This is a genomic window from Pseudomonas sp. GV071 (genome assembly GCF_003050835.1).
Lineage (GTDB): Bacteria > Pseudomonadota > Gammaproteobacteria > Pseudomonadales > Pseudomonadaceae > Aquipseudomonas.
In genome coordinates, this window is sequence record NZ_QAOJ01000015.1 from 56,486 (window position 1) to 113,530 (window position 57,045).

Consider the following 57,045-nt stretch of genomic DNA (forward strand, 5'->3'; position numbering starts at 1 on the left):
TTCGCCGTCATTCCGGCATAGGCCGGAATCCAGACTCGCATAAGCAACCCAAAAACTTCAGGCTGACTCCTGCGGCAAGGTCAACTCAATGGTCTCGCCAAACGATTCATCCAAACGCTGCAGATCAGAATTGATCGCCGCCGTGTCATCCGCCAGCCCCAGGGCCAAACTGCAGAATTCATCGGCAGCGCCAAGGAAGGCCATCACCACCATCGGGTCAAACTCGGTGCCGCTGCCGGCGCTGATCCGTTCCACCGCTTCGGCGTGGCTGCTGGTTTGCCGGTAGGGGTGGTGGGCAGTCAGTTCTTCGTAGCGCCCCACCACCGCCATCAGCCGTGCTGGCAGAGGTATCTGCTCGCCGCGCAGGCCCTGTGGATAACCACTGCCATCCCAGCATTCGTATTGGCTGTGGACGATGTGTTTGGCGTCGGTGAGAAAACTTTCGGTGCTGCCGAGTTTGTCTTCGGCGGCCTGCAGCGCGGCAAAGCCAGCCTCGGCGTGGCGGTGCAGCATTTCCAGGTCGGCGGCTTCCAACGGCACCAGCGGATGCAGAATGCGGTCGGGCAAGGTCAGCCGGCCGATGCCATGCAACATCGCCGATTTGCCCAGACGGCTGATCCGCACTGGCGTCAGCTCCTCGGCCAGGGCCGGTTGCTGGGCCACCAGGGCAGTGGCCAGCGCCACCATGTACGGTTCGATACGCGCCAGATGCCCGCCACCGGGGTTCTCACGCATGCGCGCCAGGCCGGCCATGGCTTCGATGGTGACTTCCTGGAGCTTTTCGATATCACGGGTGCGGCGGCGCACTTCGAGTTGCAGGTACTCGCTCTTGTCGCGCAGAAAGTCGGCGCCGGCTTTCAGTTGCAGCTGGGCTTTGACCCGCGCCAGTACCAGCGGTGGGCTGATCGGTTTGGTGATGTAGTCCACCGCGCCCAGGCTGAAGCCGTGCTGCTCATCGGCCACCTCGGTCTTGGCGGTGAGGAAGATCACCGGGATATCACGGGTCTGCGGGTCGGCCTTGAGGCGTTTGCACACTTCATAGCCGTCCATCAGCGGCATCATGATGTCCAGCAGGATCAGGTCCGGCGGTGGGCTGCTGATGGCAATGCGCAAGGCCTTGAGCCCGGAGCTGGCCACTTTCACCCGGTAACTGGGCAGCAGCAGTTCGCTCATCAGCTCGAGGTTTTCCGGGGTGTCATCCACCACCAGCACCAGCGCTTGCTCGGGTCGGTCGAGTATCCCGTCCATACCATCTCCTGTCGTCCAAGGTTGAGGCCTAGAGGCTCAAACCACGCTGTTCACTGGTTTGCCGCAATAACATCAGGGCCTGTTCGAAATCGTAGCAGCGAACCGCCTCGGCCAGTGGCGGGTAATCACCATCGAAAGCACTGCGCAGCAATCCGGCCTGGGCTTCGAACACTTTGCCGGCGCGCGGGTCGTCATGGGCAAACAGCCCGGCCAACTGCTGACAGACCGCCTCCAGCTGCGCGGGATCTACCGCAGCCGGCGGCTCGTCGTCCGGCGTCTGCCACAATTGCTCAATCGCTTGCAGCAACGCCTGCAGGCTCTGGTTCACTTCACTGATCAACGGCGCCAGCTCGTCGCCAGCGCGGGAATCTTTCAGCGCGGTTTCCAACAGCGCCGCCTGGGTTTGCAGATCCACCGCGCCGAGGTTGCCGGCCAGGCCCTTGAGGCTATGGGCCAGACGTTCGGCAGCTTCGCCCTCGCCTTGGTTCAGTGCCACCTGCAACTGGGCGCTGAAATTTTTCTGGCTGCCGGCAAATTTGCGCAGCAGCCGCTGGTAAAGCTCGGGCTTGCCCAGAACCCGGCGCAGGCCGCTGGCCAGGTCGACACCGGGCAACTCCCAGGCAGGTAGCGGCGCCGCGCCGACGGGCTCACTGACCATTCCGGCATCCACCCGTAGCCAATGCGCCAGGGTGCGCCAGAGCTGGTCGGGGTCCAACGGTTTGCCCAGGTGGTCGTCCATGCCCGCTTCCAGGCACCGCTCGCGGTCGGCCGGCATGGCGTTAGCGGTCATGGCCACGATCGGCAAGTGGGCGAATTGCGGTTCGGCGCGCAAGCGGCGGGTGGCGGCAAGCCCGTCGAGCACTGGCATCTGCATGTCCATCAGCACCAGGTCGAAATAGCCAGCGTCCTTGGCCAACAACATTTCCACCGCCTGCGCGCCGTGCTCGGCCTGCTCGATCTGCAAGCCGCTTTCTTCCAGCAGGCCGCAGGCCACTTCGCGGTTCAGCTCGTTGTCCTCGACCAGCAACACCCGTTTGCCCGCCAGGTTGGGCAAGCCGTTGTTGGCCACTGCCGGTTCAAGGGCCGGGACCAGGCCATTGCCACGGTTGGCCAGGGTGCTGACCACCGCGTCGAGCAACACCGAGGGGTTGAGCGGTTTCAGCAGCACATCGTCGACCCCCACTTGGCGGGCCTCGTGCAGTACCTCTTCACGGCCATGGGCGGTGACCATCAGCATGCGCGGTTGCGCCTGCAATTCGAGCCCCTGCAACTGCCGGGCGGTTTCGATGCCGTCCATGTCCGGCATCTGCCAGTCGAGCAGCACCAGGTCGAACGGTCGGCCCTGATCGGCCAGTTGCACCTGGCGCAGGGCGGCGCTGCCGGACACCGCGGTCTCCACCCGAAAGCGCATGCCCACCAGCATGTCGTGCAGCACCCGGCGGGCGCTGTCGTTGTCGTCCACCACCAGCACGCGGCGGCCGCGCAGGTTGGGCTGGGCCTGCAGCACCTGTTGGTCCTGGCTGGAGATGCCCAACGGCAAACGGCACCAGAACAGGCTGCCGCGCCCGGCCTGGCTCTGTACCCCGACCCGGCCGCCCATGGCCTCGGCCAGGCGCTTGCAGATCGCCAGACCAAGTCCGGTGCCGCCGTATTTGCGGGTGGTCGAGCTGTCGGCCTGCTGGAAGGATTCGAACAGCCGCTCCAACTGGTCATGGCTGATGCCGATGCCGGTGTCGCGCACGGCGAAGTACACCTGCACCTGCTGGGCATCCTGCTGTTCGGCGCGGATCAGCAGCTCGATTTCCCCGCGCTCGGTGAATTTCACGGCGTTGTTGGCGTAATTGATCAGTATTTGACCAATGCGCAGCGGGTCACCCACCAACTGCAACGGCAGCTTGGGGTCGAGGTTGAACACCAGCTCAAGGTGCTTGCCGGCCACTTTTTCGCCGATCAGGTTGGCGACGTTTTCCAGCACCTGCTGCAGGTTGAAGTCGATCTGCTCGATGCCCAGCTTGCCGGCCTCGATCTTGGAAAAGTCGAGGATGTCGTTGATCACTCCCAGCAGGTGCTGGCTGGCCTGCTGGATCTTGTCGACGTAGCCACGCTGGCGCGGGTCCAGCTCGGTTTTCTGCGCCAGGTGGGCCATGCCGATGATGGCGTTCATCGGCGTGCGGATTTCGTGGCTCATGTTGGCGAGAAAATCCGACTTCAACCGCGCGGCCTCCTCGGCCAGTTCCTTGGCATCGGCCATCGCCGCCTCGGCCTGTTTGCGCGCGGTGATGTCGCGGCTCACCCCGACCAATCCCAGCGGCACACCGCGGTTATCGCGAAAGATGGTGCGCAGGGTATCGAACACCACCCAATGGCCATCGGGGTAACGCACCCGGCCTTCACTTTCGTAGGTGCTGTCGCGGGTGATCGCGGTGTAGTCGTGCTCCTCGCGCTTGGCCGCCCAGTCGAGATTGAGCAGTTCGTGGTCGCGCTTGCCCAGCACCTCTTCACTGCTGTGGCCGAACAGTTCGGCGCAGGCCTGGTTGATGCCCAGGTAACGGCCCTGGATATCCTTGAACCAGATCGGGTCGGGAATCGCGTTGATGATCGCCACCAAGGTACTGCGCTGGCGCACCACCTCGGCTTCGGCCAGTTGCCGCTGGCGGATCTGCGAGCGCAGGTTGCGGTTCCACAGCACCACTACGACCAGCGCCGCCAGCACCCCGAGCAGGTACGGCCAGCCTTCGCGCAACAGGCTTCGCCAACTGAAGGCCGACAGCGGCGGCAGCCAGCGGTCGAGAATCTGTTCGCGCTCTTCACGGTCGAGACTGGCCAGGCCCTTGTTGAGCACCTCGACCAACTGCGGCCAGTCGCGGCGCGCAGCAAAATGCAGCTCGCTGCGCAGCAGCCCGGACTCGCCGCGCAGTTCGATATTGGCCAGGCTGAGTTTGCGCACCAGGTAGCTGGCGACAATCATGTTGCCGACATAGGCATCGGCGCCGCCCGAGGACACCGCACGCAGCGCTTCTTCGGCGCTGCCCACCTCGACCAGCTGCGCTTGCGGTACGGCGGCGCGCAGCAGGTCTTCGGTAACAAACCCGCGCTCAATCGCCACCCGTTTGCCGACCAGGTCCTGGATGGTGCGAATGGGCAGCTCGTGGCGGGTGAAGATCAGGCTGTTGCTGGCCAGGTAGGCGTCGGTGAAGGTCATGCGCGCCTTGCGCTCTTCGGTCAGCGCCACCGAGGGCAACAGATCGATCTGCCCGGCGCGCAGGGCTTCCAGCACTGCGCCCCAGGTGGGCAGTTGCACGGTTTCGAAACGAATGCCCAGGCGCTGGCCGAGCAGGGCCAGGTAATCACCGCTGATACCGCTGTGCTGGCCCTGCTCGCCGAGCACATCGAACGGCTCCCAGCCGCCGCTTTGCACGCCGACGCGCACCACCGGGTGCGCAGCCACCCAGGCGCGCTCCTCGCTGCTGAGGTTCAACGGCGCGGCCTGCAGCGTGCCGACCAGCGCCATCCCCAGCAGCAGGCCAGTCAGCCATGCCTTGCAACCACCCATACTGCCTCCGTTGCGTGAGCTTGCTCAGCTAGCTTAGCGAGCCTGACGCCAGACGCTACTCCTGGGCCGGCGGGCGCCTCTGCTCCTGACCAGGCTGGCGGCGCCACTGGGGCAGGCCGATGAGCACCACCGCGCTGATGATCACCAACATCGCCAGCCACTCCTCGGCACCGATCTGCTCATTGGCGAAGACGATGCCGAGCAGCACCGCCACCACCGGATTGACGTAGGCATAGCTGGTCGCTGCCGCCGGGCGCACGTGCTTAAGCAGGTAGACGTAGGAACTGAAGGCGATGATCGAGCCGAAAAAGATCAGATACAGCAACGCGCCCCAGCCGGCGGCGCTAGGCATTTGCGTCATGCGCTCACCGCTGAGCAGGCTGCCCACCAGCATCACCGCGCCGCCGCCGAGCATTTCCGTGGCACTGGCCATCGGGCCGTTGGGCAGGGGTTGGGTTTTGCTCCACACCGAACCAAACGCCCAACTGGCCGCAGCAAACAGAATCATCGCCGCCCCGGCCGGGCTGGCCTGCAGGTTGGAACCGACATTGAGCAAGGCAATACCGGTCATGCCCAACGCGATGCCGGCCCACTCCAGCCTGGAATTGCTGTGACCGAACCAACGGCTGAACAGCAAGGTAAACAACGGCACCGTCGCCACCGCCAACGCCGCCACCCCCGAGGCCACCCCCGCATGCTCAGCCAACGTCACCCCGCCATTGCCAAACGCCAACAACAAGGTGCCCACCGCTGCTGCGGCGCGCCACTCCCGCCAGGTCGGCGCCGGCGTACCGCGTAAACGCAGGTAGCCATACATCAGGCTGCCGGCAATCAAAAAACGCACCGCCGCCATTAACAAAGGTGGCCAGGTCTCCACCCCGATGCGGATCGCCAGATAAGTGGAACCCCAAATAATGTAGAGCGCGGCAAAAGCAGCAATGAGCAACAGCGGAACACGCGGACGCATGGAAAGGCTCGATGGGCGGCAGGCAAGAGAGGGAGTGTAGGAGGTGAAACAGGGAAGGCGACAGGCACAGTCAGCAAGGGGATTGGGGATACAGCCGAATCGGATGGCCGCCCTCCTCCCTTACTGGGAAAAGCGCGCAGGCTTTTGATCGTGATCTTGATCTGGCTTTTGATCCACCCGCCCCGTTAGCGAAGGCCGAGTGCAGGCGCTGCGTAAGGGGTCGAGCGGCCGGGAGCCGCGAGAGGCGTGATGGGCCATGGATGGCCCGTCTCGCCGGCCCCTGGAGCAGCGCCGGAGCGAGGGGAGTCGCAGCGCAGCGGAGACCCGAGGTCGGGGCAAGCGTTTTGGTTACTTTGCCGCGACTGGCAAAGTGACTCGCCTGTAAGAGGCGAAACCAAACGTTCAGCACACGCAATAAAGAAGAACTACGACGCCTGCGAGGGAGGCGAAACGGCGGATATCCGCTACGCAGATATTCGCCCTACAAAGGCAGACCGAACGAAATCACTTATCCGGCATAGGCATCGGAAACGGCATCACATTCCCCGTCCCCGGCCGCGCCTCACTGATCTTCGGCGTCCCCAACCGCTCCACCTCATCAATCCGCACAATGGCATGCATCGGCACAAAACTGCGCACCACACCCTCGAACTGCGCCTTCAGCTTCTCCTCACTGGGATCCACCACCACCTGCGTGCGCTCGCCAAAGACAAACTCCTCGACCTCGAGAAAGCCCCACAGATCGCTCTGATAGATCTGCTTGGCGTACATCTCGAACACCTGGCCCTGGTTGAGGAAGATCACCTTATAGATAGGTTCACGCTTGCTCATGAGAAGGAGATAAACCGTGGGAAATTTTCGGGGGCGGGATCATAGCATAGCCTCCCGGCAGGCAATGCTAGGCCGCGTGGCCGCGCATCACTATAATGCGCGGTTCTTCGAACCCGCCCCCTCGAGCCCGCATGAGCAAGAAGCTGTATATCGAAACCCACGGTTGCCAGATGAACGAGTACGACAGCTCGCGCATGATCGACCTGCTGGGCGAACATCAGGCCCTGGAAGTCACCGCCCGCGCGGAAGACGCCGATGTCATCCTGCTCAATACCTGCTCGATTCGTGAGCGCGCTCAGGACCGGGTGTACTCCCAGTTGGGCCGCTGGCGTGAGCTGAAACTGGCCAAGCCGGACATGGTGATCGCCGTCGGCGGTTGCGTGGCCAGCCAGGAAGGCGCGGCGATCCGTGACCGCGCGCCCTATGTCGACGTGGTGTTCGGCCCGCAAACCCTGCACCGTCTGCCGGAAATGATCGACGCCGCGCGCATCACCCGCCTGCCGCAGGTGGACGTCAGCTTCCCGGAAATCGAGAAATTCGACCGCCTGCCCGAACCACGCATCGACGGTCCCAGCGCCTATGTGTCGATCATGGAAGGCTGCAGCAAGTACTGCACCTTCTGCGTGGTGCCTTATACCCGTGGCGAGGAAGTCAGCCGGCCGTTCGACGATGTGCTGGCCGAGGTGATTCACCTGGCCGAGCACGGCGTGCGCGAAGTGACCCTGCTGGGGCAGAACGTCAACGGCTTCCGGGGCGTCACCCATGACGGCCGTACCGCCGACCTGGCCGAGCTGATCCGTGTGGTCGCTGCCATCGACGGTATCGACCGCATCCGCTACACCACCTCGCACCCGCTGGAGTTTTCCGACAGCCTGATCCGCGCCCACGCCGAAGTGCCGGAGCTGGTGAAACACCTGCACCTGCCCGTGCAGGCTGGCTCCGACCGCATTCTGGCGGCGATGAAGCGCAACCACACCGTGCTTGAGTACAAGTCGAAGATCCGCAAGCTGAAGGCCGCTGTGCCGGGCATCAGCATCACCTCGGACTTTATCGTCGGCTTCCCTGGCGAAACCGAAAAAGACTTCGAAAACACCATGCAGCTGGTGGCAGATGTCGGTTTCGACTTCTCCTATTCCTTCGTTTACAGCGCTCGTCCCGGCACCCCGGCGGCGGATCTACCGGACGAGATCCCGGCGGAAACCAACCGCGAGCGCCTGGCGCGTCTGCAACACCGGCTGGACCAGCAAGGCTTCGAGATCAGCCGCCAGATGGTCGGCAGCATCCAGCGCGTATTGGTCAATGACTTCTCCAAACGCGACCCTGGCCAGCTCACCGGGCGCACCGAGAACAACCGTATCGTCAATTTCCGCTGTGATAATCCGCGCCTGATCGGCCAGTTCGCCGACGTACGGATCGACGAAGCCAGACCGCATTCCTTGCGCGGCAGTCTGGTCACTGAAGACGAAGCCGTGGCCGAGTGCCACTAAAGCCGCAGATGCCCGAGCTTTCCCACTCGGGCATCCGGGGTTATCCTTCGTTTCACCTTACTTGCCGAGTGGCGGCTACACACGACCTTGAACGCACCCATAGAACCGCATCGTTTTATCCTCGAACCCTTTGAAGCTCGCCGCTTCGCCAATCTGTGCGGGCAATTCGACGAGCACCTGCGCTTGATCGAACAGCGCCTGGCCATCGAGATCCGCAACCGCGGCAACCAGTTCGAACTGGTGGGCGCTCCCGAAACTACCCAAGCCGCCGAGCAACTGCTGCGCCGCCTGTACCGGGAAACCAACGCCACCCAACTGTCCCCCGATATTGTCCATCTGTTCCTGCAGGAGTCTGCGGTGGAAGAGTTGGCCAGCAACACGGTGGAAGCCAGTGTCGCCCTGCGCACCCGCAAGGGCATGATTCGCCCCCGCGGCGTCAATCAGCAGCGCTACGTGAAGTCGATCCTCAACCACGACATCAATTTCGGCATCGGCCCGGCCGGTACCGGCAAAACCTACCTGGCCGTGGCCTGTGCCGTGGATGCCTTGGAGCGCGAGCAGATCCGCCGCATCCTGCTGGTGCGCCCGGCGGTGGAAGCCGGCGAGAAGCTCGGTTTTCTGCCGGGCGACCTGTCGCAGAAGATCGACCCGTACCTGCGCCCGCTCTACGACGCCCTGTACGAAATGCTCGGTTTCGAGCAAGTGGCCAAGCTTATCGAGAAACAGGTGATCGAAGTGGCACCGCTGGCCTACATGCGCGGTCGCACCCTTAACAACAGCTTCATCATTCTCGACGAAAGTCAGAACACCACCCTCGAGCAGATGAAGATGTTCCTCACCCGGATCGGCTTTGGCTCCACCGCCGTGATCACTGGCGACATCACCCAGGTCGACCTGCCGCGTGGCACCAAGTCGGGCCTGACCCACGTGATCGACGTATTGAAGGACGTGCCTGGCATTTCCTTTACCCACTTCCTGTCCAAGGACGTGGTGCGCCACCCGCTGGTGCAGCGCATTGTCGAGGCCTATGAGCGCTTCGAAACGGCGGCCGAAAGCACTGCCTCTGTAAACAAGAAGGCACCCGAGGCAGACCGCGGCAATGCTTGAGCTTGATCTGCAAAACGCCAGCAGTGCCGCCAGCCCAAGCGAAGCCCAGTTCCGCCAATGGTGCGAATTGGCGCTGCGCCAGCGCACGGCCGACTCCGAGCTGACCATCCGCCTGGTGGATGAAGCCGAGGCTCGCGAACTCAACCACACCTATCGGCAGAAAGACTACGCCACCAACGTGCTGTCTTTTCCTGCCGACGTGCCCGATGAACTGCTCGACATCCCCCTGCTTGGCGATCTGGTGATCTGCGTGCAGGTGGTCGACCGCGAAGCCGCCGAACAAGGCAAAAGCCTCGAGGCCCATTGGGCCCATTTGGTGATTCACGGCTGCTTGCACTTATTGGGCTACGACCATATCGATGACGACGAAGCCGTCGAAATGGAAACCTTGGAACAACAATTGCTCGCTGAACTGGGTCACCCTGACCCCTATGCAGGCGACGAATAGCCTGGCTCCCAGGCACCAGAAAGGAACACTGAGTAAACAGCATGAGCGAAGACCGATCGAGCAGCGGGCAAAAATCCTGGTTAGGCAAAATTACCCAGGCTTTTGCCCATGAGCCGAAAAACCGCCAGGAGCTCCTCGAGCTGCTGCGCGAAGCCCACCAGAACAAACTCCTCGACAGCGAAGCGCTGGCCATCGTCGAAGGCGCCATCCAGGTGGCCGACCTGCAGGTGCGCGACATCATGGTGCCGCGCTCGCAGATGGTCAGCATCAAGGCTGGCCTGACCCCGCAGGAGTTGATTCCAGCGATCACCGAGTCCGCTCACTCGCGCTACCCGGTCATCGGCGAAAGCCTGGATGACGTGATCGGCGTGCTGCTGGCCAAAGACCTGCTGCCGCTGGTGCTGCAGCGCGACAGCCAGGCCTTCAACATCAAAGACATGCTCCGCCCGGCCACCTTCGTGCCCGAGTCCAAGCGCCTCAACGTGCTGCTGCGCGAGTTCCGCGCCAACCACAACCACATGGCCATCGTCATCGACGAATACGGCGGCGTGGCCGGTCTGGTGACCATTGAGGACGTGCTGGAGCAGATCGTCGGCGACATCGAAGACGAACACGACGTCGAGGAAGACAGCTACATCAAACCGCTGCCCAGCGGCGACTTCCTGATCAAGGCCCTGACCCCTATCGACGCCTTCAATGAGTCGTTCGACAGCGAGTTTACCGACGATGAATTCCACACCGTCGGTGGCCTGGTGATGAGCGCCTTCGGCCATCTGCCCAAGCGCAACGAAGTGGCCGAAATCGGCGACTTCCGTTTCCGCGTATTGAGCGCCGACAGCCGCCGCATTCACCTGCTGCGCCTGACCCGCATCGACCGGTAAAAATGTTCGACGCACTTACCAATCGAGAACGTAGGTTGGGTTGAGCCGCAGGCGAAGCCCAACGTTACGCATACGACCGCAACACCGATCTACCGACCAACAGGAAAACAATGAACTGGATTTCTAAGGCCGGTTGGCCAGGCAACGTCATCGCGCTCGCCGCCGGCGCCATCACCACCCTCGCCCTCGCCCCCTTCGATATCTGGCCGCTGGCCCTGCTCTCCATCGCCCTGTTCTACCTCGGCCTGCGCGACCTGACGCCGCGCCAGGCCATGGGCCGTGGCTGGTGCTTTGGCTTTGGCGTGTTCGTCGCTGGCACCAGTTGGATCTACGTCAGCATTCACGACTACGGCGGCGCCTCGGCGCCGCTGGCGCTGTTCCTGACGGTCGGCTTCTGCGCCTGCATCGCCTGGTTCTTTGCCTTGCCGGCGTTCCTCTGGGCGCGCTGGCTACGCCGGGTAGAGGCACCACTGGCCGACGCCCTGGCGTTCGCCGCGCTGTGGCTGGCGCAGGAAGCCTTCCGCGGCTGGTTCCTCACCGGCTTCCCTTGGCTGTACGCCGGCTACAGCCAGCTCGATGGCCCGCTCAGCGCCCTGGCGCCGGTGGGCGGCATCTGGCTGATTTCCTTTGTGCTGGCGCTGACGGCGGCGCTGCTGATCAACCTGCCGCGCCTCGGTCAGCGCAAGGCGTTCCTGGCCGCAGGCGTGGTCCTGCTGATTGCGCCATGGGCAGTGGCGCTGGGCCTGAAGAACCATGCCTGGACCGAACCGGCCGGCGCTCCGCTGAAGGTGGCGGCAATCCAGGGCAACGTCGCCCAGGAAATGAAGTGGAACCCCGAGCACGTCAACGCGCAGCTGGCCCTGTACCGCGACCTGAGTTTCAGCGCCAAGCCGGTGGACCTGATCGTCTGGCCGGAAACCGCAGTGCCGATTCTCAAGGAGTTCGCCGACCCGTACCTGGGTGTGATGAACCGTTTCGCCAATGACCGTCAGGCCACTCTGATCACCGGCGTGCCGGTACGCCAGACCAATGCGCAGGGCGAAAAGCGCTACTACAACGGCATCACCGTGGTCGGCCAGGGCAGCGGCACCTACCTGAAACAGAAGCTGGTGCCGTTCGGTGAGTACGTGCCGCTGCAGGATGTGCTGCGCGGCCTGATCGCCTTCTTCGACCTGCCGATGTCCGACTTCGCCCGCGGCCCGTCCGACCAGGCATTGCTGGATGCCAAGGGATACAAGATTGCGCCGTTCATTTGTTATGAAGTGGTGTACCCGGAATTTGCCGCCGGCCTGTCGGCGCAAAGCCAGCTGCTGCTCACGGTGAGCAACGACACCTGGTTCGGCACCTCGATTGGCCCGCTGCAACACCTGCAGATGGCGCAGATGCGCGCACTGGAAGCCGGGCGCTGGATGATCCGTGCCACCAACAATGGCGTCACCGGCCTGATCGACCCGTTCGGCCACATCACCACGCAGATTCCACAGTTCGAACAAGGCGTGTTGTACGGCGATGTGGTGCCGATGCAGAAGCTGACACCGTACCTGCAGTGGCGCTCGTGGCCGCTGGTGATCGTCTGCTTCCTGCTGTTTGGCTGGGCACTGCTGGCGAGCCGAATCGCTAAAACCGTCTGACCTGGCATAGCTCCTACGGGATCGAGTTACCGGTAGAACAACGGATAGGCAATCTGCCCCGCCACTTCGTTGAGCAGGTTGCCGGTCTGCCACATGGTTTTGCTTTCCGGCAACCAGCCACCCAACGGCCGCTGATTGGGCACGCTGATAAAGCCCACCGGCGCGCTGACCACCTGCAAACCAGCCTGTTCGAAACACCACCGCGACCGCGGCATATGTGCGGCCTGGGTCACCAGCACCACGCGCTGAATACCGGCGGCGTGCAGGATGGTGGCGCTCAGTTGCGCGTTCTCCCAGGTGGTGTTGCTCTGTCCTTCCTGCCAGCGCACGGGCACACCAAGGTCCTGGCTCATCACGTCGGCCATCAGCGCCGCCTCACTGACCGCCTCGCCATACGGCTTGCCGCCACTGATCAGCACCGGTAAGCCGGAGGCTTTGGCCAGGCGCGCGGCATAACGCACGCGCTCCACCGCCAGGTGGCTGGCCTGATCGCCGCCCCAGGCCGGATCGTCGCGCTCACGCCCGGCGCCGAGCACCACAATCGCATCCGCCTGCGTCGCCAGACCGGCCCACTGACTCTGCGCCAGTGCCGGTTCACGCTCGACCAGTTTGGCCAGGCCTTCCACGGCCACCGGCAAGCTGCTCAACCACAGCCCGCCCAGGCCGAGAACAAAACAGCCAAGGGCCAGGCGCGGCATGCGTCGACGCAGCCACCAGGCCAGTAACAGCAGCAGGAACAGGCAGCCAGGCGGCAGCAGCAGTTGTTTGAATAGATATCGCAGGACCATCACGCACCTCTCCAGGGTGCGCGCAGCCTACCGGGGTTTGGAGGCGCGGAACAACTGCGAGCCGCAGGCACTGCAAGGCTGGATGCCTTCACCAGGGTGCCAGTAGGCGGCGCTACCGCAGAGCGCGCAGAGCAGCTTTTGTCGACGACGCATCAGGCCTTTGGGCTTGGCCACCTTGGCGATGTGCACGGGGCGCGCAGGTTTGATGGTGGGTGCGGGGCTTTGCTCGATCAGCGCCAGCTCCTTGGCCGCTGCGTGCCAACCGCGCAGCCAGTGCAGGTCGCGGTCGAGGTAGGCGCGAATCAGCTCCAGCTCGGCCGGACTAAGGCCACGCAGTTCGAGTTCTTCCGGAGTCTTGTTTTGCAGACGGCTGTCGCTGTCAGCTTCATCGAGGGCTATGGCAAGCCGATGCAACAGGCGCTCGTAGAGACCGCCCTGCGCTGCTTCGTGCCGTAATTCAGCCATCCTCACCCTCGCCAGCTCCGTGCCAGTTGCCCTTTCAGCAAAGCTTAGCGCTGCCCCTGCAAGCAGATGGCTGCTGCGACCAACGGCGGCGGCCCAGGCGACGGGCGTAATCAGGGTTTCCCAGGCCGCAGCGGGCTCATGTATGCTACGGCGTTCTTCGCAACGTCCATTTTTCAGTCCAAAAGTAGCCATGCACGAACACTATCAGCCCCGTGAAACCGAAGCCGCCGCGCAAACCTACTGGGACGAGCAGAAGTCCTTCGTAGTCAGTGAACAACCAGGCAAAGACACTTTCTATTGCCTGTCGATGTTCCCCTACCCCAGCGGCAAGCTGCACATGGGCCATGTGCGCAACTACACCATCGGCGATGTGATCGCCCGCTACCAACGCATGCAAGGCAAGAATGTGCTGCAGCCCATGGGCTGGGATGCGTTCGGCATGCCGGCGGAAAACGCCGCGATGAAAAACAACGTCGCGCCCGCCAAGTGGACTTACGAAAACATCGCCTACATGAAGAACCAGCTGAAAAGCCTGGGCCTGGCGGTGGACTGGACGCGCGAAGTCACTACCTGCAAACCGGACTACTACCGCTGGGAACAATGGCTGTTCACCCGGCTGTTCGAAAAGGGCGTGATCTACCGCAAAAACGGTACCGTGAACTGGGACCCGATTGACCAGACCGTACTGGCCAACGAGCAGGTTATCGACGGCCGTGGCTGGCGTTCCGGCGCGCTGATCGAAAAGCGCGAAATCCCGATGTACTACTTCAAGATCACCGCCTACGCCGATGAGCTGCTGACCAGCCTCGACGACCTGCCGGGCTGGCCTGAACAGGTCAAGACCATGCAGCGCAACTGGATTGGCAAATCCCGCGGCATGGAAGTCAGCTTCCCCTACGACCAGGCTTCGATTGGCCAGGCTGGCAAGCTGAACGTCTTCACCACCCGCGCTGACACCCTGATGGGCGCCACCTACGTGGCCGTGGCTGCCGAGCACCCGCTGGCCGCCATCGCCCTGCAGAAGCTGCCGGCGGATCAAGCCGCCGAGCTGCAAGCCTTCATCGACGAATGCAAACGCGGCGGCGTGGCTGAAGCCGATATCGCCACCCAGGAAAAGAAAGGCCTGGCGACTGGGCTGTTTGTTGAACATCCATTGACCGGTGAAAAGCTGCCGGTGTGGGTCGCCAACTATGTATTGATGCACTACGGCGACGGCGCCGTGATGGCCGTACCGGCGCACGACGAGCGCGACTTCGAATTCGCCCACAAGTACAGCCTGCCGATCAAATCGGTGGTACGTACCAGTGCTGGCGACGAGAACCCGGCGCCATGGCAAGCCGCCTACGGCGAGCACGGCCAACTGATCAACTCCGGCGAATTCGACGGCCTGGACTTCGCTGGCGCCTTCGATGCCATCGAAGTGGCGCTGCAGAAAAAGTCCCTCGGCCAGGCCCGCACGCAGTTCCGTCTGCGTGACTGGGGCATCAGCCGTCAACGCTACTGGGGCTGCCCGATCCCGATCATCCACTGCGATACCTGCGGTGACGTGCCGGTGCCGGAAGACCAACTGCCGGTGGTACTGCCAGAAGACGTGGTGCCGGATGGCGCTGGCAGCCCGCTCGCACGCCTGCCCGAGTTCTACAGCTGCACCTGCCCGAAATGCGGCGCCGCGGCCAAGCGCGAAACCGACACCATGGACACCTTCGTGGAATCGTCCTGGTACTTCGCCCGCTACGCCTCGCCGAACTACACCAAAGGCATGGTCGACCCGGCTGCCGCCAACCACTGGTTGCCGGTTGACCAGTACATCGGCGGCATCGAACACGCGATTCTGCACCTGCTCTACGCGCGCTTCTTCCACAAGCTGATGCGCGACGAAGGCCTGCTCGACTCCGATGAGCCGTTCAAGAACCTGCTGACCCAGGGCATGGTCATCGCCGAGACTTACTACCGTCTGGAAGCCAACGGCAGCAAGACCTGGTTCAACCCGGCCGACGTCGAAATCGAACGTGATGCCAAGGCCAAGATCATTGGCGCCACGCTGAAGACCGACGGCCTGCCGGTGGAAATCGGCGGCACCGAGAAGATGGCCAAGTCCAAGAACAACGGCGTCGACCCACAGTCGATGATCGACCAGTACGGCGCCGACACCTGCCGTCTGTTCATGATGTTCGCCTCGCCGCCCGACATGAGCCTGGAATGGTCCGACTCAGGCGTTGAAGGGGCGCACCGCTTCCTCAAACGCGTCTGGCGTCTGGCCCAGGCCCACGTGGCCCGCGGCGTACCCGGCAGCCTCGACGTGGCCAGCCTCAGCGACGCACAGAAAGACGTGCGCCGCGCCATTCACCTGGCCATCCGCCAAGCTAGCCAGGACATTGGCCAACACCACAAATTCAACACCGCCATCGCCCAGGTGATGACGCTGATGAACGTGCTGGAAAAAGCAGCCCAGGACAGCGACGCCGACCGCGCCCTGTTGCAGGAAGGTCTGGAAACCGTGGCCCTGCTGCTGGCGCCGATCACCCCGCACATCAGCCATGAACTGTGGCTGGAGCTGGGTCATGAAAGCGCCGTGATCGACGCCCAGTGGCCAGTGCTCGACGAAAGCGCCCTGGTGCAGGACAACCTGCAGTTGGTGGTGCAAGTAAACGGCAAGCTGCGCGGCCAGATCGACGTGCCGGCAACTGCCAGCCGCGAAGAAGTCGAGGCCGCTGCACGGGTCAATGAGAACGTGTTGCGCTTCCTCGATGGCCTGACCATTCGCAAGGTCATCGTGGTACCGGGCAAGCTGGTCAATATCGTCGCGAGCTGATGACGTATCGCGGTAGCCATTGGCGCCGCGAACACCTATTTGAGTTGGCGCTGCACCATAGGCAGCGCTACAGATGGTTTAAGGGGATAACAGATGATCAAACGGAATCTGATGGTAGTCGGCCTGGCAACCCTGCTCAGCGCCTGCGGCTTCCAGCTGCGCGGTAGCGGCGACATGGCGTTCGCCCTGACCGAACTCAACCTCACCGCACGTGATGCCTACGGCCCGGTGGTCAAGGACCTGCGTCAGACCCTGGTCAACAGCGGCGTCAACGTCCATCCGGGCGCCCAGTACACCGTGGCGCTGACCAGCGAGTCCAGCAAAAGCCGTACCGTCAGCTATACCGGCAGTGCCCGCAGCGCCGAATACGAAACCACGATGGAAGTGGCCTATGAGCTGCGTGGTGCGAAAAACGCAGTGTTGCTGACCAACACCGTCGACGTGCAAAGCACCTACGTCAACGACGAAAACAACCTGATCGGTTCCGAGCAGGAGTCCAAGCAGCTCACTGACGAACTGCGCCAGGAGCTGGTTCGCCAGTTGGCTCAACGCCTGCAACTGATCACCCCAGCACAGTTGGAGCAACTGCAAGCCGCTGCCGATGCCAAGGCACAAGCCGAAGCCGACGCCATCGAAGCCGCACGCAAGGCTGAGGCCGAAACGCCGCAGCAATCGCCCCTGCAGCTGCCGATCAAAGTCCAGTAACACCGTTCGGGCCGCGCAAGCGGCCCGACATTCCCGCCGATGTCCTCTCGCCTATGAAGCTTGCCCCCGCGCAACTCGCCAAACACCTGCAAAGCGGCCTTGCGCCGGTCTACGCCATCAGTGGCGACGACCCGCTGCTGTGTCAGGAAGCGGCTGATGCCATTCGCGCCGCCACCCGCAGCCAGGGTTTCACTGAGCGCCAGGTGTTCAATGCCGACGCCAGCTTCGACTGGGGCACCCTGCTGCAGGCCGGCAACAGCCTGTCGCTGTTTGCCGACAAGCGCGTGCTGGAATTGCGTATTCCCAATGGCAAGCCGGGCGACAAAGGCACGGCAGCGCTGCTCGAATACCTGTCGCGCCCACCGGAAGACACGCTCCTGCTGATCAGCCTGCCCAAGCTCGATGGCAGCACGCAGAAAACCAAGTGGGCCAAGGCCGTAATTGAAGGCCCGCATGCGCAGTTCATCCAGATCTGGCCGGTGGAAGTGCACCAGTTGCCGCAATGGATTCGTCAGCGCATGAGTCAGGCCGGCATGAGCGCCACCCAGGAAGCGGTCGACCTGATCGCCGCCCGCGTGGAGGGCAATCTGCTGGCAGCGGCGCAGGAAATCGAGAAGCTCAAGCTGCTCGCCGAAGGCAACCAGATCGACGCCAGCACCGTGCAAGCGGCGGTCGCCGATAGCGCCCGTTACGACGTGTTCGGCCTGATCGACGCAGCCCTCAATGGCGAAGCCAGCCACGCCTTGCGCACCCTCGAAGGATTGCGTGGCGAGGGCGTCGACAGCACCGTGGTGCTCTGGGCCATCGCCCGCGAACTGCGCCTGCTGGCGACCATCGCCCAGCAATATGGCCAGGGCATTCCGCTGGAAAAAGCCTTTAGCCAGGCGCGCCCACCGGTGTGGGACAAACGCCGGCCGCTGGTCAGCAAAGCCCTACAACGTCACTCGGCGGCGCGCTGGAACAAGATGCTGCAAGACGCTCAGCGCGTGGATGCGCAAATCAAAGGCCAGGCCGCCGGTGACCCTTGGCTGGAAATCAGTCGCCTGACCCTGCTGCTGGCAGGACAACGCCTGTCGCTGCCTCAGGAGTGATAAACGGCGCTGGACAGCGCCGCTCGACAGGCAGATGATCCGCGCCGCGGGGCTCCCCTCCTTGCTGTTAGCAGCGCTCAGCCACCCGCCCCGCCCGAGGACTGTCATGGCCACATCGAAGAAACGCCCCAATAAAGCCAAATCCATCATCGCCCAACCCCTGTTCCGCAGCCGCCAGGAACAGCCGAAGAAAGGCAAAGGCAGTTACCGCCGCGAAGCCTCCCAGCAAAACTGGGGGGCTTCTGTCTTTTCAGGGCTGTGCTTTTTTGCCGGGGGCTTTTTAGCCGCCTGAAATCCCTCGATCCCGTCAGCATGATAAGGTGGCCGCTGTTTACCGCTTTGAGACCTGCTGATGTTCAACCTGTCACCGCGCACCCTGGCCTGCGCCGCGCTGAGCTTTCACTTCAACTTGCTCACCGCCTGCGCCGAAGCCCCCCAAGCGCCACAGTCCCCGACTTCTGCTGTACCTGCCGCCACCGCCGCTCCGACTGCCGCTGGCGTTACCGCCCAGCCCGCCGCGCCGGTTCCCGCACAAAGTTTTGAACAGTGGCGCGACCAGTTGCGCAGTGACGCCGTCGCCGCTGGCATCAATGCCGCACTGTTCGACCGCGCCTTCGCCAACGTCACCCTCGACCCCGCCGTGGTCGCTGCCGACAGCAGCCAACCAGAGTTCACCCGGCCAGTCTGGGAATACCTCGACGGTGCTGTCTCGGCCCGGCGCATCGCCAACGGCCAGGCGCAATATGCGCAACAACAGGCCACCCTCAGCCGCATCGAACAACGCTACGGCGTGCAGGCGGAAGTGCTGGTGGCGGTCTGGGGCATGGAGAGTGCCTACGGCAACAATATCGGCAGCAACAGCGTGATTCGCTCGCTGGCCACCCTGGCCTATGAAGGGCGTCGCGCCGCGTTCTGGCGGGAACAGCTGATCGCCGCGCTGCAGATTCTCCAGCACGGCGATATTGCCCCGGAACGGTTGGTCGGCTCCTGGGCTGGCGCCATGGGCCAGACCCAGTTCATGCCCACCACCTACAACCAGCACGCGGTGGACTTCGACGGCGATGGCCGCCGCGATGTCTGGTACTCCTCCGCCGACGCCCTCGCCTCGGCCGCTCACTATCTGCAGCAGTCCGGCTGGCAGTTGGGCAAGCCCTGGGGTTTTGAAGTACGCCTGCCGCAAAGCTTCGACTACGCCCTGGCCGACCCGGATAGCCGCAAGAGCGTGGCCGAGTGGACGCGCCTCGGGGTGATGCCGGCCAGTGGCAAGGCGCTGGCACCGACCTTGTCCGGCGAGTCGGCAACCCTGCTGCTGCCTGCCGGCCATCGTGGCCCGGCGTTTCTGTTGCTGAGCAACTTCCGCAGCATCCTCAAGTACAACAACTCGTCGTCCTATGCGCTGGCCGTTGGCTTGCTGTCGGACGGCATTCGTGGCGCCAACGCCGCCGTGCTGGCCGACTGGCCGCGTGACGACCCGCAGTTGGGCCGTAGCGAGCGAATTGAATTGCAGGAACTGCTGACCGCCCATGGCTTCGAGCCCGGCGCCGCTGATGGCATCCTCGGCGCCAACACGCGAAAGGCCGTGCGGGCTTATCAGCAGCAGCTTGGATTGCCTGCGGATGGCTATGCGGATCACAGCTTGTTGAACCGGTTGCGCAGTCAGTAACAAAAGCATCGAGGCTGACCGGAGCGCCGGACCGGCCGCTTGCGGTCCGTAGGAGCGGCTTCAGCCGCGATGCTCTTGAGGCAATAAAAAGGGCGACCCATGGGCCGCCCTTTTTGCTTTGGCGATTTCAGCCGCTCATCTTTCGAGATCGAGCGAGCTAGAGCGGGGCAAGGCAAAAATGCTTTTTGAAGCGCAGTTGGCTGTAGCCAATGAGCATTCAAAAAGCATTTTTAACGCCGCACCGCCGACGCGCAGCCGATCGGTTACTTCTTGGCACCGTGTGCTTGCTGATCGGCGTGGTACGAAGAACGCACCAGCGGGCCGGAAGCCACGTTCTTGAAGCCCATCTTGGTGCCCTCTTCGGCAAACCAGGCAAAGATGTCCGGGTGCACGAAGCGCTGCACCGGCAGGTGGTTGCGCGAGGGTTGCAGGTACTGGCCAAGGGTGAGCATGTCGATGTCATGTTCGCGCATGCGCTTCATCACTTCGATCACTTCTTCATCGGTCTCGCCCAGGCCGAGCATCAGGCCCGACTTGGTCGGCACGTGCGGCACGCGTTTCTTGAAGTTTTCCAAGAGGTCCAGCGACCACTCGAAGTCCGAGCCCGGACGCGCGGCCTTGTACAAGCGCGGTACTGTTTCCAGGTTGTGGTTGAACACATCTGGCGGCTCTTGTTCGGTGATGGCCAAGGCCACGTCCATCCGGCCGCGGTAGTCCGGCACCAGGGTTTCCAGCTGCACGCCCGGCGACAGCTTGCGGATTTCCCGCAGGCAGTCGACGAAGTGCTGGGCACCGCCGTCGCGCAGGTCGTCGCGGTCTACCGAGGTGATCACCACGTACTTCAGGCGCAGGTCGGCAATGGCCACCGCCAGGTTCATCGGCTCGTCGGCGTCCAGCGGTTTTGGTCGGCCGTGGCCGACATCGCAGAACGGGCAGCGACGGGTGCAGATGTCACCCATGATCATGAAGGTGGCGGTGCCACCGGAGAAGCACTCACCCAGGTTCGGGCAGGAGGCTTCTTCACAGACGCTGTGCAGTTTGTGTTTGCGCAGCAGTTGTTTGATTCGGTCGACTTCCGGCGAAACCGGCACCCGCACTCGAATCCAGTCGGGTTTGCGCGGCAGTTCTTCGGTGGGCAGGATCTTCACCGGAATACGCGCCATCTTCTCCGCACCGCGCAGTTTTACGCCCATTTCCACCTTGGCCGGTGGGGCTTTAACCGCGGTGCCGGTTGCTTCGTTGCCAGCTACTTCAATGCTCATAGCGATTCAATTCCGCCCGTCAGGGTCGTCTGTTCAGCGTAGTCGAGGTGTGTGACGAGCTGCGCACGCAGCCGGGCACTTACTTCGGCAAAATCTATCGGTCCCACCTGGTCACGCAGTTGGGTCATGGCCATCCCGGCATACCCGCAAGGGTTGATGCGCTGGAATGGCTGCAGGTCCATGTCGACATTCAGGGCCAGGCCATGGAAGGACCGGCCGTTACGAATGCGCAGGCCCAGCGAGGCAATTTTCGCCCCATTTACATACACGCCAGGCGCATCAGCCTTGGCTTCGGCGTGCACACCGTAACTGGCAAGCAGCTCGATCAGGCTGCGCTCGATACGGCTGACCAGCTCACGCACGCCCAGGCTCGAGCGGCGCACGTCCAGCATCAGGTAAGCGACCAACTGGCCGGGACCGTGGTAGGTCACCTGGCCGCCGCGGTCGACTTTGACCACCGGGATATCACCCGGGAACAACACGTGTTCGGCCTTGCCGGCCTGGCCTTGGGTGAAGACTGGCGGATGCTCCAGCAGCCAGATTTCGTCGGGCGTATCCACCACCCGAGAATCGGTAAAGTGCTGCATGGCATGCCAGGTCGGTTCGTAAGGGACCTGGCCGAGCTCGCGAAAGCCCAGGCGCTGGGTCATCAGAGCACCATATGCACGCGGCCGGTGGCGCGCAGGTCGCTGTTGATGTCTTGCAGTTGTTCGATGCCGGTGGCGGTGATCAGCAGTTGCACGGTCAGGTATTTGCCGTTGCGGCTGTCGCGCTGCACCAGAGTGTCCACGTCCAGATCAGGTGCGTGGCGCTTGAGAATATCGATGACCAGCTCGGTAAAACCCTCGCCCGCATCGCCGATGACTTTGATCGGGTAGCGCTCGCAGGGAAACTCGATGGTTACGGATGTGGCGTCTGTCATGGCGGTCTCGGCGGGCTTTTGGCCTGCGGAAATCAGACGTCAGCTTGCTCTTTTGGAGCTAAAAGCCGACGTCTGTGGCTATCAATTTTCGATATACGCGGCTGTCAGTTGAACAGGCCGAAGAAGAATAGACGGATGCTATCCCACACGCGGCGGAAGAAGCCACCCTCGTCAACAGTCTCGAGGGCGATCAGGTCGGCGCTGTGCACCACCTTGTCTTCCAGTTTCACTTCAACTTTACCAATCACGTCGCCCTGCTTGATCGGTGCGACCAGCTGCGGGTTCATGGTCATGCTGGCGTTGAGCTTTTTCAACTGGCCGCGTGGCAGGGTCATGGTCAGGTCTTCGGCCAGACCGGCTTTAACCTGGCGGCTCGCGCCTTTCCACACGGTGCCTTGGGCCAGCTCAGTGCCCTTCTGGTAGAAGGTCTGGGTTTCGAAGAAGCGGAAACCGTAGGTCAGCAGCTTCTGGGTCTCGGCGGCGCGGGCTTGTTCGCTGTTGGTGCCGAACACTACGGCGATCAGGCGCATGCCGTCGCGCACCGCGGAAGCCACCAGGCAGTAGCCGGCTTCGTCGGTGTGGCCGGTTTTCAGGCCGTCGACGGTCTTGTCACGCCACAGCAGCAGGTTGCGGTTGGGCTGTTTGATGTTGTTCCAGAAGAACTCTTTCTGCGAGTAGATGGCGTAGTGCGCCGGGTCTTCGTAGATGATCGCCCGGGCCAGACGCGCCATGTCGTGGGCGGTGGAGTAGTGCTCCGGGTTAGGCAGGCCGGTGGCGTTCATGAAGTGGCTGCCACTCATGCCGAGTTTTTCGGCGGTGGTGTTCATCATGTCGGCGAAGGCGTCTTCGCTGCCGGCGATGTGTTCGGCGGTGGCGACGCTGGCGTCGTTGCCGGACTGAATGATGATGCCGTGCAGCAGGTCACCCAGGGCCACTTCGGTGCCGACCTTGATGAACATACGCGAACCGCCGGTGCGCCAGGCGTGCTCGCTGACCATCACCTTGTCGGTCTCGCTGATCTGCCCACGACGGATTTCCAGGGTGGCGATGTACGCGGTCATCAGCTTGGTCAGGCTGGCCGGCGGCAGGCGCTGGTCACCGTTGTTTTCCACCAGCACGTTGCCGCTGGCGGCATCCATCAGCACATAGGCTTTGGCAGCCAGCTCCGGCGCAGCCGGAACGGCGGTTTCGGCAGCCCAGGTAGCCGGGGCAGTGATCAGGAGGGCGAACAGACTCAGACGACGGGTAAAGGCGGTGATATTCATCAGTCTCTCAAGTTACTAATGGCAAACAGGCTCTGGCGAGCAAGTCGGTTAAAACCCGTGATTTTCGACAATCACTCGGGCTTCACTAATGTCGGTTGGCCCAGGTTGGCCAACCGCACGCTGTTCTGGATTTGGGTCGCTTCACCCTGCGTGTTTACCGGGCCCATCCGCACGCGGTGCAAGGTCTGCTGGTTGCGCACCACCGAGCTGATAAACACCGGGGCATTCACCATCGTGCTCAGCTTGTCCTTCAGGAGCTCCGCAGCGTCCGGATTGGCGAAGGCTCCGACTTGGAGATACAGGCCAGATCGCTCGAGTGAAGCGTTTTTTTTTGCGTCGATTTGCACCTGCGCGGGCACGACGTCGGCGGCGTGCTGCTCCGGCGGCGGCACGTACTGCTCGACCGGCTGGGCCATGGCTTGCGCAACGCTCGGCTTGGCCGGCTGCACGGCAGCCATTTGTGGCTGCGCCAGCACCATCGGCACCGGGCGACCTTGCTGGGCCCACCACTCGGTTGGGTCGATACCTTCAACCTTGACCCGCGCAGTACCGACTTCGGCGTAACCGAGCTTCTTCGCCGCCGCAAACGACAGGTCGATGATCCGATCGGAATAGAACGGACCGCGGTCGTTCACCCGCAGGATCACGCTCTTGCCGTTCTCAAGGTTGGTCACTCGCACGTAGCTGGGCAGCGGCAGGGTCTTGTGCGCGGCGCTCATACCGTACAGGTCGTACTTTTCGCCGTTGGCAGTGGCTTGACCGTGAAACTTGGTGCCGTACCAGGACGCCGTGCCGGTGGCCAGGTAACGCTTGGCATCCGGCATTGGGTAATAGGTTTTGCCCAATACGGTATAGGGGTTGGCCTTATAGGCGCCGTAGTGCGGCATCGGCACGGCGTCTGGCACTTTGGAGATATCCACATCCCACCAGGGCGCGCCGTCGCGGTGCGGACGGGCGAAATCGCCGGGGCCGGAGATAGTGGTGGTTTGCGTAGGCTGGGGCGCGCGGCTACTGGAGCAGCTGGCCAGCATCACGGCCAGGGCGCCAAAGGCGAAGAGCTTGAACGGCGTTGCCTGCATTTACTTGGTGCCCCGGGCCTGAACAATCAAATCGGACAGCTGATGCACGGCCATGGCGTACATCGCGCTGCGATTGTAACGAGTGATGACATAAAAATTGGGTAAGCCTAACCAATATTCAGGGCCGGCTTCACCATCCAGACGAAAGGCGGTCACAGAAACGTCATCGCGCACCGCTTCGTGGCTCGACCAGCCCATGGCGCGCAACTCGCCGACGGTCTTCACCGGGTCCAGGCCGACGGTCAGACCTTCTTCAGCCTGCTCGCCGCTGATTTGCGCGGTGCTGACCACGGCTTCACCGGTGACCCAGCCATGGCGCTTGAAGTAGCTGGCGACACTGCCGATGGCATCGTCCGGGTCGTTCCAGATATTGATGTGGCCATCGCCGTCAAAGTCCACGGCATAGGCGCGGAAGCTGCTCGGCATGAACTGCGGCATGCCCATGGCTCCGGCGTAGGAGCCCTTGAGGGTCAGCGGGTCGACCTGCTGTTCGCGGGCCAGCAGCAGGAACTGCTTGAGCTCCTTGCGGAAAAATTCGGCACGCGGCGGGTAATCGAAGCCCAGGGTCGACAAGGCGTCAATCACCCGGTAGCTGCCGGTGTTGGCGCCGTAGGAAGTCTCGACGCCGATGATGGCGACGATCACCTGGGCCGGCACACCGTATTCCTGCTCGGCACGAGCCAGAGCAGCTTCGTGCTGTTTCCAGAACTCGACGCCGTTGTTGATGCGCCGGTCGGTGATGAAGATCGGGCGGTACTCAGCCCAGGTTTTAACCTTTTCGGCGGGACGGGAAATGGCGTCGAGAATCGACTGTTTGCGCTCCACGTCGCGGAACAGGCTCACCAGTTGCTCACCGGCAAAACCATAGTCGCGGGTCATCTCGGCAACGAATTCGGCAACTTGCGGCGACCCCTCGTAGTCAGCAGCGACAGCCTGCTGGGCGAAACCGCAAATGCCAGCAAGGCTGGCCAAATGTGCCGTGCGCGTAGCCCAGCGACGCAAACCTAGCATTAAATCCCTCACCCCAATCAAACCTGAGCAATCCACTTACGGTGCGTGTGGATTGCCATTAAAAGCCCAAACCCTGACATCAGTGTCACCAGCGAAGTTCCGCCGTAGCTAATGAAAGGAAGCGGCACCCCAACCACCGGCAGCAGTCCACTGACCATGCCGATATTGACGAACACATAAACAAAGAAGGTCATTGTCAGGCTGCCGGCAAGCAGCTTACCGAACAGCGTCTGCGCTTGGACAGTAATTACCAAACCCCGCGCAATCAGTAACGCGTACACCAGCAACAACAGACAGATGCCGACCAGGCCGAACTCTTCGCCCAAAACCGCAATGATAAAGTCCGTATGGCTTTCCGGCAAAAAATCCAGGTGCGATTGCGTGCCCAACAACCAGCCTTTACCGAATACGCCACCCGAACCGATGGCGGCTTTCGACTGAATGATGTTCCAGCCGGTGCCCAGCGGATCACTCTCCGGATCAAGGAAAGTCAGCACCCGCTGCTTCTGGTAATCGTGCATAACGAAGAACCACATGGCCACCGCCACCGGCACTACAGCCGCGACTGCGCCTAGGATCCAGCGCCATTGCAGGCCGGCCATAAACAGCACGAACGCACCCGAAGCGAGGATCAGCAGCGAGGTGCCGAGGTCCGGCTGGCGGATCACCAGCACGAACGGAATACCGATCAGCGCCAGGCTGATGGCGATGTGTTTGAGCCGCGGCGGCAAATTGTGTCGAGCCATGTACCAGGCGATGGTGGCCGGCATCAGGATCTTCATGAACTCCGCCGGCTGGAAGCGGATCACCCCGGGAATGTTGATCCAGCGCGTGGCGCCCATGGCGTTGTGGCCCATCACGTCCACCACCACCAGCAGGCCAACCCCGGCCAGGTAACCGAGCGGCACCCAGCGCGCCAGAAAGCGCGGTTCGAACTGGGCGATCACGCACATGGCTACGGCGCCAAGGCCGAACGAGGTGGCCTGTTTGAGCAGCAGGTCGACGTTCTTGCCGCTGGCCGAATACAGCACAAACAGGCTGCCGGCCGCGAGCACGGTGAGCAACAGAAACAGTTGGCCGTCGATATGCAGGCGCTGGAGCAGGCTGGCGCGCCGGCGCATCACGTCTTCGTTGGAAATCGAGCGGTCGAAGTTGTTACTCACGAGCGGGTGCCTCGGCCGTTACGGGGGGGGCGTACTGGGTTTTCAGTTGGCCATTGTCGCCCAGCAGCCAGGCGTCCATCACCGCCTTGGCCACTGGCGCTGCCACGCTGGAACCGCCTTCACCGTTTTCAATCATCACCGCCACGGCAATCTTCGGCGCCTCGGCGGGAGCGAAGGCGATGAACAAGGCGTGGTCGCGGTGGCGTTCGTCGAGCTTGGAGCGGTCGTATTTCTCGCCCTGCTTGATCGCCACCACCTGCGCGGTACCGCTCTTGCCGGCGATGCGGTAGCTGGAGCTGTCACCGACCTTGTGCGCGGTGCCGCGCGGGTTGTGCATTACCTGCTGCATGCCGGCACTGACCTGCGCCCAGTCGCCGGGGTTACGCAAGACGATATCGGGCATCGGGTTAGGGTCTACCGGCGGCACGCCATCGACGGTTTTCGCCAGGTGCGGGCGAATCCACTTGCCGTGGTTGGCCACCAGCGCCGACACCTGCGCCAACTGCAACGGCGTGGTCTGCATGTAACCCTGGCCGATCCCCAGAATGAGGGTTTCACCCGGGAACCAGGCCTGGCGATAACGGGCACGTTTCCATTCGCGCGACGGCATCAGACCGGGCGACTCTTCAAACATGTCCAGCGAGACCTTCTGCCCGATACCAAAGCGGCTGAGGTAGTTGCCCAGGCGGTCGATGCCGAGCTTATGCGCCAGGTCATAAAAGTAGGTGTCGTTGGAGCGCATGATCGCCGCCTGCAAATCCACCGAGCCGTCGCCGGTGCGGTTCCAGTTGCGATATTTGTGGTCGTAGTTCGGCAGTTGATAGAAGCCTGGGTCGAACACCCGCGTGCTCGGCGTGACTACACCACTGTCGAGCCCGGCGATGGCCACCGCTGGCTTGATCGTCGAGCCAGGCGGATACAGGCCGCGCAACACACGGTTGAACAGCGGCCGATCGGGCGAATCACGCAGTTCCGAATAGGCCTTGAAGCCGATGCCGGTGACGAACAGGTTGGGGTCGAAGCTTGGCTGGCTGACCATCGCCAGCACTTCGCCGGTGTTTGGGTCCAGCGCCACGATCGAGCCACGACGCCCGCCGAGGGCCGCTTCTGCCGCCTCCTGCAGACGAATGTCCATGCTCAGCACGATGTCCGCGCCGGGCACCGGGTCGGTACGTTTCAACACCCGCAGCACGCGACCGCGGGCGTTGGTTTCAACTTCCTCGTAGCCCACCTGGCCATGCAGCTGCGGCTCGTAGAAGCGCTCAATGCCGGTTTTGCCGATGTGGTGGGTGCCGCTGTAATTGACCGGGTCGAGCACTTTCAACTCGGCTTCGTTGATTCGTCCGACATAACCCACCGAGTGGGCGAAGTGCTCGCCCTGCGGGTAATGCCGCACCAGCTGCGCCACCACTTCCACACCGGGCAGGCGGAACTGGTTCACCGCAATGCGCGCGATCTGCTCTTCACTCAGTTCGAACAGGATCGGCACCGGCTCGAACGGCCGGCGGCCCTGGCGCATGCGCCGCTCGAACAGGGTGCGATCTTCCTGGGTCAGCTCCAGCACCTCGACGATCACATCGAGCACCTGCTCCCAATCGCCGGCGCGCTCGCGGGTCATGCTCAGGCTGAAGCTCGGGCGGTTGTCAGCCACCACCACGCCATTGCGGTCGAAAATCAGCCCACGGGTGGGCGGAATCGGCTGCACGTGCACGCGGTTGTTTTCGGAGAGGGTCGAGTGGTACTCGTACTGGATCACCTGTAGGAAATACAGCCGGGCGATCAGCACCAGAATCAGCAAACAAATGGCAGCCGCCCCCACCACCACGCGATTGCGAACGAGGCGGGCGTCTTTCTCGTGGTCCTTGAGGCGGATCGGCTGCGGCATTACGAGGGCTTATTTGTGGTAAGGGTGCCCGGACAACACGGTCCAGGCGCGATAAATCTGTTCACCGAGCAGAATCCGCACCAGCGGATGCGGCAAGGTCAGCGGCGACAACGACCAACGCTGTTCACTGCGTGCCTGCACCTCGGGCGCCAGCCCTTCCGGGCCACCAACCATCAGGTTGATGTTGCGCGCATCCAGGCGCCAGCGCTCCAGCTCCACCGCCAACTGCTCGGTGCTCCACGGTTTGCCAGTGACTTCCAGCGTGACGATCTTCTCCCCCGGTTGCACCTTGGCCAGCATGGCTTCGCCCTCCTGACGGATCAGGCGCGCCACGTCGGCATTCTTGCCACGGGTGTTGAGGGGAATTTCCACCAGTTCCAGCGGCAGCTCGGCGGGCAAACGTTTGGCATATTCCTGCCAACCGTCCTCCACCCAGCGCGGCATGCGCGAACCGACAGCGATCAGTCGTATACGCAAGAAACGCCCTTACTCGCCGTCGCTGTTGAACTGTTCCGGGCTGTTCTGGTTCTGCGCACGGTTTTGCTCGGCGCCTTGCCACAGACGCTCAAGGTCATAGAACTGGCGAGCGGTCGGCAGCATCACGTGAACGACGATGTCGCCCAGGTCGAGCAATGCCCATTCACCGGTGTCCAGGCCTTCGCTGCCCAGTGGGCGCACGCCCTTTTCCTTGACCTTTTCCAGCACGTTATCCACCAGGGATTTGACGTGGCGGTTGGAAGTACCGCTGGCGATCACCATGAAATCGGTGATGCTGGTTTTGCCGCGCACATCGATGGTGGTGATGTCTTGGGCTTTGACGTCTTCGAGGGCAAAGACGGCCAGTTTGACCAGGTCTTCGCTCGGCATTACAGGCTTGCTCATAATTGACTCTTTCTCGTGTTCAGTTCTGCGCGCGGTACAGCCCGTGCGCATTGATGTAGGCCAGCACCGCGTCGGGCACCAGAAAACGCACCGACTTTCCGCTGGCCAGCAGATTCCGGATCTGGGTAGCAGACACCGCAAGCGGCGTCTGCCAGACAAAAGCAATCTGGCCGCTGGGCCCGGTCAGGGCCAGCGGGTCGCTGACACTGCGGGCCGCCAGGACATCACGCAGCGCTTGCGGCGCTTCGCTGTCGGCATCCGGGCGTTGCAATACCAGGATGTGGCAATGGTCCAGCAGTTCTTCCCAGCGATGCCAGGTTGGCAGGCCACAAAAGGCGTCCCACCCCAGCAATAAAAACAGTTGATCCTCAACCGCCAGTTCAGCGCGCAACGACTCCAGGGTGTCGATGCTATAGGACGGCCGATCACGCTTCAGTTCGCGGTCGTCCACCGTCAGCAGGGGCACCCCGGCGACGGCCTGTTCGACCATCGCCAGGCGGTCCTGCGCCGATACCTGCGGCGCGTCGCGATGGGGCGGACGCGCGTTGGGGATCAGGCGCAGCTCGTCCAGGCCCAGCTGTTCGGCCACTTCCAGGGCGCTGCGCAGGTGGCCGACGTGCACCGGATTGAAGGTGCCGCCGAGCATGCCAATGCGCTTGCCCACGGATGTCTGCTCGGTGTTCAAGTACGGATATGACCGTCGCCGAACACCACATACTTCTCACTGGTCAGCCCTTCCAGGCCGACCGGGCCACGGGCGTGGAGTTTGTCGGTGGAAATACCGATCTCCGCGCCCAGGCCATATTCGAACCCATCGGCAAAACGGGTCGAGGCGTTGATCATCACCGAGGCCGAGTCCACTTCAGTGATAAAGCGACGGCCACGGGTGAAGTTCTCGGTGACGATCGAGTCGGTGTGCTGCGAGCCGTAGGTATTGATGTGCTCAATGGCCTCATCAAGGCTGTCGACGATCTTGATCGACAGGATCGGCGCGGTGTATTCGGTGCGCCAATCTTCTTCAGTGGCTTCCAGCACATCGCTGCCGAGCAAGGCACGGGTGCGTGGGCAGCCGCGCAGCTCGACCTTCTTGTCACGGTAAATAGCAGCCAGCGGCGGCAACACACGGTCAGCGATAGCAGCGTGCACCAGCAGGGTTTCCATGGTGTTGCACGGCGCGTAGCGCTGGGTTTTGGCGTTGTCGGCAATGCGGATGGCTTTGTCGATATCAGCCGCTTCGTCGATGAACACGTGGCAGATGCCGTCCAGGTGTTTGATCACCGGCACTTTGGCATCGCGGCTGATGCGCTCGATCAGGCTCTTGCCACCGCGTGGCACGATCACGTCGACGTATTCCGGCATGGTGATCAGCGCGCCAACGGCAGCGCGGTCAGTGGTTTCCACCACTTGCACGGCGGCAGCCGGCAGACCGGCTTCAGCCAGGCCCTGCTGAATGCAGGCGGCGATGGCGCGGTTGGAGTTAATCGCTTCCGAGCCGCCCCGCAGGATGGTGGCGTTGCCGGATTTGAGGCACAGGCTGGCGGCGTCGATGGTCACGTTCGGGCGCGACTCGTAAATGATGCCGATCACGCCCAGGGGCACGCGCATTTTGCCGACCTGAATGCCGGAGGGCAGGTAACGCATGTCGCGGATTTCGCCGATCGGGTCTGGCAGGGTGGCCACCTGACGCAAGCCCTCGATCATCTCGTCGATGCGCGCGGGGGTCAGGGCCAGACGGTCCAGCAGGGCAGGTTCCAGGCCATTGGCGCGGCCATTGGCGAGGTCTTGTTCGTTCGCGGCACTGAGCTCGGCGCGCGCGGCATCGAGGGCAGCGGCGGCGGCATGCAGGGCACGGTTCTTCTGCGCGGTACTGGCGCGGGCCACCACACGGGAGGCTTCGCGGGCAGTGCGACCCAGGCGGGTCATGTAGTCGAGCACGGACTCAGTCATGGTCTCGTTGGTCTGGCAGTGGGGAAAGCGGCTGATTATAGCGGCGCGGCGGGCCCACGCCCAGCGGCGTCTGGCGGGTGGTAAACAGGGCGTTACAACTCAAGCCCCGGTAACACTCACAAGCGCAGCCGCAGGGGCTTGTCGGGAGACGGTGACACTTACCCACAGAGGCACCGCGTTGCCCGCCCGAAGGTTAGGTAAACAAAAGCACGCCGGATGTCTACCTTGCAGGCATCGCCAACCGCCCACCCCAAGGACGGGCGCCAACTACAAGAACAACAGCGTGAAGGGAGAAGCGGCCATGCGCTATCGCACTGACTACAGTCCGGCCTTGCTCAACGAACCCAGCCAGCAGCTACAACTGGGCAACTGGCACCTGCACTACCAGGCTTACGCCACCCGCGCCGACGACCCGCGCCACCCGGTTCTGTTGCTGGGCGGCGCATTCCAGTGCTTCCGCTCGTTCGCCAGCGAAGTCGAAGAACTACTGGCCGATCACCCGGTGATCCTCCTCGACCTGCCGTGCCAGGGCGGCAACCTGCAACTGGCGCCCGAGCTGGGTCTGGAGGCGCTGGCCGACCTGATTGCCGATTTCGTCGTCGAGCAGAACCTGCCACCCCTGATGCCCATCGGCCTGTCTTACGGCTCGGCGCTGGCCGGCCTGTTCGCCGCCCGCCACCCGCAACACTGCTCACGCCTGCTGCTGGCCGGGATCACCGCGTTTGGCCGCCGAGGTGCACGGGTGCTACTGGAAGAAAGTCTGGCCTTGCTCGCCGAAGGCCGCTGCGCCGAGTTCGCCCATGGCGCCGTCACCGGCCTGCTCAACCCGACCCGCAGCCAGGAAACCGGGGTCGCCCCGGTATTTCGCAAAGCCCTGTTACGCCAATTGCAGCGGCTGTCGGCCACCGAAATCGAGCGTTACCGGCAGAACAGCCAGCGCCTGCTGGACTTCAGCGGCTTTACCCAACACCCCATCTGCCCGACTCTGGTGCTGGCCGGCGAGTACGACCACTTCACCCAACCGTGGGAACACACGTTGTTCGCCAGCTCATGCGCGGCGGCCGAATGCGCCCTTATCCACAATGCCGACCACCTGGCGAACTTCGAACAGCGCAACGCCTGCGCCAGCCTGTACACCCCGTTTCTGCGCGCCGAGCCCCTGCCGCTGATCAGCCCCGGCAGCACGCACCTGCCGCGTAGCCAATGGCTGCAACTGGAGAAACGCCATGAGCCGAGAAATGCGCCGCGGCACAGTCGCGCGCGACTGCACCATGCTGAAGTCGGCGAATTGATAGTGGACGTCAGCGAGCTGGGCTTTTTTGGTGGGTTGCTGCACGGCGACTTGCCGAGCCATGTGCCGCAGCGCGGCTGGCAGTTGCAGATGGTGGATTTGCCGACGCTGGCGATTTTGCCGTTGCGCAGCAGCAGCTCGGAATTGGCGTGGGTGTTTCCGCATACGGATGCGGCGGGGAGTGCCGCGTTGGCGGAGCGGGCCGTAGGAGCGACCTTGGTCGCTAACCCTGCCAACGAAAAAGCCTCGCTAGCAAGCTAGCCTCTACAGGAAATTACACCGACGCCTCAATTACCCGCACCAACGTCGCCTGGGTAATCGGCGGCAACCCCTGGCTATGCAGCGCCGGGTCGAGCACCTCGGTCTGGCGAAACCCGCAACGGCCAAATGCTTCAATAATCTCGGTGGCATTGCAGTAATGCAGCGGGTAATTGCCCCGCGTCAGCCGCCCCACGATCCCCACGCCCCAGCGCAATTGCCGATAACGCGGGTGCTCTTTCAGGTCCGGGTACAGATCGGTCAGGTAGGTCGCCTGCGGAAACGCTTGCAACTGCGTTGCCAACGAACGCCAGAACCCCTCGATCACCGGCCGTTCGAAGTAATTCACCAGCCCTTCGGTAATCACCAGCACCGGCTCATTACGGTCCAGCCCGGCGAACAGTGACTCCAGGCTTTGCTCGGCGAGGATATCCACCGAGCGCACCTGATGCCGACCATTCAGCCAACCCTCGCTGTGCAACAACAAGCGTTTGCGCACCGCCATGCCCGGCAGGTCGGCTTCCAGATAACGCAACTCGGGGTAACGCTGGCAAAAGCGCCGGCCTCGGGGCGACAGACCGCAGGCAATTTCCACCACCTGGCGCACGCCGCGTTCCTCGATGGCGGCGGTCAGCCGCGCATCCAGCAGCAGATGACGTTGCAGCAGCAGGTGCTCGATATCCAGGCCAAAGCCCACCCGCGCGCCCCAGGCAATCGGCGATAGCAGGCCATGCACCCAGCGCCCGAAGGGGGTCGCAAAGGCGGCGTCGCTGAGTTGGTGGCGGTACCAGACATACCCGGTGTAGTGGGCGCTGGGGCTGATATGGGCGCTGTCGGCACGGCTGCGGTCGGACATGGCCAAGGCTCTTATTGTTATGATCGCCCGAGCCTAAGCCCTGCCCTGTTGTGATAACAGCCCATGCCGAGTGAACCCACCCTTAGTTTGTCTGCCTGGCCCACTGGCCGCGCCCTGCCCGCCCCTTTCTTCGACCGTGACGCCCAGGTGCTCGCCCAGGCGCTGCTAGGAAAAGTCATCCGCCATTACGTCGATGGCCTGTGGCTGGCGGCGCGGATCATCGAAACGGAGGCGTACTACTTCGCCGAAAAAGGCAGCCACGCCTCCCTCGGCTACACGGAAAAACGCCGCGCGTTGTTTCTCGATGGCGGCCACATCTATATGTACTACGCCCGTGGCGGCGACTCGCTGAACTTCAGCGCCCAGGGGCCGGGCAATGCAGTGCTGATCAAGTCGGCCTTCCCCTACACCGATGCCCACAGCGGCGCGGACAGCCTGGAGCAGATGTTTCGCAACAATCCCCTCGGCAAAAAAACCGACAACCTCGGCCCACCGCGCCTGCTGGAAAAACTCTGTAACGGTCAGACCCTGCTGTGCCGCGCCCTCGGCCTTAAAGTGCCGGCCTGGGACGGCAAACGTTTCGACCCCGAACGGCTGTTTGTCGAAGACGTCGGCTACGCCCCCGAGCAGATTATTCAGACCACCCGCCTGGGCATTCCCCCCGGCCGGGATGAACATTTGCTCTACCGCTTTGTCGATGCTGCTTACGCCCGCCATTGCACCCGCAACCCGTTACGGCGCGGGCAACTGGAAAATCAGGACTTCTACATGATTGCGCAACAGGACCCTGCCCCATGACCGAATGGCTCAACCAACTCACCGGCTGGCTCAGTGCCAACCCCCAGTGGCTGGGCATCGCCATTTTTGTCGTGGCCTGCGTCGAGTGCCTGGCGATTGCCGGCATCATCGTGCCCGGCACCGTGCTGCTGTTCGCCATTGCCGTGCTGGCCGGCAGTGGCGCCCTGACCCTGGGTGAAACCTTGCTGCTGGGCTACACCGGCGGATTGCTCGGCGACGCCATCTCCTACGCCCTCGGCCGCCGCTTCCACCAGAACATCCGCCGCTTGCCCGGCCTGCGCAGCCACCCGGAATGGCTGGCCAGTGCCGAGGGTTATTTCCAGCGTTACGGCGTGGTCAGTCTGCTGGTGGGCCGCTACATCGGCCCGCTGCGGCCCATGTTGCCGATGGTGGCGGGCATGCTCGATATGCCGCTGCCGCGGTTCATTATCGTCAGCCTGATTGCCGCCGCCGGCTGGTCGGTTGCTTACCTGATGCCCGGCTGGGCCACCGGCGCCGCCATGCGTTTGCCATTACCGGAAGGCTTCTGGGGCCAGGCCGCCGTGGTCGCTGGCGGCGTCGCAGTGCTGGTCGGCATCAGCCTGCAAGCCAGCCTGCGCCAACAACGCTGGGCGACGGCGGTCATGGCCGGGCTGGGGTTCGTGCTGCTGCTGGCCATGCTGATCGGCTACCCGCACCTGGCGCAGTTGGACGAAGGCCTGATGGCGCTGGTGCAGGAACAACGCCAACCGGCGATGGACAGCATGGTCACCGTAGTCACCCGCCTGGGCGACTTCCGCACCCAGGTCACCGTCGGCGTGATGCTCTGCCTGATGCTGCTGGTGGCGCGCCAATACCGCGCCTTCCTGTTTGCCACCGGCACCCTGCTCGGCTGCGCCATCGCCAATCATTTTCTCAAACTGCTGTTCGGCCGCGCCCGCCCGGAAATCCTTCTGGAACCACTGCACAGCTTCAGCATGCCCAGCGGGCATAGCTCGGCGGCGTTCGCGTTCTTCCTGACCCTGGCGGTGCTGGCCGGACGCGGCCAACCGGTGCGCATGCGCCTGACCTGGCTGCTGCTGGCAGTGATTCCGGCGTTGTCGATTGCCTTGTCGCGGGTGTATCTGGGCGTGCATTGGCCGACCGACATTATCGCCGGTGCCCTGCTGGCGGCCACCGCCTGCGCGTTCAGCCTGACCCTGTCGCAATGGCGCGCGCCGCTGCCGGCGATGTCACCGCGGGTGTGGTGGTTGATCGTGCCGGCGTGTGTGGCGGTGTTGGGGTTTTATGCGAGTTGGGCGCTGCCACAGGCGTTGCAGCAGTATCGGTATTAACGCTTTTGTAGGGTGTGCTATGCGCACCGAGCGGTTCGGCAGGAGATCGTTTGGTGCGCGCAGCACACCCTACAAGAGCAACAGCGCCCCCTACGCCGTCATCTCGCCTTGCAAGTCATCCAGCATCGTCTGAATCAAATCCAAGCGCTCCAACGGATCATCCACCGCCAGCAACTTGAGCTTCTGCTCGGTATCAAACGGCAACAGGTACGCCAGCTGATACCCCAGGTTCTGCTGCCCGGTAGCCTCGTTGCCCATGCCCAACTCCGCCACCATCGGATGCTGCGCCAACGCCTGGAGCAAGGCCGCCAAGTCAGCGTGCTCGGGCAGTAGCGGGAAATCCGCCGGCTCATCACACCAGACGACATCCGCGGTAGTCAGTTGATCGCGCTGCACCTCGGAATGCTGCACCTGGAACCGTCGCGTGCCTTCCACCCGGATACCCAACAAGCCGTTGGCTTGCTGCTTCCAATCGCGAATCACCGCCTCACAGCCGATTGAGGCAAAGCTGCCAGCCGCCTCGCCCACTTCTGCGCCGTCGAGAATGCACACCACGCCAAAGCCCTCATTGCGCTTCATGCAGGCACTGATCATGTCCAGATAACGCGCCTCGAAAATCTGCAGGTCGAGCACGCTGCCGGGAAACAACACCACGTTAAGGGGGAACAACGGCACCATCTTTCTCGCTCCTGGCTCGGCTGCTGCATCTATTGGTAGGGCTGTGACAACGTTCAAGCGTGGATGATCAGCTGAAAAGCGCCACCACCAGCGGCAAGGCCACCGCTGTGCCGACGCCCATCAGACTCATCGCCAATGCGGCAAACGCGCCACACTCCTCGCCCTCCTGCAGTGCCCGCGAGGTGCCCACCGCATGCGCCGTCATGCCCATGGCCAGGCCTTGCGCAGCCGGGTGGCGCACGCCGACACGGCGCATCAGCTCCGGGCCGAGAATGGCGCCGATCACCCCGGTGATCAGCACGAACACCGCCGCCAGCGCGCCAATGCCGCCAATCTGGTCGGCCACCAGCATGGCGATCGGCGAGGTCACCGATTTGGGCGCCATGCTCATCAGCATCATGTGGTCAGCGCCGAACCACCAAGCCAGCAGTACGCCCATGCCGGTGGCGACCACGCCACCAATCAGCAGGGTCAGCAGGGTTGGCCAGAACAGCTGGCGAATCCGTTTCAGGTTGAGAAACAGCGGCACGGCCAGGGCCACGGTGGCCGGGCCGAGGAAGATGGTCAGGGCTTGCGCGCTGACCTTGTACTCGTCGTAGCTGAGCCCACAGGCGAGCAACACGCCGATCACCGCCAGCATCGACACCAGCACTGGCTGGAGGAAAAACCAACGGGTTTTCTCATAGGCGGCCAGCGCCAGTTGGTACGCGCCCAGGGTTACGCCAACGCCGAACAAGGGGTGGTGGATCAGCGCCTGCCAGGCACCGGCGAAATCAAACATCGGCCTCTCCCCGCTTGCGCTGCTGACGGTCGATGAGTTTTTGCATCAGCCAGCCAGCGAACAGCATCGACAGCAACACCGACAGGACCAATGAGCCACCCACGGCCCAGAAGTCGGCGGCAATCGCCTTGGCGTACACCATCACGCCAACGGCGGCCGGCACCAGCAGCAACGGCAGGTAACGCAGCAAGCTGCTGGAGGCCACCGAGATGGATTCAGCCACCTCGCCCTGCCAGATCAGATAGCCGAGCAGCAGCACCAGCCCAATGATCGGCCCCGGCAGCATGTGTAGAAACAGCACGTTCAATACCGTGCCAAGCAGTTGGAAAACCACCAACCAGGTCAGGCCACGTAACAGCATGGAGTTCTCCAATTCAGACCGGGCACGCAAGGGGCGCCCGGGCAAAAAACAGTGCCGGCCATTATAAGCATGCTAAGCAATACGCCCCAACCAGACCGGTGCGCTGGCTGTATGCCGTGTTATTCGCGCTAGCGATGCAGGGTTGACCGGCCAAACCGCGCGTGATGATCTAGCGTGAATGGACGCTTTCAACAAAAACAAAACCCGTCTCCCCAAGGAGGACATATGCCATTGGTACCCGTCGCTGAACTGAAATCCTACATCGGCAAAGATATTGGCCACTCCGACTGGCTGACCATCGACCAGAACCGCATCAATCAATTCGCCGAGTGCACCGGCGACCACCAGTTCATTCACGTAGACCCGGAAAAAGCAGCCAAGACCCCGTTCGGCACCACCATCGCCCACGGCTTCTTGTCGCTGTCGCTGATTCCGGTGCTGATGGAAAAAATAGCCCTCGCCCCTGAAGGCCTGAAGATGGCCGTCAACTACGGCCTGGACAGCGTGCGCTTTATCCAGCCGGTGAAGGTCAACTCCCGCGTGCGCGCGGCCGTCAGCGTGATCGACGTGACCGAGAAAAACCCCGGCCAGTGGCTGCTCAAGGCCAAAGTCACCCTGGAAATCGAAGGCCAGGCCAAGCCGGCTTATATCGCTGAATCGCTGAGCCTGTACTTCGTCTGAAGCCAGCAGCTGCAGCACAAACGGGACGCTTCGGCGTCCCGTTTTATTTCGGTCAACAGCATCGCGGCTAAAGCCGCTCCTACGGGAACCTCGCTGTTTGTGGGAGGGGCTTTAGCCGCGATGCTGTTGATTGTGACCGCCACACGTTCGCCATAGCCTTTGCGGCATACTCTGCCCACAGTTATCCAACACGGAAGTTCTCCCATGCGCCTCCCCCTCCTCGCCCCACTGACCCTGGCAGTCTTGCTCGCCGCCTGCGGCAAAGGCGAACCCATCACCCCACCCAACGCCGTGCTGCCCGATGGCGGTCGCTACCGTGGCGAAGTGGTTGACGGTCTGCTGCAAGGCAAAGGCCGCATTGACTACCCCAATGGCAGTTGGTACGAAGGCGCGTTCAAAGATGGGCAGATGGATGGCCAGGGTGAATTGCAATACTCCGAAGGCACCCACTACGTCGGCCAATTCAAGGCCGGCGAGTTCGATGGTCAGGGGCTCATCACCTACACCTCGGGTAACTCGTACGAGGGTGGTTTTAAAAAGGGCGAAATGGACGGCGTCGGCACGCTAAAAGAAAAAGACGGCGAGAACTACGCCGGCGAGTTTAAAAACGGGCTCTACCACGGCATCGGCAAACTGAAGCGCGCGGATGGCGGCAGCTTCGAAGGCCACTTCATCAAAGGCGAGCCCAACGGTGTGGGCACCTACACCGACGACAGCGGCCTGCAGTTCAGCGGCACCTTCAAAAATGGCGAGCTAAACGGTGAAGGCACCTTCAAAGAGGCGGACGGGGCCAGCTACGCAGGCGGCTTCAAGCACACTCAGTTCGATGGCAAGGGGCGCTACCAGGGCGAAGACGGCAAGAGCTGGATTGGCACCTTCAAGGAAGGCACCTTGAACGGTATCGGCGAATTCAAAGGCGCAGACGGCACCCACTACAAAGGCGGTTTCCAGCATTGGCGTTACCACGGCGAAGGGCTGCTGACTCGGGCTGACGGCAAGCGCTATCAGGGCGGATTTGCCCACGGCCGTTATGACGGCACCGGCACCCTGACCGCCGCCGACGGCAGCGTAAAAGCCGGTACCTGGAAAAACGGCAAGCTGGTGCGCGACGCCCAAGGCAACGCCCTCCCCGACCCACTGGAAGTTGGCCTGCTGGAGCAAGGCAAACTGCTCGACCAAGCCCTGGCCGCCGTGCCCAAATCCACCCCGGCCGTCGAGCTGTACAGCCTGACCCTGGCCGGCGATGGCGAGCAGAGCGTGTTCCTGCGCGAAGCCGACTATGTCAGCACGTTGCTTAAAGAGCGCTTCGGCGCCCATGGCCAGATCACCCTGGTAAACCACCGCGACCATATGCTCGACCGCCCTCTGGCCACCCGCGAAAACCTGCGCCGTGCGGTGAAGACCCTGGCCGAACGATCGGGGCCGGAAGACCTGGTGTTCATCTACCTTACCAGCCACGGCTCGCGTGACCACCAACTGAGCCTGGTGCAGCCCGGCCTGCAGCTGGCCAACATGCCAGCCAGCGAATTGGCGGAACTGCTTTTGCCACTCAAGAGTCATTACAAAGTGGTCGTGGTGTCGGCGTGTTTCTCCGGTGGTTTCATCCCCGCGCTCAAGGATGATAAGACCCTGGTGATGGCCGCAGCACGCAGTGACCGAACCTCGTTCGGCTGTTCCGACGAGGCCGACTTCACCTATTTCGGCCGTGCGCTGTTCGCCGAAGCGTTGAGCAACACCGACGACCTCGAACGCGCCTTCGAGCAAGCCAAGGCCAGCGTGGCCAAACGTGAGCAGGAAGACGACTTCGAACCGTCGGAACCGCAGATCTGGGCCCCCAAGGGCGTGCTCGCACAGTGGCGCACATTGCGCGAGAGCCAGGCCAAGCAGGCGTTGACGGCGAGTGCCGCTAACAAACCGGGCGGCACCAACTAGACTGAGAGTGTTGCAACTTCCAGGAGGGTACAGCCATGTATTTGACCCCACAAAACGTTCTGCTCACTGGCGCCACCGGCCTCACCGGCGAGCACCTGCTTGACCGACTGCTCAACGAACCGACGGTGCAGCGCGTGCTGGCACCGACGCGCCGGGCACTGGCCGAGCACAACCACCTGGATAACCCACAGGGCGATTTGCTCACGCTGTTGCCGATGCTCGCCGGCAAGCAGGACATCGCCTTCTGCTGCCTGGGCACCACGATCAAACAGGCCGGCTCGCAGGAAGCCTTTCGCGCGGTGGATTACGACATGGTGCTGGCCGTCAGCCAGCGTGCGCGTGATCTCGGCGCGCGGCATTTCCTGTTGATCAGCGCGATGGGCGCCAACCCGAAATCCTCGGTGTTCTACAACCGGGTGAAGGGTGAAGTGGAGCAAGCGCTGATCGCGCAGAACTGGCCGCAGTTGACCATCGCCCGTCCTTCGCTGCTGATCGGCGACCGCATCGAGCCGCGCCTGGGCGAGCGGCTGATGGCGCCGATCATGCGCTGGATTCCCGGCAAGTACCGCGGCATTCCGGCCTGCACCCTGGCTCGCGCGCTCTGGCGTCTGGCGCTGGAAGACGGCGAAGGGGTGCGCATCGTCGAGTCGGACGAACTGCGCCGCCTCGGCCGCTGACCGTTGTCTATCGCCTGACGAGCGGCCACTATGGCCGCTCGTTTTTTATTGCTCGAGATTGACCATGACCACCACCCTGCTCACCGTCCTGCAAACCGCCGACATGCTGGAGATCAACGGCCTGTATGCCTGGCAGTTCGAACTGCACAGCGACCCGGCCCACAACGGCCCGGCGCTACGCATCGAATGCATGGACGGCCGCGACCTGCGCAAATGGCAGTTCAGCCTCGAACAGATCGCCGCCGCCCAGCACAACCTGGCCACCGACAGCTGGGCCATCAGCGACGACAAAGGCAGCCATGAGTTGAAGGCGCTGGCGGGAATCAACGCGGATAACTCGGATGCCGCTGACGACACGCCGGAAGACGACGTCGCCGAGCTGTAAAGCATCGCGGCTAAAGCCCCTCCCACAAACAACTCGGTCCCTGTGGGAGGGGCTTAGCCACGAAGCTGTTGATTTGGCACTATCCAACCAGGAGTGTGGTTCATGGGCTTTTACGACCGTCACATCCTCCCCCACCTGATTGACCTCGCCTGCGGCATGGGCGCGGTGATGAAGGCGCGCTCGCAGATCGTGCCCCTGGCCCATGGCCGGGTACTGGAAATCGGCATCGGCAGCGGCCTCAATCTGGAGTTCTACGACCCGGCCAAGGTGCAGCAGATCGTCGGCGTCGACCCGTCCGCCGACATGCAGGCACTGGCCCGCGAACGTGCCGCGCGCATCAGTATTCCAGTGGAAATGATCGCCCTCGAACTGGGGCAGATTCAGGCACCGGCGGCGAGCTTCGACAGCATCGTCTGCACCTTCACCCTGTGCACCATTGCCGATGCGGTAGCGGCACTCAAAGAAATGCGCCGGGTGCTGAAACCCGGCGGCCGTTTGCTGTTCTGTGAACACGGCAAGGCGCCGGACCTGCCCGTGCTGCGCTGGCAAAACCGCCTGACGCCGATCTGGAAACCGTTGGCCGGTGGCTGCCACCTGAACCGCGACATGCCCCAGCTGATTGCCGCAGGCGGGTTCACCATCGGCGAGTTGCAGAGTCGTTATTTGAAGGGGCCAAAACCGATGACGTATGTGTATTCGGGGTGGGCGGAATGATCCCGACACGCTTTCTGTGGGAGAGGCTTCAGCCTCGATTCCTGCAACCGATGCATCAACAGCATCGCCGCTGAAGCCGCTCCTACAAGGTTCGGGGGCGGTCTACATCCCACCGCTGACGCCGAGGCTGAACCCCAACGCCGCCGCCAGCGACAGCGGCAACAACAAGGTATCCAGCAAGGCGCTGGCCGGCAGGTCCACCCCGGCATACTTCGGCGCCTCAGCCCCAAAGCGATCCAGCGGGCAGCAACCGCCATTCAGGCTGTACCAATCCAGCCGCGTGCCGGCATACACCACCGGTGCGCCCGGTTTGGCCGCGTTCAAGGTGCGTGTGGTGGCACACCCCAACAGCTGGGTGGCGAGCAGCACCAGCGCCACAACGCGGGCGGGCTTATTCATCACTGCTCAAATGATGCTCACCCCAGCGCGGCAACATGTCCTGGGGAATATTCAGCACATTGAGGATGCGCGCGACCACGAAGTCGATCAGGTCATCAATGGTTTGCGGCTGGTGATAGAAGCCTGGCGCCGCCGGCAGAATCACTGCGCCCATGTTCGACAGCTTGAGCATGTTCTCCAGATGAATGCTGGAGAACGGCGCCTCACGCGGCACCAGAATCAACTGGCGGCGCTCTTTCAACGCCACGTCGGCCGCCCGTTCGATCAGGTTGTTGCAGGCCCCGGTGGCAATCGCCGACAGCGTGCCGGTGGAGCACGGCACCACCACCATCGCCCCCGGTGCGCCGGAGCCGGATGCCACCGGCGCCATCCAGTCTTCCTTGCCATACACGCGAATCTGCCCCGGCGCGGCGCCGGTGTATTCGGTGAGGAAGGTCTGCATGGCTTGCGGTTTGGCCGGCAGGGTGACGTCGGTTTCGGTGGCCATCACCAACTGCGCCGCCTTGGAAATCAGAAAGTGCACTTCTCGCTCTTCCTGCACCAGGCAGTCGAGCAGGCGCAGGCCGTATTGCGCGCCAGAGGCGCCGGTCATGGCCAGGGTGACGCGTTCGGGACCGTTGCTCATTTATGCCTCCAGCGCCGCCGCCAGTTTGCCGTGCAGGCCGCCGAAGCCGCCGTTGCTCATCACCACCACCTGGGTGCCCGGCGAGGCCTGGGCTTTGACCGCAGCGATGATCGCTTCCAGCGAGTCGCACACCTGCGAGGGCACCGTGCAACTGGCGGTGGTGGCCGCCAGGTCCCAACCGAGATTCGGCGGCGCGAACCAGTACACCTGGTCGGCCTGCTTCACCGAGTCGGGCAACCCATCGCGGTGGGCACCGAGCTTCATGGAATTGGAGCGCGGCTCGATGATGGCGATCACCTTGGCCTCACCCACGCGCTTGCGCAGGCCATCAAGGGTGGTGGCGATGGCAGTCGGGTGGTGGGCGAAGTCATCGTAGATGGTCACGCCCTTGACCTCGGCGACCTTCTCCATCCGCCGCTTCACGTTCTTGAACGCGCTCAACGCTTCCACGCCCTGCGCCGGCACCACGCCAACATGGCGAGCCGCTGCCAGGCAGACCAGGGCATTGGCGACGTTGTGCTGGCCGGTCAGCGGCCAGTCGACCACGCCCTGGGCTACGCCTTCAAAACTCACTTCAAAGCGCGAACCGTCTTCGCTGAGCAGCTTGGCCTGCCACTGGGCACCAGCGCCGGTGGTTTGCACCGGGGTCCAGCAGCCCATGTCGATCACTCGCTTGAGCGCGGTTTCAGCGGCCGGATAAATCACCAGGCCTTCGCTGGGAATGGTGCGCACCAGGTGGTGGAACTGGCGCTCGATGGCGGCCAGGTCCGGGAAGATATCGGCATGGTCGAATTCGAGGTTATTCAGAATTGCAGTGCGCGGGCGGTAGTGAACGAACTTCGAACGCTTGTCGAAGAAGGCGCTGTCGTACTCATCCGCCTCGACCACGAAAAACGGCGTGCCACCCAAACGCGCCGACACCGCAAAGTTCTGCGGCACACCACCAATCAGAAAGCCCGGGCTCATGCCGGCATGCTCCAGCACCCAGGCAAGCATGCTGCTGGTGGTGGTTTTGCCGTGGGTGCCGGCGACGGCCAACACCCAGCGGCCTTGCAGCACATGGTCGGCCAGCCACTGCGGGCCGGAGACATAGGGCAGGCCCTTGTTCAGCACGTACTCCACCGCCGGGTTGCCGCGCGACAGCGCGTTGCCGACCACCACCAGATCGGGCGCCGGGTCGAGGTGCGCGGCGTCATAGCCCTGCATCAACTCGATGCCCTGGGCTTGCAGCTGGGTGCTCATCGGTGGGTAAACGTTGGCGTCGGAACCGGTAACCCGGTGACCGAGTTCCTTGGCCAGCACCGCGAGCGAACCCATGAAGGTGCCGCAAATGCCGAGGATATGAATGTGCATGGATGACCTCTGAAAACGGCTGGCAACGCCGCAAAAAAAACATGTCGCAGGTTAGCACAGGGCACCTGCGCAAGCCCCAGCCGGGCAGCGGATCTAGACCACCTGCCGCACACGTTCATTCCCTCCGGCCGAGCCGATGGCGCATAAAAAAGCCCCGCACACCGGCGGGGCTCCTCGTTACCGCTCAGGCCTTCACTGCCAGTTGGCAGCAATCACCAGATTCAGCTCATCACGCTGCGCCGTAGTCAGGTTGCTCTCGGCTCCCGCCGGCACACCGAATGCCGCCATGGCATCGACCAGCCCTTGCACCTGGCTGTCCAACAGCGTCCGGCCATCCGCCGCCTTGAACTGATCAAGGTGGTTGGCATTGCCGCCGTACCAGTTGTCGATACTCACCCGCTCCTCACCGCCCACCACACTGACTTCCAGGCTGCTGCCGTTCTGACGGAACCACAGCTGCTCAATGGAAATCCCCGCGCCGAACTGCAGCGTGTCGACGCTTTCCGGCGCGGCATCGGTGTTCTGGATCAGGTCCTGGCCGTCGCCGAGGCCGAACACATAGGTGTCCGAACCGGCGCCGCCGATCAGGGTGTCGTTACCCGCGTTGCCGGACAGCGTGTCGTTGCCAGTGCCTGCAGAAAGCACGTTGGCGGCGCTGTTGCCGAGCAGGACGTTGTCCATCGTGTTGCCGGTACCGTTGATGGCGTCGGAGCCGGTGAGGGTCAGGTTTTCCACACCAAATGCCAGGGTGTGGCTGATGGACGCTTCGACCGTGTCGATCCCCTCGTTTAGGTATTCGACCACTGTGTCGCCCAGCGAGTCGATCACGAAGGTGTCGTTGCCGAACCCGCCGTAGAGGGTGTCATTGCCTTCGCCGCCGTACAGGCGGTCATCGCCACGGCCACCATTCAAGGTGTCGTTGCCACTCCCGCCCAAGAGCACATCGTTGCCATCGCCGGCTATCAACGAGTCGTTGCCGGCGCCGCCATCGAGGTAACTCTGCCCCAGTCCCGACACCAGTTTGTCGTCACCACCGTTGCCATAGAGCGTGTTGTTGCCGACGCCGCCATACAACGCGTTATTGGCCTCGTTACCGATCAATACGTTGTCGAGCTCGTTGCCCCAGCCGTCGATGGCGGCGGTGCCGGTCAGGGTCAGATTCTCCAACTCCGCACGCAACGTGAAGGTCACGCTGGACTCAACGGTATCCACACCTTCGTTGGCATACTCGGTCACGCTGTCGGTGATCGAATCAACGCGATAGAGATCGTTGCCCGCACCGCCAAACAGGTAGTCATTGCCCGTTCCGCCGTCCAGCACATCATTGCCCGCGCCGCCGCGCAGGGTGTCATTGCCGCCATAGCCCAGCAGGGTGTCATCGCCTGAGAAACCAACCAGTTGCTCATTGCCCTCGGTGCCGGAAGTGAAGCGCTCGCGAATCTGCGCGGCGGTCCATACCGTGCCATCTGCAAAGCGGATTTCTTCCAGGCTCGTAGCGCTCCCCGGGCCGAAGAAGTTCGGCACCGTCACACTGTCAGCCAGGTTGGCGTGGCGCAGGAACAGGTTGTCGCCCTGTGCGATTACCGTGATGTCCGTGGCGGCGACGCCGTCGAGGAACTGAATGACATCGAGCTTGCCCACGCTGGCATCAAGGTTGTCGATTACATCCCGACCCCAGCCAGCGCCGAGCAGGTAAACATCATTGCCCTCGCCGCCCTGGAGGAAATCATTGCCGGCGCCGCCGAGCAGCCGATCATCCCCCGCCCCACCTTCAAGCCGGTTGGCCCCGGCGTTGCCGGTGAGGGTGTTGTTCAGGGCATTGCCAATGCCATTGAGATCGCTGGTACCGGTGAGGGTGAGGTTCTCAACGCCATCCACCAGGCTGTAGGAAATGCTTGCTTCGACGGTATCGATACCACTGGTATCGCTGACCAGATCCCCTGCCGAATCGACCACAAACAGGTCATTACCGGCACCGCCCCGCAGGGTGTCGCTGCCCGCGCCGCCGTCCAGGCGGTCGTTGCCATTACCGCCGTCCAGCACATCGTTGCCGCTGCCGCCGTCGAGGGTGTCATTGCCATCGACGCCATACAGGTAGTCGTTGCCGGCACCGCCACTGATGCTGTCGGCGCTGGCATAGCCGTTCAACGTGTCGTTGCCGCTGGTGCTCTGCAGGACCAAGGTTTTGACGTTCGCCACCGTCCAGCGCACGCCGTTGGCGAAGCGAATTTCATCCACGGCGTAGGACAGGCTAGCGTCGGAGTTGAAGTAGTTGCTGACCGTAATTTTGTCGCTGCTGCCGGCCAGGCTCAGCACCAAATTGATACCGGAGCGGGCGACTTGAATATCGCTCGGCAGGATATCGGCGGCGAACTCGATGGCGTCCAGGCCATTGACCGACTCGAAGTTGTACACCGTGTCCACGCCCCAGCCACGGGCAAAGCGGTAAACGTCATTGCCGGTTCCGCCCTCAAGGTAATCGTTGCCACCCTCGCCGCTCAACGTGTCGTTGCCAGAGTTGCCATACAGGCTGTTGGCGCCTTGGTTGCCGGTCAGCACGTTGTTGGCCGTGTTGCCGTAGCCGATCAGGTTGGCGCTGCCGGTCAGGCGCAGGTTCTCGACATTAAGGGTCAGCGCGCTGGTGATGCTGACGCTGGACTCCAGGGTGTCGATACCTTCGCCAGCATTTTCCTGGATCAAGTCAGTGGTGGAGTCGATCACATAGGTGTCGTCGCCCAGGCCGCCGCGTAGCGTGTCGATGCCAGCGCCACCGATCAGCAGGTCGTTGCCAGCGCCGCCGAGCAATAGGTCATTACCCTGGGCGCCATCCAGAGTGTCATTGCCCGCGCCGCCGTCGAGGGTGTCGGCGCCGCTGAAACCGGTGAGCAGATCATTGCCGCTGGTACCGGCGAGCACCATGCTGCGCACCTGAGCGAACGACCAGGTGGTGCCGCCACTGAAGCGGACCTGTTCCAGCGTGTAAGGGCTGACGCCATCGTTGAGGAAGTAGTTGCGCACCCGAACGCTGTCGGTGCTGCCTTTCAGGGTGAGGATCAGGTCATCACCCTGGTGCGTTGCCTGGATATCCGCAGGCAAAATACCGGCCGAGAACTCGATGGCATCCACACCGTTGGCGCTGTCGTAGTTGTCGATGACGTCCTGGCCCCAGCCTTTGTCGAACACGTAGGTGTCGTTGCCGTTTCCGCCATTGAGCTGGTCATTACCGGTGTCGCCGTTGAGGCGATCATCGCCGTCTCCACCCGACAGGTTGTCATCGCCCTCACCGCCGAACAGGCTGTCATTACCGGCGCCGCCCTCCAGGGCGTCCTTGCCCGCCATGCCGTACAGGCGGTCATTGCCGGTTTCACCCTTCAGGCGGTTGTCGTTGGCATTGCCGGTGACATCGTTGTTCAGTTCGTTGCCATTGCCATCAATTGCGGCGTCGCCAGTCAAAACCAGATTTTCCAGGTAGCTGCCAAGCGCGTACGTGCTGTTGCTACGCACGGTATCCACGCCACCCGTGCTAGTAGGGACTTCGACGATGGTGGTAGCCGTGCCGGTTGCCGAGTCGATCACATAAGTGTCGTTGCCGTTACCACCGTAAAGCTGGTTAGTGCCAACGCCACCATCCAGCCAATCATCCCCATCACCGCCCCACAGCTGATCATCGCCATCACCGCCAAACAGGCTGTCATTGCCGGCGCCGCCGTCGAGGGTGTCCTTGCCGTCCAGGCCGTAAAGGCGGTCGTTGCCGTCTTCACCGAGTAAGACGTTGTCACTGGCATTACCAGTGATCTCGTTGTCCAGCTCGTTGCCGCCGCCAGTCACCGCGCTGCCGGTGAGAACCAGATTTTCCAGGGCATAACCCAGGGTGTAACTGCCGTCGGTACGTACCGTATCGATGCCGGTATTCGCCCCTTCAGAAATCATGTTGGTACTGGATGCATCGATCACATACGTATCGTTGCCGTCGCCACCGCGAAGGTCGTTGTTGCCGGTGCCGCCATCGAGCCAGTCGTCATCGTCGCCGCCACTGAGGGTGTCGTTGCCGGCCCCGCCGATCAACGTGTCGTTACCTTGCTGCGCCCAAAGGCTGTCGTCGTCTTCGCCACCGACCAACAGATCGTCATTGGGTGTTCCGTAAATAACCATGCTTGCTCCTTGCTGGATAACCACAATTGCCCTGCCCCTATGCCGCGAACCCGGTTAGCCCAGGTCACGCGTCAGCAGTGGCAAGTGGAAGATAGAAAGTGGGGGTGCCCTGAAACTCAGGCGGCCGTTGGCCGTGGCGCTGAGGCGCGGGGCGAGGAGAGTGTTCAGGGCGGAGACCCGTTACCGGTGCGCAACGCGCAGGGCGATTCGGGCCAGAAATGATCTGGGGGATGAACTGTGTTTGCATCCTGCAGCAACTCCTTTGCTACGACGTCCTTGGCCGGTGGCTATGCAGGGCATAGCAATACGCCACTGCCGAGGATGTACGCAGGGCGATTTCGAGGAAAGCTCGCGGTGTGATCGGGCGCACAAACCGGTGTAATAGTCCCGGCAGCGCCCGTTACTCGCCGCAGCTTCCCCGCCGCGCCTACGGCCGCTCGATGCCGTGTTTGTGCAGTTTGCGATACAGCGTGTTGCGGCTGATGCCCAGCTGTTCGGCGGCGCGGCTCATGTGCCAGTGCTGCTGCTCCAGGGTGCTGAGCAAGGCGCTGCGTTCGGCGGCATGCAGGGGCTGCTCGTGCGCCGGGGTTGGCTGCGATGGGCGTTGGCGGAACTCGGCGGGCAGGTCGCTCAGGCTGATGCGCTCGCCGTCGCACAGCGCCGCCAGGGTGCGTAATACGTTGCGCAGTTGCCGCACGTTGCCAGGCCAGGGGTGGTTGAGCAGGGCCTGACGCGCGTCGGGGTCCAGACGCAGGGGCTGGCCCTGGGCTTCTTCGTTGAGCAGGTGCTGCAGCAGTTGCTCGCGGTCGCTGCGTTCGCGTAGCGGCGGCAGGTTGAGGACCAGGCCGTTGAGGCGGTAGTACAGGTCTTCGCGAAAGCTGCCGTTGGCCACGTGCTCGCCCAGTTCGCGGTGGGTGGCGCTGATTATCCGCACGTTAACCGCTTGTGCGGTGCCGCCGATGGGCACCACCTGGCGCTCCTCGAGTACCCGCAGCAAGCGGGTTTGCAGGGCCAGCGGCATGTCGCCGATTTCATCGAGGAACAGGGTGCCGCCGTCGGCCTGTTGCAGCTTGCCGGTCATGCCCTCTTTGCGCGCGCCGGTGAAACTGCCGCCGCGGTAGCCGAACAGTTCGCTCTCGATCAGGCTTTCCGGAATGGCTGCGCAGTTGAGGGCGACGAAGGCGTGGCTGGCACGCGAGCTGGCCTGGTGAATGGCTTTGGCGAAGGCTTCTTTGCCGGTGCCGGTTTCGCCATTGATCAGCAGCGGCACATCGCGTTCGAACACCCGCAAGGCGCGGCGGAATTCGCCCTGCAGGGCGACATCGCCGAGGCACAGGTTGGCGGGGATATCCGCCGGCGGTTGTTTGCTGGTCAAGCGACCGATAGAGGAAGTCAGCGCCTGCGGCTGACTGCGCGCCACGCCACGCACCTGGGCAAACAGCGCGCGGCCGTTGTGGGTGCGCAGCGGCCAGCTGCTGCCGTGACCGGCGCGGCCGGCGAGTTCATCCAGGCGGCAGTCGAAGAAGGCTTCCAGGGGCTGGCCGATCAATTGCGCGCGGCGGGTGCCGAGCAGGTTCATCGCGCTCTGGTTCACGGCGTTGATCCGCCCTTCCCCATCAAAGGCCAGCAAGCCTTCGCTGAACAGGCCGACGTATTCGGCCTGCAGGTGAAAGCGCAGTAACCACTGGCCCTCGAAGCGGCGCAGGAAGTAGCAGCTTTCGATCATCTTGGCCGACAGGTTGACCAGCGCCATGGTGTGGAACTGGCTTTGCCGCGAGACGTCCTGGCGCGCCGAGGACACATCCAGCACCGCGAGCAAATCGCCCTGGCAATCGAACACCGGGCTGGCCGAGCAGGTCAGCCCGGTGTGACGGCCACGGAAATGTTCGTCCTGGTGAATGGTCAGCGCCTGGCGCTCCACCAGGCAGGTGCCGATGCCGTTGGTGCCTTCGCAGGCTTCGCTCCAGTCAGCGCCCAGCCACAGGCCGGCGCGCTCGAAGGTTTTGCGTTCGGAGTTGGCAGTGACGCTGTTGAGGATCACCCCGCGGGCATCAGTGAGCAGCACCGCATGGCCATCACCGGCCAACTGCTGATAGAGGCTGCTCATTTCGCCACTGGCGATTTCCAGCACCTGCTGCAGTTGCTCGCGGCGCTCCAGCACGCGGGCGTGTTCGAGCACGGTGGGTGCCATGGTCTGGCCGGGGTCCAGATGGTAGTCCTGCAAGCAGCGCAGCCAGGAGCGCGCGATGGAAGGATCGGCGGCCGGGCCGTCAAATTGGGTTTTGCCCTGGGCCAGCGTCATCACCTGTTGGGTGTGACGGTTGAAATGACTCTGCATTGTTATTGTTCTCCGCAGTGTGCCCTCGGTTTGCGCCTGTAAGCGCCGGGGCCGGGCTGAGCATAGCCTGGCTCATGCGCCAAGGCTGTACCAAGAATGGAACAAACTGTCACCGGCGCTGTTGCACAACCGCCCATCAGTTACCCACCCGCGCCAAGAGCCTACCGCCAATCCCCCGTCGCCCGTGCCTTCCGGCAATTACGCCGGCGTGGCGCAACCCTTGCTCTACGCTTAACCCAGCGCTTAAGCGCGTACTCCCAACAAGCACAAGAGCCAGGAGAACTTCACCATGCAATACGCACATCCGGGCACCAGCGGCGCCATCGTTTCGTTCAAAAGCCGCTACGGCAATTACATCAACGGTGAGTTCGTGGCCCCGGTCAAAGGCCAGTACTTCACCAACACCTCGCCGGTAAACGGCAAAGCCATCGCCGAATTCCCGCGCTCCACGGCCGAAGATATCGACAAAGCCCTGGACGCTGCGCACGCCGCCAGCGACGCCTGGGGCAAGACCTCAGCCCAGGACCGCTCACTGGTGCTGCTGAAAATCGCCGACCGTATCGAGGCCAACCTAGAGCTGCTGGCCGTCACCGAAACCTGGGACAACGGCAAGGCCGTGCGCGAAACCCTGAACGCCGACATCCCCCTGGCTGCCGACCATTTCCGCTACTTCGCCGGCTGCATCCGCGCCCAGGAAGGCAGTGCCGCCGAGATCACCGAACACACCGTGGCCTATCACATCCACGAGCCGCTGGGCGTGGTTGGGCAGATCATTCCCTGGAACTTCCCACTGCTGATGGCCGCCTGGAAACTCGCCCCTGCCCTGGCCGCAGGCAACTGCGTGGTATTGAAACCGGCCGAGCAAACGCCGCTGGGCATTGCCGTGCTGCTGGAGCTGATCGGCGACCTGCTGCCGCCGGGCGTACTGAACGTGGTGCAGGGGTTTGGCAAGGAGGCGGGCGAGGCGCTGGCGACCAGTAAACGCATCGCCAAAATTGCCTTCACCGGCTCCACCCCGGTGGGTTCGCACATCATGAAATGCGCGGCAGAAAACATCATTCCGAGCACCGTGGAGCTGGGCGGCAAGTCGCCGAACATCTTCTTCGAAGACATCATGCAGGCCGAGCCAAGCTTTATCGAAAAGGCCGCCGAAGGCCTGGTGCTGGCGTTCTTCAACCAGGGGGAAGTGTGCACCTGCCCGTCGCGGGCGCTGGTGCAGGAGTCGATCTACCCGGCGTTCATGGCTGAGGTAATGAAGAAGATCACCCAGATCAAACGCGGCGACCCGCTGGACACCGACACCATGGTCGGCGCCCAGGCGTCCGAGCAGCAGTTCGACAAGATTCTCTCCTACCTGGAAATCGCCAAGGGCGAAGGCGCCGAGCTGCTCACCGGCGGCAAGGTCGAGCAACTGTCTGGCGACCTGGCCAGCGGGTATTACATCCAGCCGACCCTGCTCAAGGGCAACAACAAGATGCGCGTGTTCCAGGAAGAGATCTTCGGCCCGGTAGTAAGCGTCACCACCTTCAAGGACGAAGCCGAAGCCCTGGCGATTGCCAACGACACCGAGTTTGGTCTGGGTGCCGGGCTGTGGACGCGGGATATCAACCGGGCGTATCGCGTTGGCCGGGCGATCAAAGCCGGGCGTGTGTGGACCAACTGCTACCACCTGTATCCGGCGCATGCGGCGTTTGGCGGGTACAAGAAGTCGGGGGTTGGGCGCGAGACGCACAAGATGATGTTGGATCACTATCAGCAGACTAAAAACCTGTTGGTGAGTTATGACATCAATCCGCTAGGTTTCTTTTAACAGCTGAAAACCCTCTCCCCAGCCCTCTCCCGCTAGCGGGCAGAGGGGGCCTGATCGGCGTTTCTGACCAGACCTCGGCTTGGCTCCCCTCTCCCGCTCGCGGGAGAGGGGCTGGGGGAGAGGGCCACTACACGCACCATTTCAGCCCCCACCCCATCCCACCGAAATAACCGACCCATCAGTCATTCCCACCCCCGCACCAAAAACGACCCGCACCCCTGCCAATCGCGACCTTTTCCCAACCCCTCGCAACATTTTGTTGCCGATGGCATGGCCGTTGCGTGAACGGTCCGGTCTTTCTGATCTGTTCAACACTCAGGGCGGGTACTCATATGACTACAACAACACAACTCAAACCCACGCTAGGCACCCTGCATTTATGGGGGATTGCCGTTGGCCTGGTGATTTCTGGCGAATACTTCGGCTGGAGCTACGGTTGGGGAACCGCTGGCACTTTGGGCTTTCTGGTCACCGCGCTGATGGTCGCGGCGATGTACACCTGTTTCATCTTCAGCTTCACCGAGCTGACCACCGCCATTCCCCACGCTGGCGGCCCGTTCGCATATGCCCGTCGCGCCTTTGGTGAAAAGGCCGGGCTGATGGCCGGACTGGCCACCCTGATCGAGTTCGTGTTCGCGCCGCCGGCCATTGCCATGGCCATTGGTGCCTACCTGAATGTGCAGTTCCCGAGTCTGGATCCGAAACACGCCGCCGTCGGCGCGTACTTCGTGTTCATGACCCTGAATATTCTCGGCGTGCGCATTGCCGCCACCTTCGAGCTGGTGGTCACCGTGCTCGCGGTAGCCGAACTGCTGGTGTTTATGGGCGTGGTTGCCCCGGGCTTCAGCTTCAGCAACTTCGTCTTGAACGGCTGGTCTGGCGCCAATGAATTCAGCGCTGCATCGATCTCCGGTATCTTCGCGGCCATCCCGTTCGCCATCTGGTTCTTCCTCGCCATCGAAGGCGCGGCCATGGCCGCTGAAGAAGCCAAAGACCCCAAACGCACCATTCCCAAGGCCTACATCAGCGGCATTCTGACCCTGGTGTTCCTGGCGGTTGGCGTGATGATCATGGCCGGTGGCGTAGGCGACTGGACCAAGCTCTCGGGCATCAACGACCCACTGCCCCAGGCAATGAAAACCGTGGTCGGCGAGAACTCCGGCTGGATGCACATGCTGGTATGGATCGGCCTGTTCGGTCTGGTGGCCAGCTTCCACGGCATCATCCTGGGCTACTCCCGGCAGTTCTTCGCCCTGGCTCGCGCCGGTTACCTGCCTAAAGGCCTGGCCAAGCTGTCGCGCTTCCAGACCCCGCACCGCGCGATCATCGCCGGCGGCCTGGTGGGCATCGCCGCGATCTACAGCGACGGCCTGATCAACCTGCAGGGCATGAGCCTGACCGCGGCAATGATCACCATGTCGGTGTTCGGCGCCATCGTCATGTACATCATCAGCATGCTCAGCCTGTTCAAACTGCGCAAAACCGAGCCAAACCTGGAGCGCACCTTCCGCGCCCCGGGCTACCCGATCGTGCCTGGCATCGCCCTGGCATTGGCGGTGGTGTGCCTGGTGGCGATGGCGTACTTCAACACCACCATCGGCCTGATCTTCCTCGGCTTCATGGCGGTGGGCTTCGTCTACTTCCAACTGACCGCCGCACAGCGCGCCGCTGCGCCGGCCGATGCCATGCTCAACGGCATCTGATTGCGGCCGTGGGGTAACTGATCCACCTGGGCCCGCTTTGCGGGCCCAGTCTTTGCAGAACCTATCTGCGATGCGGCTGAACTAGACTGGCTTAGCCCCATCGCAAATAGGCTCTCGGAGCCAATAGAAGGAGTGCCTATGGCCCGTTTTTCTCATTCGGTGGGCAGCGAAACCTACCGTTTTGAAAGCCTCAAAGAAGTCATGGCCAAAGCCAGCCCGGCACGCTCCGGTGATTACCTGGCCGAGGTGGCTGCCAGCAACGATGGCGAGCGCGTAGCCGCGCAGATGGCCCTGGCCGATATCCCGCTCAAGCATTTCCTCGATGAAGCGCTGATTCCCTATGAGCAGGACGAGGTCACGCGCCTGATCATCGACACCCACGACAGCCTGGCCTTCGCCCCCGTCAGCCACCTGACCGTCGGCGGCTTTCGCGACTGGCTGCTCAGCGATCACGCCAACGAAACCAGCCTGCGTACCCTGGCCCCTGGGCTGACGCCGGAGATGGCGGCAGCGGTGTCGAAGATCATGCGCGTGCAGGACCTGGTGCTGGTGGCGCAGAAAATCCGGGTGGTTACCCAGTTCCGCGGCACCCTCGGTTTGCCGGGCCGGCTGTCCACCCGCCTGCAGCCCAACCACCCCACCGACGAACCCGCCGGCATTGCCGCGAGCATTCTCGACGGCCTGCTGTACGGCAATGGCGACGCCATGATCGGCATCAACCCGGCCACCGACAGCATCGCCTCGATCTGCGCGATGCTGGAAATGCTCGATGCGATCATCCAGCGCTACGAAATTCCCACCCAGGCCTGCGTGCTCACCCACGTCACCACCTCGATTGCCGCCATCGAGCGCGGCGTGCCGCTGGACCTGGTGTTCCAGTCCATCGCAGGCACCGAGGCGGCCAACGCCAGTTTTGGCATCAGCCTGAAGTTGCTCCAGGAAGGCTATGAAGCGGGGCTGAGCCTCAAGCGCGGCACCCTGGGCAACAACCTGATGTATTTCGAAACCGGCCAGGGCAGCGCCCTGTCAGCCAACGCCCACCATGGCGTCGACCAGCAAACCTGCGAGGCGCGCGCCTACGCGGTGGCCCGCCACTTCAAGCCTTTCCTGGTCAACACCGTGGTTGGCTTTATCGGCCCGGAGTATTTGTACAACGGCAAGCAGATCATCCGTGCCGGCCTGGAAGACCACTTCTGCGGCAAGCTGCTCGGGGTGCCGATGGGTTGCGACATCTGCTACACCAACCACGCCGAAGCCGACCAGGACGATATGGACATGCTCCTGACCTTGCTCGGGGTGGCGGGCATCAACTTCATCATGGGCATACCCGGCTCCGACGACATCATGCTCAATTACCAGACCACCTCGTTCCACGACGCCTTGTACGCCCGGCAAACCCTGGGCCTGCGCCCGGCGCCGGAGTTCGAAGCGTGGTTGCAACGCATGGGCATCTTCACCCAGGCCGACGGTCGCGTGCGCTTTGGCGAGCAGTTGCCGCCGGCGTTCAGACAGGCGTTGGCGCAGTTGAGTTAAGAGACAGGGCATGGGCACTCAATCTTCGGCCCAACAAAAATCTGGGTGGGAGGGGCTTTAGCCGCGATGCTGTTGATCTTAAAAGCTCGCGGCTAAAGCCCCTCCCACAAGGACCGCGTAACTGTTCAAGGACCCGGCATGGACAACGAAATCAAGGGCAGCATCGACAACCCCTGGCAGGAGCTGCGCCGCCTCACGCCCGCGCGCATCGCCCTGGGCCGCGCCGGCACCAGCCTGCCGACCAACGCCCAGCTGGATTTCCAGTACGCCCACGCCCAGGCCCGCGATGCCGTGCACCTGCCGTTCGACCATGCCGGCCTCAGCGCGCAACTGGCCGAACGCGGTCGCCCGAGCCTGTTGCTGCACAGCGCCGCCGCCGACCGCCACAGCTACCTGCAACGTCCGGACCTGGGGCGCAAGTTGAATGCCGAATCGGCCCAGGCCCTGCGCGACCACGCTCAAGCCAACCCCGGCGGAGTCGACCTCGCCATCGTCATCGCCGACGGCCTGTCCGCGCTGGCCGTGCATCGCCACAGCCTGCCGTTTCTGCAACGCCTGGAAGAACAGGCGGCTGCCGATAACTGGAGCCTGTCGCCGGTAGTGCTGGTGGAACAGGGCCGCGTGGCGGTGGCCGATGAAGTGGGCCAACTGCTGGGCGCGAAGATGGTGGTGATCCTGATTGGCGAGCGCCCAGGCCTCAGTTCCCCGGACAGCCTGGGCCTGTATTTCACCTATGCGCCCAAGGTTGGTCTCACCGATGCGTACCGCAATTGCATCTCCAATGTGCGCCTGGAAGGCCTCAGCTATGGCATGGCCGCCCATCGCCTGCTGTACTTGATGCGTGAGGCGTGTCGCCGGCAGCTGTCAGGCGTAAACCTCAAGGACGAAGCCGAAGTGCACAGCCTGGGCGAGGAAAACTCCCAAGACATGCGCCACAACTTCCTCCTCGATGCGCCGAAAGTCTAATGACTGACGTCGGATCAAACGCTTGCTTGGATTGCGCTTTCTAGCCACGCCAGGCAGCATCTCGGCAACGCTGGCATTGCCCATGCATCGTCAGCGCAGCCCATCAAATTGCAGTCGAGGCCATTATGCGCATTGTCCAAGCCACCCTTGAGCACCTGGATCTGTTGACGCCGCTGTTCGTCAAATACCGCGAGTTCTATGGTGAGCTGCCATTTCCGGATTCCTCGCGCAAATTCCTCGAAGTGCGTCTGCGCCGCAAAGAGTCGGTGATCTACCTGGCCCTGGCCGATGACGAGGACAAGCTGATGGGCTTCTGTCAGCTGTATCCGAGCTACTCCTCGCTGTCGC

50 protein-coding genes (1 of these 50 running past the window's edge) are annotated in these 57,045 nt (G+C 62.9%); 23 read left to right on the forward strand and 27 right to left on the reverse strand.

Annotated features, from left to right (window positions below; genetic code table 11):
• Positions 1-57: 57 nt before the first annotated feature.
• From C8K61_RS23585 to C8K61_RS23600, 4 genes are all read right to left on the reverse strand, one after another.
• A complete protein-coding gene (locus C8K61_RS23585; protein ID WP_108098784.1) occupies positions 58-1,248 on the reverse strand; it encodes an HD domain-containing phosphohydrolase in 1,191 nt (396 codons plus the stop codon).
• A 28-nt stretch (positions 1,249-1,276) separates the two neighbouring features.
• Positions 1,277-4,801: a response regulator gene (locus C8K61_RS23590; RefSeq protein ID WP_108098786.1), complete on the reverse strand. Its 3,525-nt coding sequence runs from the start codon at positions 4,799-4,801 to the stop codon at positions 1,277-1,279.
• Positions 4,802-4,856: 55 nt separating this feature from the next.
• Positions 4,857-5,768 carry a drug/metabolite exporter YedA gene (gene yedA / locus C8K61_RS23595; protein WP_108098788.1) on the reverse strand — a complete coding sequence of 304 codons (912 nt, stop codon included), beginning with the start codon at positions 5,766-5,768 and terminating at the stop codon, positions 4,857-4,859.
• Between the two features lie 504 nt (positions 5,769-6,272).
• The gene (locus C8K61_RS23600) at positions 6,273-6,599 is read right to left on the reverse strand and encodes a DUF1820 family protein (RefSeq protein WP_108098790.1); all 327 of its coding nucleotides are present in this window, start codon (positions 6,597-6,599) and stop codon (positions 6,273-6,275) included.
• 131 nt (positions 6,600-6,730) lie between these two features.
• On the opposite strand from C8K61_RS23600, the gene miaB reads away from it, so the two are divergent.
• The 5 genes from miaB (at position 6,731) to lnt (ending at position 12,153) form a co-directional block, all read left to right on the forward strand.
• Positions 6,731-8,086 carry a tRNA (N6-isopentenyl adenosine(37)-C2)-methylthiotransferase MiaB gene (gene miaB, locus C8K61_RS23605; RefSeq protein ID WP_108098792.1) on the forward strand — a complete coding sequence of 452 codons (1,356 nt, stop codon included), beginning with the start codon at positions 6,731-6,733 and terminating at the stop codon, positions 8,084-8,086.
• An 87-nt stretch (positions 8,087-8,173) separates the two neighbouring features.
• Positions 8,174-9,193: a PhoH family protein gene (locus C8K61_RS23610; protein ID WP_108098794.1), complete on the forward strand. Its 1,020-nt coding sequence runs from the start codon at positions 8,174-8,176 to the stop codon at positions 9,191-9,193.
• Complete coding sequence (gene ybeY, locus C8K61_RS23615; protein ID WP_108098796.1) at positions 9,186-9,641, forward strand: rRNA maturation RNase YbeY; 456 nt, start codon at positions 9,186-9,188, stop codon at positions 9,639-9,641. The genes C8K61_RS23610 and ybeY overlap by 8 nt, the downstream gene beginning before the upstream one ends.
• Positions 9,642-9,682: 41 nt before the next feature.
• Positions 9,683-10,522: an HlyC/CorC family transporter gene (locus C8K61_RS23620; protein WP_108098798.1), complete on the forward strand. Its 840-nt coding sequence runs from the start codon at positions 9,683-9,685 to the stop codon at positions 10,520-10,522.
• A 110-nt stretch (positions 10,523-10,632) separates the two neighbouring features.
• On the forward strand, positions 10,633-12,153 hold the full coding sequence (gene lnt, locus C8K61_RS23625) for an apolipoprotein N-acyltransferase (RefSeq protein ID WP_108098800.1): 1,521 nt from the start codon (positions 10,633-10,635) through the stop codon (positions 12,151-12,153).
• Positions 12,154-12,179: 26 nt separating this feature from the next.
• Here the strand turns inward: lnt and C8K61_RS23630 are convergent, their stop codons facing one another.
• The gene (locus C8K61_RS23630) at positions 12,180-12,941 is read right to left on the reverse strand and encodes a YdcF family protein (protein ID WP_108098802.1); all 762 of its coding nucleotides are present in this window, start codon (positions 12,939-12,941) and stop codon (positions 12,180-12,182) included.
• Positions 12,942-12,968: 27 nt separating this feature from the next.
• Complete coding sequence (locus C8K61_RS23635) at positions 12,969-13,406, reverse strand: hypothetical protein (protein ID WP_108098804.1); 438 nt, start codon at positions 13,404-13,406, stop codon at positions 12,969-12,971.
• A gap of 190 nt (positions 13,407-13,596) precedes the next feature.
• Here C8K61_RS23635 and leuS point away from each other — a divergent pair, with 190 nt between their 5' ends.
• From leuS to C8K61_RS23660, 5 genes are all read left to right on the forward strand, one after another.
• On the forward strand, positions 13,597-16,218 hold the full coding sequence (gene leuS, locus C8K61_RS23640; protein WP_108098806.1) for a leucine--tRNA ligase: 2,622 nt from the start codon (positions 13,597-13,599) through the stop codon (positions 16,216-16,218).
• Positions 16,219-16,311: 93 nt separating this feature from the next.
• Entirely contained in the window at positions 16,312-16,923 is a 612-nt protein-coding gene (gene lptE, locus C8K61_RS23645) for an LPS assembly lipoprotein LptE (RefSeq protein WP_108098808.1), read from the forward strand.
• Positions 16,924-16,976: 53 nt separating this feature from the next.
• A complete protein-coding gene (holA, locus tag C8K61_RS23650) occupies positions 16,977-18,014 on the forward strand; it encodes a DNA polymerase III subunit delta (RefSeq protein ID WP_108098814.1) in 1,038 nt (345 codons plus the stop codon).
• 106 nt (positions 18,015-18,120) lie between these two features.
• Positions 18,121-18,306: an alternative ribosome rescue factor ArfA gene (arfA, locus tag C8K61_RS23655; protein WP_108098816.1), complete on the forward strand. Its 186-nt coding sequence runs from the start codon at positions 18,121-18,123 to the stop codon at positions 18,304-18,306.
• Between the two features lie 60 nt (positions 18,307-18,366).
• Complete coding sequence (locus C8K61_RS23660; RefSeq protein WP_108098818.1) at positions 18,367-19,677, forward strand: lytic murein transglycosylase; 1,311 nt, start codon at positions 18,367-18,369, stop codon at positions 19,675-19,677.
• Between the two features lie 263 nt (positions 19,678-19,940).
• On the opposite strand, the gene lipA is transcribed toward C8K61_RS23660, so the two are convergent.
• From lipA to C8K61_RS23720, 12 genes are all read right to left on the reverse strand, one after another.
• Positions 19,941-20,939 carry a lipoyl synthase gene (gene lipA, locus C8K61_RS23665; RefSeq protein WP_108098820.1) on the reverse strand — a complete coding sequence of 333 codons (999 nt, stop codon included), beginning with the start codon at positions 20,937-20,939 and terminating at the stop codon, positions 19,941-19,943.
• Positions 20,936-21,589, reverse strand: coding sequence for a lipoyl(octanoyl) transferase LipB (gene lipB, locus C8K61_RS23670; protein WP_108098822.1), 654 nt, complete (start codon positions 21,587-21,589; stop codon positions 20,936-20,938). The genes lipA and lipB overlap by 4 nt, the downstream gene beginning before the upstream one ends.
• On the reverse strand, positions 21,589-21,861 hold the full coding sequence (locus tag C8K61_RS23675) for a DUF493 domain-containing protein (RefSeq protein WP_108098824.1): 273 nt from the start codon (positions 21,859-21,861) through the stop codon (positions 21,589-21,591). The genes lipB and C8K61_RS23675 overlap by 1 nt, the downstream gene beginning before the upstream one ends.
• Before the next feature lie 104 nt (positions 21,862-21,965).
• Positions 21,966-23,126 (reverse strand): D-alanyl-D-alanine carboxypeptidase family protein, encoded by a 1,161-nt coding sequence (locus C8K61_RS23680; RefSeq protein ID WP_108098826.1) that lies wholly within the window; start codon positions 23,124-23,126, stop codon positions 21,966-21,968.
• 71 nt (positions 23,127-23,197) lie between these two features.
• Positions 23,198-24,205: a septal ring lytic transglycosylase RlpA family protein gene (locus C8K61_RS23685; protein ID WP_108098828.1), complete on the reverse strand. Its 1,008-nt coding sequence runs from the start codon at positions 24,203-24,205 to the stop codon at positions 23,198-23,200.
• Positions 24,206-25,216, reverse strand: coding sequence for a lytic murein transglycosylase B (mltB, locus tag C8K61_RS23690; protein WP_108098830.1), 1,011 nt, complete (start codon positions 25,214-25,216; stop codon positions 24,206-24,208).
• A 17-nt stretch (positions 25,217-25,233) separates the two neighbouring features.
• On the reverse strand, positions 25,234-26,337 hold the full coding sequence (gene rodA / locus C8K61_RS23695) for a rod shape-determining protein RodA (protein ID WP_178086506.1): 1,104 nt from the start codon (positions 26,335-26,337) through the stop codon (positions 25,234-25,236).
• 34 nt (positions 26,338-26,371) lie between these two features.
• Positions 26,372-28,264 carry a penicillin-binding protein 2 gene (gene mrdA / locus C8K61_RS23700; protein WP_108098834.1) on the reverse strand — a complete coding sequence of 631 codons (1,893 nt, stop codon included), beginning with the start codon at positions 28,262-28,264 and terminating at the stop codon, positions 26,372-26,374.
• 9 nt (positions 28,265-28,273) lie between these two features.
• A complete protein-coding gene (gene rlmH / locus C8K61_RS23705; protein ID WP_108098836.1) occupies positions 28,274-28,741 on the reverse strand; it encodes a 23S rRNA (pseudouridine(1915)-N(3))-methyltransferase RlmH in 468 nt (155 codons plus the stop codon).
• Between the two features lie 9 nt (positions 28,742-28,750).
• Positions 28,751-29,131 (reverse strand): ribosome silencing factor, encoded by a 381-nt coding sequence (gene rsfS, locus C8K61_RS23710; RefSeq protein WP_108098924.1) that lies wholly within the window; start codon positions 29,129-29,131, stop codon positions 28,751-28,753.
• A gap of 34 nt (positions 29,132-29,165) precedes the next feature.
• A complete protein-coding gene (gene nadD, locus C8K61_RS23715; RefSeq protein WP_178086502.1) occupies positions 29,166-29,810 on the reverse strand; it encodes a nicotinate-nucleotide adenylyltransferase in 645 nt (214 codons plus the stop codon).
• Positions 29,811-29,827: 17 nt separating this feature from the next.
• Positions 29,828-31,093, reverse strand: coding sequence for a glutamate-5-semialdehyde dehydrogenase (locus C8K61_RS23720; protein WP_108098838.1), 1,266 nt, complete (start codon positions 31,091-31,093; stop codon positions 29,828-29,830).
• Positions 31,094-31,394: 301 nt separating this feature from the next.
• On the opposite strand from C8K61_RS23720, the gene C8K61_RS23725 reads away from it, so the two are divergent.
• A complete protein-coding gene (locus tag C8K61_RS23725) occupies positions 31,395-32,645 on the forward strand; it encodes an alpha/beta fold hydrolase (RefSeq protein WP_108098840.1) in 1,251 nt (416 codons plus the stop codon).
• A gap of 13 nt (positions 32,646-32,658) precedes the next feature.
• Here the strand turns inward: C8K61_RS23725 and C8K61_RS23730 are convergent, their stop codons facing one another.
• Entirely contained in the window at positions 32,659-33,498 is an 840-nt protein-coding gene (locus tag C8K61_RS23730) for a class I SAM-dependent methyltransferase (protein ID WP_108098842.1), read from the reverse strand.
• A 63-nt stretch (positions 33,499-33,561) separates the two neighbouring features.
• Here C8K61_RS23730 and C8K61_RS23735 point away from each other — a divergent pair, with 63 nt between their 5' ends.
• Together C8K61_RS23735 and C8K61_RS23740 are read left to right on the forward strand one after the other, a co-directional pair.
• Positions 33,562-34,296 carry a DNA-3-methyladenine glycosylase gene (locus C8K61_RS23735; RefSeq protein ID WP_108098845.1) on the forward strand — a complete coding sequence of 245 codons (735 nt, stop codon included), beginning with the start codon at positions 33,562-33,564 and terminating at the stop codon, positions 34,294-34,296.
• Positions 34,293-35,609 (forward strand): bifunctional DedA family/phosphatase PAP2 family protein, encoded by a 1,317-nt coding sequence (locus tag C8K61_RS23740; protein ID WP_108098846.1) that lies wholly within the window; start codon positions 34,293-34,295, stop codon positions 35,607-35,609. The genes C8K61_RS23735 and C8K61_RS23740 overlap by 4 nt, the downstream gene beginning before the upstream one ends.
• A 90-nt stretch (positions 35,610-35,699) precedes the next feature.
• Here the strand turns inward: C8K61_RS23740 and C8K61_RS23745 are convergent, their stop codons facing one another.
• The 3 genes from C8K61_RS23745 to C8K61_RS23755 all read right to left on the reverse strand — a co-directional run bounded on the left by C8K61_RS23745 (position 35,700) and on the right by C8K61_RS23755 (position 37,429).
• On the reverse strand, positions 35,700-36,287 hold the full coding sequence (locus C8K61_RS23745; RefSeq protein ID WP_108098848.1) for an LON peptidase substrate-binding domain-containing protein: 588 nt from the start codon (positions 36,285-36,287) through the stop codon (positions 35,700-35,702).
• Between the two features lie 67 nt (positions 36,288-36,354).
• On the reverse strand, positions 36,355-37,068 hold the full coding sequence (locus C8K61_RS23750) for an LrgB family protein (protein WP_108098850.1): 714 nt from the start codon (positions 37,066-37,068) through the stop codon (positions 36,355-36,357).
• Positions 37,061-37,429 (reverse strand): CidA/LrgA family protein, encoded by a 369-nt coding sequence (locus C8K61_RS23755; RefSeq protein WP_108098852.1) that lies wholly within the window; start codon positions 37,427-37,429, stop codon positions 37,061-37,063. Before C8K61_RS23755 ends, C8K61_RS23750 begins: the two co-directional genes overlap by 8 nt.
• 225 nt (positions 37,430-37,654) lie before the next feature.
• Here C8K61_RS23755 and C8K61_RS23760 point away from each other — a divergent pair, with 225 nt between their 5' ends.
• From C8K61_RS23760 to C8K61_RS23780, 5 genes are all read left to right on the forward strand, one after another.
• Positions 37,655-38,110 (forward strand): MaoC family dehydratase, encoded by a 456-nt coding sequence (locus C8K61_RS23760; RefSeq protein WP_108098853.1) that lies wholly within the window; start codon positions 37,655-37,657, stop codon positions 38,108-38,110.
• Between the two features lie 204 nt (positions 38,111-38,314).
• Complete coding sequence (locus tag C8K61_RS23765; RefSeq protein WP_108098855.1) at positions 38,315-40,042, forward strand: C13 family peptidase; 1,728 nt, start codon at positions 38,315-38,317, stop codon at positions 40,040-40,042.
• 35 nt (positions 40,043-40,077) lie between these two features.
• Positions 40,078-40,719, forward strand: a complete 642-nt coding sequence (locus C8K61_RS23770) for an oxidoreductase (protein WP_108098857.1) — start codon at positions 40,078-40,080, stop codon at positions 40,717-40,719.
• Between the two features lie 64 nt (positions 40,720-40,783).
• A complete protein-coding gene (locus C8K61_RS23775; protein WP_108098859.1) occupies positions 40,784-41,104 on the forward strand; it encodes a DUF5629 family protein in 321 nt (106 codons plus the stop codon).
• Between the two features lie 102 nt (positions 41,105-41,206).
• Positions 41,207-41,818, forward strand: a complete 612-nt coding sequence (locus tag C8K61_RS23780; protein WP_108098860.1) for a class I SAM-dependent methyltransferase — start codon at positions 41,207-41,209, stop codon at positions 41,816-41,818.
• A 102-nt stretch (positions 41,819-41,920) separates the two neighbouring features.
• Here the strand turns inward: C8K61_RS23780 and C8K61_RS23785 are convergent, their stop codons facing one another.
• From C8K61_RS23785 to C8K61_RS23805, 5 genes are all read right to left on the reverse strand, one after another.
• The gene (locus tag C8K61_RS23785) at positions 41,921-42,217 is read right to left on the reverse strand and encodes a YceK/YidQ family lipoprotein (RefSeq protein WP_108098862.1); all 297 of its coding nucleotides are present in this window, start codon (positions 42,215-42,217) and stop codon (positions 41,921-41,923) included.
• Positions 42,210-42,842, reverse strand: a complete 633-nt coding sequence (gene ubiX, locus C8K61_RS23790; protein ID WP_108098864.1) for a flavin prenyltransferase UbiX — start codon at positions 42,840-42,842, stop codon at positions 42,210-42,212. Before ubiX ends, C8K61_RS23785 begins: the two co-directional genes overlap by 8 nt.
• Positions 42,843-44,195 carry a UDP-N-acetylmuramate:L-alanyl-gamma-D-glutamyl-meso-diaminopimelate ligase gene (mpl, locus tag C8K61_RS23795; RefSeq protein WP_108098866.1) on the reverse strand — a complete coding sequence of 451 codons (1,353 nt, stop codon included), beginning with the start codon at positions 44,193-44,195 and terminating at the stop codon, positions 42,843-42,845.
• 192 nt (positions 44,196-44,387) lie between these two features.
• Complete coding sequence (locus C8K61_RS27135) at positions 44,388-48,347, reverse strand: S-layer family protein (protein WP_108098868.1); 3,960 nt, start codon at positions 48,345-48,347, stop codon at positions 44,388-44,390.
• Between the two features lie 427 nt (positions 48,348-48,774).
• Positions 48,775-50,685 (reverse strand): sigma-54-dependent Fis family transcriptional regulator, encoded by a 1,911-nt coding sequence (locus tag C8K61_RS23805; protein WP_108098871.1) that lies wholly within the window; start codon positions 50,683-50,685, stop codon positions 48,775-48,777.
• Positions 50,686-50,974: 289 nt separating this feature from the next.
• Between C8K61_RS23805 and C8K61_RS23810 the strand changes: the two genes are divergently transcribed.
• The 5 genes from C8K61_RS23810 to C8K61_RS23830 all read left to right on the forward strand — a co-directional run.
• The gene (locus C8K61_RS23810) at positions 50,975-52,495 is read left to right on the forward strand and encodes an aldehyde dehydrogenase family protein (protein WP_108098872.1); all 1,521 of its coding nucleotides are present in this window, start codon (positions 50,975-50,977) and stop codon (positions 52,493-52,495) included.
• Positions 52,496-52,827: 332 nt separating this feature from the next.
• The gene (eat, locus tag C8K61_RS23815) at positions 52,828-54,198 is read left to right on the forward strand and encodes an ethanolamine permease (RefSeq protein WP_108098874.1); all 1,371 of its coding nucleotides are present in this window, start codon (positions 52,828-52,830) and stop codon (positions 54,196-54,198) included.
• Positions 54,199-54,336: 138 nt separating this feature from the next.
• Complete coding sequence (locus tag C8K61_RS23820) at positions 54,337-55,731, forward strand: ethanolamine ammonia-lyase subunit EutB (protein WP_108098876.1); 1,395 nt, start codon at positions 54,337-54,339, stop codon at positions 55,729-55,731.
• 138 nt (positions 55,732-55,869) lie between these two features.
• Positions 55,870-56,697 (forward strand): ethanolamine ammonia-lyase subunit EutC, encoded by an 828-nt coding sequence (eutC, locus tag C8K61_RS23825; protein WP_108098879.1) that lies wholly within the window; start codon positions 55,870-55,872, stop codon positions 56,695-56,697.
• 125 nt (positions 56,698-56,822) lie between these two features.
• Positions 56,823-57,045: the beginning of a GNAT family N-acetyltransferase gene (locus tag C8K61_RS23830; RefSeq protein ID WP_108098881.1), read on the forward strand. 233 nt of this gene lie beyond the right edge of the window; the window shows 223 of its 456 coding nt (coding positions 1-223); the start codon lies at positions 56,823-56,825; its stop codon lies beyond the right edge, outside the window.

Excerpts from the sequence above, each read along its gene's own strand:
- C8K61_RS23585 (WP_108098784.1), bottom strand. The coding sequence starts at position 1,248 with ATGGACGGGATACTCGACCGACCCGAGCAAGCGCTGGTGCTGGTGGTG.
- C8K61_RS23590 (WP_108098786.1), bottom strand. The coding sequence starts at position 4,801 with ATGGGTGGTTGCAAGGCATGGCTGACTGGCCTGCTGCTGGGGATGGCG.
- yedA (WP_108098788.1), bottom strand. The coding sequence starts at position 5,768 with ATGCGTCCGCGTGTTCCGCTGTTGCTCATTGCTGCTTTTGCCGCGCTC.
- C8K61_RS23600 (WP_108098790.1), bottom strand. The coding sequence starts at position 6,599 with ATGAGCAAGCGTGAACCTATCTATAAGGTGATCTTCCTCAACCAGGGC.
- miaB (WP_108098792.1), top strand. The coding sequence starts at position 6,731 with ATGAGCAAGAAGCTGTATATCGAAACCCACGGTTGCCAGATGAACGAG.
- ybeY (WP_108098796.1), top strand. The coding sequence starts at position 9,186 with ATGCTTGAGCTTGATCTGCAAAACGCCAGCAGTGCCGCCAGCCCAAGC.
- C8K61_RS23620 (WP_108098798.1), top strand. The coding sequence starts at position 9,683 with ATGAGCGAAGACCGATCGAGCAGCGGGCAAAAATCCTGGTTAGGCAAA.
- lnt (WP_108098800.1), top strand. The coding sequence starts at position 10,633 with ATGAACTGGATTTCTAAGGCCGGTTGGCCAGGCAACGTCATCGCGCTC.
- C8K61_RS23630 (WP_108098802.1), bottom strand. The coding sequence starts at position 12,941 with ATGGTCCTGCGATATCTATTCAAACAACTGCTGCTGCCGCCTGGCTGC.
- C8K61_RS23635 (WP_108098804.1), bottom strand. The coding sequence starts at position 13,406 with ATGGCTGAATTACGGCACGAAGCAGCGCAGGGCGGTCTCTACGAGCGC.
- leuS (WP_108098806.1), top strand. The coding sequence starts at position 13,597 with ATGCACGAACACTATCAGCCCCGTGAAACCGAAGCCGCCGCGCAAACC.
- lptE (WP_108098808.1), top strand. The coding sequence starts at position 16,312 with ATGATCAAACGGAATCTGATGGTAGTCGGCCTGGCAACCCTGCTCAGC.
- holA (WP_108098814.1), top strand. The coding sequence starts at position 16,977 with ATGAAGCTTGCCCCCGCGCAACTCGCCAAACACCTGCAAAGCGGCCTT.
- arfA (WP_108098816.1), top strand. The coding sequence starts at position 18,121 with ATGGCCACATCGAAGAAACGCCCCAATAAAGCCAAATCCATCATCGCC.
- C8K61_RS23660 (WP_108098818.1), top strand. The coding sequence starts at position 18,367 with ATGTTCAACCTGTCACCGCGCACCCTGGCCTGCGCCGCGCTGAGCTTT.
- lipA (WP_108098820.1), bottom strand. The coding sequence starts at position 20,939 with ATGAGCATTGAAGTAGCTGGCAACGAAGCAACCGGCACCGCGGTTAAA.
- lipB (WP_108098822.1), bottom strand. The coding sequence starts at position 21,589 with ATGACCCAGCGCCTGGGCTTTCGCGAGCTCGGCCAGGTCCCTTACGAA.
- C8K61_RS23675 (WP_108098824.1), bottom strand. The coding sequence starts at position 21,861 with ATGACAGACGCCACATCCGTAACCATCGAGTTTCCCTGCGAGCGCTAC.
- C8K61_RS23680 (WP_108098826.1), bottom strand. The coding sequence starts at position 23,126 with ATGAATATCACCGCCTTTACCCGTCGTCTGAGTCTGTTCGCCCTCCTG.
- C8K61_RS23685 (WP_108098828.1), bottom strand. The coding sequence starts at position 24,205 with ATGCAGGCAACGCCGTTCAAGCTCTTCGCCTTTGGCGCCCTGGCCGTG.
- mltB (WP_108098830.1), bottom strand. The coding sequence starts at position 25,216 with ATGCTAGGTTTGCGTCGCTGGGCTACGCGCACGGCACATTTGGCCAGC.
- rodA (WP_178086506.1), bottom strand. The coding sequence starts at position 26,337 with ATGCGCCGGCGCGCCAGCCTGCTCCAGCGCCTGCATATCGACGGCCAA.
- mrdA (WP_108098834.1), bottom strand. The coding sequence starts at position 28,264 with ATGCCGCAGCCGATCCGCCTCAAGGACCACGAGAAAGACGCCCGCCTC.
- rsfS (WP_108098924.1), bottom strand. The coding sequence starts at position 29,131 with ATGCCGAGCGAAGACCTGGTCAAACTGGCCGTCTTTGCCCTCGAAGAC.
- C8K61_RS23720 (WP_108098838.1), bottom strand. The coding sequence starts at position 31,093 with ATGACTGAGTCCGTGCTCGACTACATGACCCGCCTGGGTCGCACTGCC.
- C8K61_RS23725 (WP_108098840.1), top strand. The coding sequence starts at position 31,395 with ATGCGCTATCGCACTGACTACAGTCCGGCCTTGCTCAACGAACCCAGC.
- C8K61_RS23730 (WP_108098842.1), bottom strand. The coding sequence starts at position 33,498 with ATGTCCGACCGCAGCCGTGCCGACAGCGCCCATATCAGCCCCAGCGCC.
- C8K61_RS23735 (WP_108098845.1), top strand. The coding sequence starts at position 33,562 with ATGCCGAGTGAACCCACCCTTAGTTTGTCTGCCTGGCCCACTGGCCGC.
- C8K61_RS23740 (WP_108098846.1), top strand. The coding sequence starts at position 34,293 with ATGACCGAATGGCTCAACCAACTCACCGGCTGGCTCAGTGCCAACCCC.
- C8K61_RS23745 (WP_108098848.1), bottom strand. The coding sequence starts at position 36,287 with ATGGTGCCGTTGTTCCCCCTTAACGTGGTGTTGTTTCCCGGCAGCGTG.
- C8K61_RS23750 (WP_108098850.1), bottom strand. The coding sequence starts at position 37,068 with ATGTTTGATTTCGCCGGTGCCTGGCAGGCGCTGATCCACCACCCCTTG.
- C8K61_RS23755 (WP_108098852.1), bottom strand. The coding sequence starts at position 37,429 with ATGCTGTTACGTGGCCTGACCTGGTTGGTGGTTTTCCAACTGCTTGGC.
- C8K61_RS23760 (WP_108098853.1), top strand. The coding sequence starts at position 37,655 with ATGCCATTGGTACCCGTCGCTGAACTGAAATCCTACATCGGCAAAGAT.
- C8K61_RS23765 (WP_108098855.1), top strand. The coding sequence starts at position 38,315 with ATGCGCCTCCCCCTCCTCGCCCCACTGACCCTGGCAGTCTTGCTCGCC.
- C8K61_RS23770 (WP_108098857.1), top strand. The coding sequence starts at position 40,078 with ATGTATTTGACCCCACAAAACGTTCTGCTCACTGGCGCCACCGGCCTC.
- C8K61_RS23775 (WP_108098859.1), top strand. The coding sequence starts at position 40,784 with ATGACCACCACCCTGCTCACCGTCCTGCAAACCGCCGACATGCTGGAG.
- C8K61_RS23780 (WP_108098860.1), top strand. The coding sequence starts at position 41,207 with ATGGGCTTTTACGACCGTCACATCCTCCCCCACCTGATTGACCTCGCC.
- C8K61_RS23785 (WP_108098862.1), bottom strand. The coding sequence starts at position 42,217 with ATGAATAAGCCCGCCCGCGTTGTGGCGCTGGTGCTGCTCGCCACCCAG.
- ubiX (WP_108098864.1), bottom strand. The coding sequence starts at position 42,842 with ATGAGCAACGGTCCCGAACGCGTCACCCTGGCCATGACCGGCGCCTCT.
- mpl (WP_108098866.1), bottom strand. The coding sequence starts at position 44,195 with ATGCACATTCATATCCTCGGCATTTGCGGCACCTTCATGGGTTCGCTC.
- C8K61_RS27135 (WP_108098868.1), bottom strand. The coding sequence starts at position 48,347 with ATGGTTATTTACGGAACACCCAATGACGATCTGTTGGTCGGTGGCGAA.
- C8K61_RS23805 (WP_108098871.1), bottom strand. The coding sequence starts at position 50,685 with ATGCAGAGTCATTTCAACCGTCACACCCAACAGGTGATGACGCTGGCC.
- C8K61_RS23810 (WP_108098872.1), top strand. The coding sequence starts at position 50,975 with ATGCAATACGCACATCCGGGCACCAGCGGCGCCATCGTTTCGTTCAAA.
- eat (WP_108098874.1), top strand. The coding sequence starts at position 52,828 with ATGACTACAACAACACAACTCAAACCCACGCTAGGCACCCTGCATTTA.
- C8K61_RS23820 (WP_108098876.1), top strand. The coding sequence starts at position 54,337 with ATGGCCCGTTTTTCTCATTCGGTGGGCAGCGAAACCTACCGTTTTGAA.
- eutC (WP_108098879.1), top strand. The coding sequence starts at position 55,870 with ATGGACAACGAAATCAAGGGCAGCATCGACAACCCCTGGCAGGAGCTG.